Raw genomic sequence first — 57,671 nt, forward strand, 5'->3', positions numbered from 1 at the left:
TGTTTTGGGTTTTTTAGGGGGGGTGCTGGATGGTGAGACGAATAGTTTCACTTCCTGGGTCTCCTCTTCTCCGTACTTCCGCAGGAGTTTGCGGAGTCACCCCTCACCATCTATAAGAAATTTCATGATCGAGATTAGTAATGACAAAAACAATTTCGAAAGCTGTAATTGACAAATACTCTCTTTTTTAAAATTTCTTCTAAAAGAATTCATGCTTAGAAAGTTGATTGGAGCGGAAGGTGCTCGACTCCTGCGGGAATAGCGGGAAGGTGAGACCCCACAGGCGCAGCCGAGGAGGCTCACCGCCCGCCCCGTGGAAAGCGAGCATCCTAGAGCGGAAATCAACTACTATTTTCTTCTCGATAAAAGCAACGTTTTCTCCAATAATTAGCTACAAAGCTCTTCCAACATACAAAAAACCGCCCTCCTAAACAGAGAGCGGTTTTAAATCAACTATTATTTTTCACCAAACGCTAATGACGCTTCTACAAAGTCTCTAAATAGAGGCTGTGGACGTGTTGGACGAGAAGTGAATTCTGGATGGAATTGAGATGCGACGAACCAAGGGTGATCGCTTAACTCGATAATTTCAACAAGTCGGCCATCTGGGCTTGTACCTGAAAAGATGAATCCGGCTTTTTCCATTTGATCACGATAATGATTATTAAATTCAAAACGATGACGGTGACGCTCGTAGACTACTTCTCCATCATAAGCTTGATAAGCTTTTGATCCTTTTTCCAGCTTACATGGATATAATCCAAGACGAAGGGTTCCACCTAAGTCCTCAATGTCTTTTTGTTCTGGTAACAGGTCAATAATCGGGTATGGTGTATCTGGATTCAACTCCGCTGAGTGAGCACCTTCTAAACCTAGGACATTTCGTGCGTATTCCACAGATGCCAGCTGCATACCAAGACAGATACCAAGGAATGGCACCTTGTTTTCACGGGCAAACTGGGTAGCGACGATTTTCCCTTCTACTCCACGGTCACCGAAGCCACCTGGTACTAGAATTCCATCTACATCTGCTAACTTTTCAGCGACATTTTCCTGATTGATCAGTTCAGAGTTTAACCATCTAACATCAATGTCACTATCAAATTGATAGCCCGCATGACGTAAAGCTTCTACAACTGAGATATACGCATCTTGTAATTCAACATATTTCCCAACAAGGGCGATGGTTGTTTTACGAGATAGATTTCGAACTCGATCAACCAAGGCGTTCCACTCCGTCATATCCGGCTCATGGCAATCTAAATGTAAATGCTTGCATGCAATTTCATCAAGCTTTTGATCTTGTAAAGCAAGAGGGACAGAATAAAGTGTATCTGCATCCATTGCTTCTATTACAGCATTTTTATCAATATCACAGAACAGAGCAATTTTATCTTTCATATCCTGTGTCATAGGCATTTCTGTACGAACCACAATGACATTTGGCTGAATTCCAAGACTACGAAGCTCTTTTACACTATGTTGTGTCGGCTTTGTTTTCATTTCACCCGCTGCTTTAATATAAGGAACCAATGTACAGTGGATGTACATTACATTTTCACGACCGACGTCGCTCTTAATTTGGCGAATCGCTTCTAAGAATGGCAGAGATTCGATGTCCCCTACTGTTCCGCCAATTTCTGTGATAACAACATCTGAATTTGTTTCACGTCCGGCACGATAAACGCGCTCTTTGATTTCGTTTGTGATATGTGGAATAACTTGTACCGTTCCACCTAAATAATCACCACGACGCTCTTTTTTCAAAACAGTTGAGTAGATTTTACCTGTCGTTACTGAGCTGTATTTTGTTAAGTTAATATCAACAAAACGCTCGTAGTGACCTAAGTCTAAATCTGTCTCCGCACCATCATCGGTTACGAATACTTCACCATGTTGATATGGACTCATTGTTCCTGGGTCCACGTTAATATAAGGATCAAATTTCTGAATCGTGACGCTGACTCCACGATTTTTCAGTAGCCTTCCAAGGGACGCTGCTGTAATCCCTTTCCCTAGTGACGACACTACGCCGCCTGTTACAAAAATATACTTAGTCATGTATATGTCCCCCTTCAAAGTAAGTTTAGTTCAAAAAAAGTAGAGGGTGTCTCCTATGTATTTATGTCATGAATTTATCTTGTTCAAAGAAGGAGTACTCCATTCTCTAAAATAAATTTACTAACAAAAAAATAGCTAAAAGACAGCCTCTTATTTTCAATATACATAGTGTTGTAAAGGGGTCTAGCAAAGTTAAAAGCGTGTTGATCAGAGGAGCGATACATAGGATAAGAATGTTGAAAAAACACCCTTGCTCACTCAATCAATACCCACTTTCTTCTTACCAAAATAAAAAACGCCCCACTTACAATATAGTAAGGGGAGCGTTGTAATCTCTTATTCGTCCTTTTTTAAGGAGCCCAAATAAAATACTACCTTCCTACAAGAAAGAAGTCAAGCATAGAATAAAGAGAAGATATACTAATTGAGTAGGAGAATGAATTACAGCTTTTCATCTTCCTCGTCTTCGTCATCATCTTCCTCTTCAGCTTCATCATCTTCAATCTCTAATCCGTCGATTTCTAATACCTCTTCATCATCGTCATCATCTAAGTCATCCAGATCATCTGATGTATCATCAGCAACGTCGTCATCGTCATCATCATCGTCGTCATCTAAAAGATCATCATCTTCTGTATCATCAAGATCATCATAATCAAGATCTTCATCGTCTAAATCATCATAATCTTCTAAATCGATTTCTTCATCTTTTTTCTTTGCTTTTTTCTTTTTCTTAGATGAAGATTTCATCGTTGGAACCGTTTCTTCTTCTATTTGATCAACAGGATACCATTCTCTTAAACCCCAACGGTTATCACCAAGGGCAAGGAAACGGCCGTCAATGTTTAAGTCTGTATAAAATTGAACTAGACGCTTGCGGACTTCTGATTCAGAAATCCCAAGTAAACTTTTAATTTCCTTTAAAACCTCTTCAAATGACATTGCTTTCTTTTTCTCAACTAAAAGTTCATGTGCAATTTCAATGAATGACGTTTGACGCAATTCTTCTTTAGATAACTGTTTTAGACTCAATTTACGCACTTCCTTTCTCTATTTAACACTCTACTATGTAGAGTAAAAAGGGCAAAAATTCTCCATTATTAATACTAGAGCATATCATCCATTATAAACAATAAAAATGACTTTATGCTAGATTTATCTGGTTTTTCTCCAGTTTTTTTCTATTAACTGTTCAGGATGGCTTCCCCTTGCCCCATTTCTCTTCTTTTTCACCGTTTCGAATGATTCGAAACGCTTCATAAAAGAGATAAAAGGATACTAAAAAAAACGGGATTGCCCCTAAATGAAATCGATATAAGAGAATGGCCAAGTACATGATCATAATAAAAAAAGAATAGCGTAAAATGGTCTTCACAGTTTCACATCCAGTATGTGTTATTCTTACTTATCTGACAATTTCCATTATAAAGCAAATATATCCATTGTACTATTAAGAAGATGTTAAAAATTGTGTGATTTCGTATAAAGGATAGACGTTGTTGTGGATTTTTAAACTAAATAGGGGATTTTTTTATTTTGTGTAGCTCTGTCATCCGATACGTTCTAGATGATGAGGGATAGGAAATAAAGAGTAAACCAACAGCATTTCGGAGATTAGCTACTCCTTTTTTAGAAAGTGTGCTTGATAATAAACGTATTCTATTGAAAATAAAGATTAGAACTTATTAATAACCACACAAAGTTGCCTATAAAAGCGAGACAACTAATTTAGTTGAAAATAAAAATGCCCGTCTTGATAATAAATGTCGAAAAGCTGATAATTACTCTTCAAAACTTGATAATAAAAAATTCCATCACTATTCCAAAGTCATCATTTTCATTCAGAAATGCACTTTTGTCTCAAGAATCATTCTTATCGAAAAAAAGACCACCGAAATTTTACGGTGGTCCCATCCTCATTACATATTACGGCGATATTGACCGCCTACTTCATAAAGAGCGCGTGTGATTTGGCCAAGGCTGGCTACTTTCACGGTTTCCATCAACTCTTCAAAGATGTTTCCTCCGTTTACGGCTGCTTGCTTTAAGCGAAGCAGAGCTTCTTCGGTTTCATCTTCGTTTCGTGATTGGAAGTCTCGTAGGTTATGAATTTGAGTCTCTTTTTCTTCCTTCGTAGCACGAGCAAGCTCCATACTATCCATATCCTCTTCTGAAGGAGGATTCGGATTCAGATACGTATTCACTCCTACGATTGGAAGCTCCCCTGAATGTTTTTTCATTTCATAATACATAGATTCTTCTTGGATTTTTCCACGTTGGTATTGAGTTTCCATTGAACCTAATACACCACCGCGATCGTTGATTCGATCAAATTCAGTAAGGACCATTTCCTCAACCAAATCTGTTAGCTCTTCAACGATGAACGAACCTTGAAGTGGATTTTCGTTTTTCGACAATCCGTGTTCCTTCGTAATAATCATTTGAATCGCCATGGCACGACGAACAGATTCCTCTGTTGGTGTTGTAATCGCTTCATCATAGGCATTCGTATGCAGAGAGTTACAGTTATCTTGAAGAGCCATTAATGCTTGAAGCGTTGTACGAATATCATTAAAGTCAATCTCCTGAGCATGAAGTGAACGACCAGATGTCTGAATATGGTACTTCAGCTTCTGACTGCGTTCGTTGGCACCGTATTTATCACGCATGACCGTTGACCAGATTCGGCGAGCAACACGCCCAATGACCGTGTACTCCGGGTCTAAACCATTTGAGAAGAAGAAGGATAAGTTTGGTGCAAAAGCATCGATATCCATTCCACGACTTAAATAGTATTCTACGTACGTAAATCCGTTTGCTAATGTGAAAGCAAGCTGAGAAATCGGGTTCGCTCCCGCTTCTGCAATATGATAGCCGGAAATAGAGACAGAATAATAGTTTCGTACTTTATGATCGATAAAGTACTGCTGTATATCCCCCATCATTCGAAGAGCAAATTCCGTAGAGAAGATACATGTGTTCTGTCCTTGATCTTCTTTTAAGATATCCGCTTGAACTGTTCCACGAACCACTTGCATGGTTTGTTCTTTTACTTCTACATATTCTTCCACCGTTAACACACGACCAAGCTCTTCTTCCTTTATGCGAATCTGTTGGTCGATAGCAGTGTTCATATACATAGCAAGGATGATGGGTGCCGGGCCATTGATGGTCATAGAGACTGAAGTTGATGGAGCGCAAAGATCAAATCCTGCATACAGTTTCTTCATGTCATCCAATGTACAAATGCTGACGCCGCTTTCTCCAACTTTCCCGTAAATATCAGGACGGTGATCAGGATCTTCTCCATATAATGTAACCGAGTCAAAGGCTGTACTTAAGCGTTTCGCATCATCATCTTTAGATAAGTAGTGGAAACGGCGATTCGTACGCTCCGGCGTTCCTTCTCCAGCGAATTGACGTTTAGGATCTTCACCCTTTCGTTTAAAAGGAAACACTCCTGCAGTGTAAGGGAACGAACCTGGAACATTCTCTTTGTATACCCAATCCAAAATCTGACCATAGTCCTTATATTTTGGAAGGGAGACCTTCGGAATATCTAAACCTGATAAGCTCTTTGTTTTTAACTCCGTCACAATTTCTTTATCACGGATTTTGGTGATGAATTGATCCTTACTGTATGTTTCCTTTAACTCATCCCACTTTTGTAGAATCTGGTTTGATTCTGGAGTGAGCTTGCTTTCTACTTCCTGCTTTAACGTTGTAAGGGAAGTAAGTACTTCGTCGTTTGCTTCTTTTTCTTGAACAGCTTCCATTGCCCCTTCTATTTGGAACAGTCGACGGGCAAGATTTACTTGCTCTTCTGCTTTTTTGTGATAGTTACGAACAGTTTCAGCAATCTCACGAAGATAATAACGACGGTTATTTGGAATAATCACGTTTTGTTTTTCTACATCTACGTCTTTTGAAAAACTTGTTTTCCAATCTACCTTCATTTTTTCATTCACTGTTTCAACAATCGCAGCAAATAAAGCGTTTGTTCCTGGATCATTGAACTGACTGGCAATTGTTCCATACACAGGCATGTCATCCAGCTCTTTATCGAATTGAACATGACTGCGTTGGTACTGCTTCTGAACCTGACGTCTTGCATCTTCAGAGCCTTTGCGTTCAAATTTGTTGATGACGATAAGATCTGCAAAGTCGATCATATCAATTTTCTCAAGCTGTGAAGGAGCGCCAAACTCACTTGTCATGACATACATAGACATATCACAGATTTCAGCGATTTCCGCGTCCCCTTGGCCGATACCGCTTGTTTCAACGATGACAAGATCATATCCCGCTGCTTTTACTACATTGATGGCATCCTTGATGGCAAGGGAAAGCTCCGTTTTAGAACCACGAGTAGCCAGACTACGCATGTACACACGTGGATTAAAGATAGCATTCATACGAATACGGTCTCCTAAAAGTGCTCCACCTGTTTTTTGTTTCGTTGGATCTATGGAAAGAATCGCAATTTTCTTCTCAGGTAATTCATTTAAGAAGCGACGAATCAATTCATCTGTTAAGGAACTCTTCCCTGCTCCACCAGTCCCTGTAATCCCTAATACAGGCACCTTCTTCGCCAATGCTTTAATCTCAGAAAAAACAGTTTGAGCCGTAGCAGCTACTTCTTTATTCGCCCCAACCTGGTATTCAGCAAGAGAAATCAGCTTTGAGATGGTGTTCACATCTCCTGTAGCCAGCTTCTCCACCTCTTGATTGACATCATTTTTAATCGTAGAAAAATCACATTCTTTAATCATGTTATTAATCATGCCTTGAAGACCTTGTGTTCTCCCATCTTCTGGTGAAAAGATACGTGCAATCCCGTATTCATGAAGCTCTTTGATTTCGCGTGGAATAATAACGCCTCCACCTCCACCATAGATGCGAATATGAGATGCCCCTCTTTCTTTTAAAAGATCATACATGTATTTAAAGTATTCTACGTGTCCACCTTGATATGAGGAGATGGCAATTCCTTGAACATCCTCTTGAATAGCCGCATTCACGACTTCTTCCACTGAGCGATTATGTCCTAAGTGAATGACTTCTGCCCCACTTGCTTGAATAATCCGACGCATTATGTTGATCGATGCATCATGTCCGTCAAACAGACTTGATGCTGTGACAAAACGAACATGGTGCTTTGGTTTATAAATCTCAACCGTGCTCATATTACTCCCCCTGTTCTCCCTTGTTTTTCAAAGCCTATGACACCTGAAAATAACAGTTCGATTTGAATCTCAATGTATTCTTCTAATGAATACCGTTTCTGTAATGCCCAACGACGAAATCCCCACATCTGTCCTTGGACAAACACATTTTGAGCGAGCATATGGATTTGGTTTTCATCCAGTTCAAGCTTCCCATTTTCCACGCAGCGAATGATAAGGTTTTCTACCATCCCTACCATCTCAAGCTCTTTTCTCAGAACATAAGGCAGGGCATCCTTTGATAAGGACTTGGCTTCCTGATACATAACCAGGACTTCATCCTGCATGCGATCCATCACTTGAAAATAGTGTGCAATCCCAACCTTTAAGCTTTCCAGCGTTCCTGTTCCACCGTCTAGTTCTTCCAGCTCTAATCGAACCTGTTCATAAATGCTGTCACAAACCAGGTACAATACATCTTCCTTTGTTCGTATATATTCGTATAGCGTTCCGATACTAAATCCAGCGGCCTTTGCGATCTCCCTTGTCGTGGTGCGATGAAACCCCTTTTGTTTAAATAGAGAGACAGCTCCCTGAATCATTTGATCACGCCGCTTTTCTACTAAACGTTCATCTTTGACCGAAGCATGAACTTCTCTTTTCTTATTCAAAACAACCGACCGCCTTTGTACTTCCGATTCTCCCATTTGACCCCTACACCTGCATTATCCCCCAACAAAGCAGGCAACCAACTACTCATACAAACCGTGTCCGGCACCCAAAAAGCAGCATACAATCAAACGAACCCCAATTACGCTAAGAAGCAAGCAAATCCAATAGGGTGCCTGACACGATTCCAGAATGGTCCAAGTAACACTCATCAAAAACCCACCTCATCCCCCAACAAAGCAGGCAACCTATCTCTATCTCTTACCAATCACACACACAAACCGTGTCCGGCACCCCAAAGCAGCATACAATCAAACGAACCCCAATTACACTAAGAAGCAAGCAAATCCAATCGGGTGTCTGACACGATTCCAAAATAGTTCAAGCAACACCCATCAAAACTTCCTACTTCGTCACCATACGAGAAATAACCAAACGCTGTATTTCTTGAGTCCCCTCATAAATCTGAGTAATCTTCGCATCACGCATATAACGCTCTACTGGATAATCCTTCGTATATCCATATCCACCAAAGATTTGAACCGCTTCTGTTGTAACTTTCATTGCTGTATCTCCAGCCATTAGTTTCGACATAGCCGATTCTTTCCCGTATGGAAGACCTTCCGATTCTAACCAGGCAGCTTGATAGGTTAATAGACGAGATGCTTCAATGGACGTTGCCATATCGGCAATTTTGAAGGAAATTCCTTGGTTTGCTGCAATTGGCTTGCCGAATTGCTCACGTTCTTTTGCATATTCGACGGACGCATCAAGTGCTCCTTGAGCAATCCCTACTGCTTGAGCAGCGATTCCGTTACGGCCACCATCAAGTGTCATCATGGCAATTTTAAAGCCATCGCCTTCGTTACCAAGCATGTTTTCTTTTGGCACCTTACAATCTTCAAACACAATCTCCGTTGTAGGAGATGAACGAATTCCCAGCTTCTTCTCTTTCTTTCCTACTGAAAACCCTTCGAATTCTTTCTCTACGATAAAGGCGCTAGTTCCACGTTGACGCTGTGAAGGATCTGTTAAAGCAAATACGATATACGTGTCCGCGATTCCTCCGTTTGTGATGAAAATTTTAGAGCCGTTCAATACGTAATGATCACCTTCTAGGCGAGCCGTGGTTTTCATTCCACCTGCATCTGAACCGGAACCTGGCTCTGTTAATCCATAGGCACCAATTTTTTCACCTTGAGCCATTGGGCGAAGGTACTTCTGCTTTTGTTCTTCTGTACCAAATTTGTATACAGGCCATCCTGCTAAAGAAGTGTGAGCAGAAAGTGTTACACCGATTGAAGCACACACTCTTGAAAGCTCTTCAACTGCGATACAGTACGCAAGATAGTCACTTCCGATTCCACCATACTCTTCTGGCCAAGGAATTCCTGTCAGTCCCAGCTCCGCCATTTTATGAAACAGCTCCATATCGAAACGTTCTTCCTCATCTCGCTCAGCAGCAGTAGGTGCTACCTCTTTTCGTGCAAAATCCCGTACCATTTTACGTATCATTTCATGCTCTTCTGACAATTTAAAATTCATCTCTATTCCTCCTATAATCTACTACATACCGTGTCTGGCACCCTAAAAAGGCAACCAAAGAAACAAACCCCTTTACGCCACTAAACATTACATTCCATATCAGGTGCCTGACACGCTAAGAATATGCGCAAGAATACACCCTTCCAAGAGTGCAAGTCAGGCACACCCCTCACCTAAACCAACAAATTCTTCCCAATAACCATTCTCTGAATCTCACTCGTACCCTCGTAAATTTCCGTCACTTTTGCATCTCGGAACAGTCTTTCTACCGGATATTCCTTCGTATAACCATAGCCACCGTATACTTGGATTGCTTCGGTCGTTACTTCCACTGCTGTTTTTGATGCGAAAAGCTTTGCCATGGATGCTTCTTTTCCACAGGAGATGTTTTGGGCACGAAGGTTAGCTGCTCTGTAAACAAGTAGCTTGGATCCTTCAACAGCTGTCGCCATATCTGCCAGCTTAAAGCCGATTCCTTGTTGAGCAGCGATTGGTTTTCCAAATTGCACACGCTCTTTTGCATAAGCTGTGGAATGCTCAAAGGCACCTTCTGCTATTCCCAGTGCTTGAGCAGCGATCCCTATGCGCCCCACGTCAAGGTTTGCCATGGCGATTTTAAAGCCTTCACCCTCTTGACCAAGAAGGTTTTTAGCCGGCACCTTCATGTCTTCAAACGTTAACTGAACTGTTCTCGATCCATGAAGACCCATCTTATGTTCGTCTTTTCCAATGACAAGACCTGGAGTGTCCTTTTCAACGATAAAAGCCGATACTCCACGACTTCCTTTTGTAGGATCAGTTGTAGCAAACACAATATACGTGTCTGCCTCTCCACCGTTTGTAATGAAAACTTTAGATCCATTTAAAACATAATGGTCATCGCGCTTTTCTGCTTTTGTTTTTAAGCTTTTCGCATCAGACCCTGCACTTGGCTCTGTTAAGCAAAACGCTCCTAAGTATTCACCTGAAGCAAGCTTTGGAATGTACTTCTGCTTCTGTTCTTCATTCCCAAAATAGAGAATAGGGTTGGTTCCCACAGATGTATGAACTGAAAGAATGACCCCAATGGTGGCGCTTACCTTTGAAAGCTCATGAATCGCAATGATATACGATGTGAAATCCATCTCCGATCCGCCATATTTCTCTGGAATCGTGATGCCCATTAATCCAAGCTCAGCCATTTTATTTAATATTTCTCTAGGAAAATGACCTTCTTCCATTTTTTCAACAAAAGGTTGAATTTCTGTTTCAGCAAAATCACGAACCATTTTTCTCATCATTTGCTGCTCTTCTGTAAATCGCAACTCCATATTGATTCCCCCCTGCTGTTGGTTATTACATGTTAAGATTCGTATGAGTAGAAGCCACGACCAGTCTTACGCCCCAGCCATCCAGCTTTTACATATTTTCGAAGTAATGGACATGGACGGTATTTGTCATCACCGAAGCCTTCGTGAAGGGTTTCCATAATGTATAAACACGTATCGAGTCCAATGAAGTCTGCTAAAGTTAAAGGTCCCATCGGATGGTTCATTCCAAGCTTCATCACTTCATCAATCGCTTCTTTACTTGCCACTCCTTCATAAAGAGTGAAGATGGCTTCATTGATCATAGGCATTAGAATTCGATTGGACACAAATCCCGGGAAGTCCTCTACTTCTACTGGCACTTTTTGAAGAGACTTTGTCATATCTTCAATCATTTGATACACTTCGTCCGTTGTTGCCAATCCACGAATGATTTCTACCAGCTTCATCACAGGCACCGGATTCATAAAGTGCATACCAATTACTTGCTTTGGACGCTTCGTTGCCGCTGCGATTTCTGTGATTGGTAAAGATGAAGTGTTGGAAGCTAAAATCGTGTGTTCAGGAGTGATTTCGTCTAATTGAGCAAAGATCTTTGTTTTAATGTCCATATTCTCAACAGCCGCTTCAATGACAATATCCACGCTCTTTGCATCTTGCAGATCTGTTGATGCTGTTAAGCGATTTAACGTGGCTGTTTTATCATCTTCAGTCATTCTTCCTTTTTCGACTGAGCGAGTAAGGTTCTTTGTAATGACTCCGATTCCCTTTTGAACAAATTCTTCTTTTAAATCGTTCAAATACACATCATATCCAGCTTGTGCACACACTTGAGCAATTCCTGAACCCATTTGTCCCGCGCCGATTACCATGACTTTATTTATCTTCATTCCGCTCTCCCCTTTGGTTGGATTGAATCTATTATTCTAGTGAATTTAATTAGTTTAAGGGTGCCTGGCACCCTACTCTATTTTTACTGATTCGGTACCTCAATCATGATGGCATCGCCTTGGCCACCGCCACTACAAATGGAAGCAATACCAATTCCGCCTCCGCGACGCTTTAATTCATAAGCCAATGTTAAGATGATTCGTGCGCCACTCGCTCCAATCGGATGTCCAAGAGCCACTGCTCCACCGTTTACGTTCACTTTTTCAGGATCTAGGCCAGCAATTTTTCCACTTGTTAAAGCTACCGCTGCAAAGGCTTCGTTGATTTCAAATAAATCGATTTCTTCAAGGGATTTTCCTGTTTTCTTCAGTAACTCGTTAATAACAAGTCCTGGTGTTTGAGGGAAATCCTTTGCTTCAACGGCAATCGCTGTGTGTCCGAGGATGGTTGCCAATGGTTTTTTGCCTTCTTTTTGAGCGCGTTCTTCACTCATAAGAACCATGGCAGCTGCTCCATCGTTTACTCCTGGTGCATTCCCTGCTGTAATCGTGCCTTCCGGGCCAAATACCGGTCCCAGTTTGGCTAACACTTCGTAGGAAGTGTCTTTTCTAGGTGCTTCATCACGATTTACTACAAGAGGATCGCCTTTTCGTTGAGGCACTTCAACTGCTACGATTTCTTCTCCTAAAACGCCTTCTTCCGTTGCTTTGACTGCGCGTTCATGGCTTCTTAATGCCCACTGATCCTGCTCTTCTCTTGAAAGATCGAATTCGTTTGCCGTAGCATTTCCGTACGTACCCATATGAACGTTGTTAAAGCTGCAGGTTAATCCGTCGTGAACCATTAAATCTTTCACTTTCGCATCACCCATTTTTAATCCCCAGCGGGCTTTAGGAAGGATATATGGAGCATTAGACATGGATTCCATACCACCTGCAACGATGACTTCCCCGTCACCTGCACGAATGATTTGATCGCCTAATGTCACACTTCTCATTCCTGATGCACATACCTTATTTATGGTTTCTGTCTTCACATTCCAAGGCAATCCCGCATGACGTGACGCTTGACGAGAAGGGATTTGCCCTTGTCCGCCTTGAAGAACAGACCCAAGAATGACTTCCTCTACTTCTTCTCCATTCACACCTGCTCTGTTCAGTGCTTCCTTTACAGCAAAGCCTCCAAGTTCAGAAGCAGTGAAGCTGCTTAAGCTTCCTCCAAATTTTCCAAAAGGCGTTCTAGCTCCATCTAAAATAACCGTTTTACTCATCTAAATCCCTCTCCTTTATATTTGAATGATGTGATTTGATCAGGCGGTAAAGACACTCTTTTCAAATTGTATACGCTTTCAAATTTCATTAAAGCAATTTAGCAAATGATGAAGTGAGCGGGACTTCAAAAAGTTTTGACTGAACGCTCGCTCGACTATTGTCCAAAAGAGAAGGGACATTTTCCGTCCCTTATATTAATTATATTGTACTGCAAAATCGATTAGAACGTAATGATTTATTAGAAAGTTTTTATTTTTCTTACTAAATCATTATTCTAGAAAAATTATAGGAGTGAAACGCCATAAAGGTTATTTTGTTTCACTCCTACCTATTAATTCAATCTGGACTTCATTATTCATGTGGGCATTTCATATCTCTATTATCGAACATTTTATTATTGTGTAAAAACAAGGTACGTTTGAACTTACGAAGCTACCGGCTCACCTTTTTGATCACCGCAAACCGCTTTTTCAAGAATTTCTGCAACGTCTTGTGTTGAAACTGTATCTTCTACTTCCTTCGCTTTTGTTCCATCAGATAGCATGGTTAAGCAGTAAGGACAACCGGAACTGATGACCGAAGGACTTACTTCCAGGGCCTGCTCAGTACGAGATACGTTCACGCGATGGCCTGCGTCTTCTTCCATCCACATCAGTCCGCCACCTGCTCCACAGCACATTCCTTTTTCACGGTTACGCTCCATTTCAATCAGTTTCACTCCCGCGATGGATTTCAGTATTTCACGCGGTGGATCATAGACTTCGTTGTAGCGTCCTAAGTAGCAAGAATCATGGAAGGTAATGGTTTCATTCACTTCATATTGAGGCTTCAGACGCCCTTCCTTCACTAGGTCATATAGAAGTTCTGTATGATGATACACTTCTGCTTCTAAACCAAAGTCCGGATACTCATTTTTGAAAATATTATAAGCATGGGGATCGATTGTAACGATCTTCTTAATTTCGTTCTTTTCAAACTCGGCAATATTTTGTCCTGCCAGCTCTTGGAATAAAAACTCATTACCAAGACGACGAGGCGTGTCACCAGAGTTTTTCTCTTTATTTCCTAGAATCGCAAATTTCACTCCTGCTTCATTTAGAAGCTTAGCAAAGGATAAGGCGATTTTTTGGCTTCGGTTATCAAATGAACCCATGGATCCAACCCAGAATAAATATTCAAAGTCTTCTCCAGCTTTTTTCAATTCCTTCACTGTTGGAATATGAACGTCTTCTCTGGCTTCACGCCAGTTTTCACGTTCTTTTCGATTAAGACCCCAAGGGTTTCCTTGACGCTCAATGTTTTGCATAGCACGCTGTGCGTCTGCATCCATTTTTCCTTCAGTCAGAACTAAGTAACGGCGAAGGTCAATAATTTTATCCACGTGTTCATTCATTACGGGACATTGATCCTCACAGTTACGACATGTTGTACAAGCCCAGATTTCTTCTTCCGTGATGACATCACCGATTAGGCTTGGGCTGTATGTTGCAGCAGAAGCAGCTTCTTCTGCTGCTTGAGTCGCACTTGCTAAAGCAATTTGGTTGCCTTGTGTTTTATCAAAAGCAAACGTCGGCACCCAAGGTTTTTTCTGGGTAACAGCTGCTCCATGGTTCGTTAAGTGATCACGCAGCTTTACGATTAAATCCATCGGAGAAAGCATTTTCCCAGTTCCAGTAGCCGGACACATATTCGTACAACGACCACATTCTACACAAGCATAGAAGTCGATCATTTGATGCTGAGTGAATTCTTCAATCTTTCCTACCCCGAAGCTTTCTGCTGACTCATCTTCAAAGTCAATCGGCTTCAGCTTTCCTGGATTATCTAAACGATTAAAATAGACATTGGCAGGACCGGCAATAAGATGAGCGTGCTTGGATTGTGGTACATATACTAAGAATGCTAATAAGAAGAGTAAATGAATCCACCAAGCAATATAGAAAATAACGATGGATGCCGTTTCTCCAATTGCTCCAAGGGCACCGGCAATGAGTGAAGCCACCGGCTCTGTCCACGCCAGCTCTTCTCCGTGCCAAATTAACCCCATTCCGTTCCCTACAAGAACAGATAGCATTAATCCTCCGATAAACAGAAGAACTAAGCCAGATTTAAACCCTCTCTTTAAACGCACAAGCTTCTCCACATATCGACGGTGGAACGCCCATACAACAGCAACTAAAATCATTAAGGTAACAAGCTCTTGGAAGAACGTAAAACCAGCATAAAGCGGTCCTAATGGTAAATGACTGCCCGGAGCTAGTCCTTTCCAAATAAAATCAATTGCTCCAAATTGAACTAAAATAAATCCATAGAAGAACATAACGTGGATAGCTCCACTTTTTTTATCTTTCAAAAGCTTTTTCTGTCCAAATACATTGACCAGTATTTTTTGAAATCGTTCCTTGAATCGTTGATCGAACTCGACTTTTTTACCGAGTTTAATATATTCAATTCTCGTCTTCACTACATACACAAACAAACTCAGTGCATAAACGGTTACAAGAATAAATGCAACCCAATTGAGAATGAGTAACCCATTCATAAAATACACTCCCCTTTCTTTGGCTCGTAGAACTCCCCTTTGTTCAAACTTTTACAAACCAAATTAATATTCAGAATAGTTCTTATATCTATTATATTATGAATGAGCATTCAGTCAATGCTTTTTCCCATAAAAAATGAAAACCTTTTCACAAGAATCTTTTGAAGGCTACAAAAGACACCTACAAGCAGTCGCCGTATATACGTTTTAGGACCTTTCTCTCAACTAAAGGTTTCACTTCCTATTGTTTATGGGAAAAGGAACAAAAGATGAAAAAGAACGGTTCATTAAGGACATACTAAATTCAATGCAAATGAGAGAGTGATTCTTATGTGGTGGTTAATCATACTAGTGGTGATTGGAGCAATCATTGGATGGATGGTAATTGACTTTAAATTAGGGCGAGGACATTTTATCCGAACTCGAACAAGAAGAGATTATGAGAAGCGGCATAGTAATATCAAGCTATTTTCCCGTGGCCCTGAGCTTTTCGACCAAATGTTCAAAGAAATGAAGGAAGCTACTTCTTCTATTCATGTATTATTTTATATCGTGCAAGACGACCATTTTGCTTTTCGTTTTATCGATTTATTAAAAGAAAAAGCCGAACAGGGTGTTAAGGTTCGATTATTGATGGATCAAATAGGAAGTCATAATGTCCCCCGCTCAAAAGTACGTATGCTCCGTGATGCGGGTGTTGAAGTGGCCTATTGTCAGAGAGTTAAACCTCCTTATTTATTTTTCTCTTCTCAACAGCGTAATCACCGGAAAATCACGGTTATTGATGGTGTGATTGGCTATATTGGCGGCTATAATATCGGAAAAGAATATATTGATGAAAATGACATCCCTGAACTTTCACCGTGGAGAGATTATCATTTACGACTGGACGGTGAAGGGGTGCATGATTTACAAACGGAATTTTGTATCGATTGGTATCGTGCGACAAAGAAGGATTTGAAGAATGAGAGCTTGTATTTCCCACCTGCTCAAAAGGGTGAGATTGAGCACCAAATTTTCCCTACTGAAGGAGTCAATATCGAGGATTTCTTCGGAAAGTTCATTGATAATGCTAAAGAATCAATTATTATAGGAACGCCTTACTTTATTCCAACCCCCATTCTAATGGAGGCTCTTTGTCGGGCTTTAGATAGAGGCGTCGAAGTTTCGATTATTATTCCTGATCATTCAGATCATATTTTAGTCAAAGAAGCTGCGTTTCCTTATTTCCGAACTCTATTGTCTAAAGGAGCCAAAGTATATCAATATTTAGATGGATTTTACCACGCAAAGGTACTGATAATAGACGACGACTTCTGTGATATCGGAACAGCGAATTTTGATCAAAGGAGCTTTTTTGTCAATTTAGAAATCAATAATTTAATATATGACAAAGACTTTATACAATTATTAAAGGATGAAATGATAAAGGATATGATTGCTTCTGATCCTTTACACGAAGAGGACCTTGCATCCGTATCGTTGTTTACGCGCATGAAGGAACGCGTTGCCTCTTCCATTTCTATTTTACTTTAGGAGGTCATCATGTGAGAGTAAGACTAGGGTTTGTGGCCAACTCCATGAGTCTTTGGGATGCAAGCCCTGCCAAGACTATGACTTTTAAACGTTATACAGAACTTCCTAAAGCCAAGCGAATGGATAAGCTGTATGAAGTAACCCGTTTAAATCTGATGCACACGAAACGGATTCTGTATTTATGTGCTGCTCATGAAATCCAACTGTATCGACTTTCAAGCTCACTGGTTCCCCTTGCCACTCATCCAGAGGTGGAGTGGGATTTTTACTCTCCTTTTAAAGATGAGTGGAAGGAACTAGGTGATCTTATTAAAAAATTCGGTATACGGGCGAGCTTTCATCCGAATCAATTCACCTTATTTACAAGCCCAAAGCAACAAGTAACCGACAATGCTGTGAAGGATATGGTTTATCATTATCAAATGCTTGAGCATATGGGAATAGAAAAGAACGCAGTCATAAACATCCATATTGGAGGAGCATATGGTGATAAGAAAAAGACGTTGGAACGATTTCATGAGAATTTAGCGTTTATTCCTTCAGAAGTGAAGGCGATTATGACATTAGAAAATGATGATAAAACGTATAATGTAGAAGAAACGTTATCTGCCTGTGAGAAGGCAGATATTCCGATGGTCCTTGATATTCATCATCATGAAGCGAACCTTAGTGAGCTACCACTTGAAGAATATTTAGAATCTGTTTTTCAAACATGGGAAAGAAGAGATCTCGTTCCTAAAATCCATATCTCGTCTCCTAAATCAGAAAAAGCCTTTCGTTCTCACGCTGATTTAGTCGATGCAGGATTTGTAGAACCATTTTTAAAAACATTAAAGAAATTGGATCATGATGTTGACTTTATGATTGAAGCGAAGCATAAAGACCTGGCTATGCTAAAGTTAATAGAGGACCTCTCTTCTATCCGTGGCGTGAAACGGATAAGCGGGGGAACGTTGGAATGGTAAAAGGAGTGAACCTGTGGCAGGATTCACTCTTTTTTATTCATAACCATGTATAATAACCTAAACGACGTATACAAAGGGAGGAACCAGCTGATGAAAATATGCCTTTCATGGAGTGGTGGTCGCGACAGCATGATGATGCTTCATGAGTTAAAAAGGATGAATGAAAATGTTCAAGGATTGCTCACTACTTTTCAAGAAGAATCTAAAAAGATCATGATGCATGAGGTTCCCTTTTCACTTGTTGAAAAGCAAGCGTCTTCTCTTGGTTTGCCTCTTTATCCTGTCTGGTTTGACGACAGTGGTGTCGACAATCAAGAATATGAAAAAAGGATGATGAGAGCTGTGACACAGCTTGAAGAAGAGCAAATTTCTCATATGGCGTTTGGAGACTTGTTCTTAAAAGATATAAGGGAGTATCGGGAAAAACAAATGGATAAAACAAATCTTGGATCCCTTTTTCCATTATGGGGAAAGAATACTCGTCAATTGTCTAAGGAATTTATTGAGGAAGGGTATAAAGGCGTTATTGTTTGTGTGGATGAAGATCAGCTTGATGTGTCCTTTCTAGGAAGAGAATACAACGAGGAGTTTCTTCGTGATCTTCCAGACACGGTGGATCCTTGTGGTGAAAACGGTGAGTTTCATAGCTTTGTTTTTGATGGTCCGTTATTTGATAAGCCCGTTTCATTTAAGCTGAAAGGAACCTATCAGAAGTGGAATCGTTTTAGTTATGTAGAATTTCTTACATAAGGATCGCTATCTCTTTCATTTTGTTTTCACCAACAAGATCATTTTGAAGCCTTTACTTTAAAACAGATTCAATCCATGGCTGAATCGCCATAAATGCTCTAAACCCTAAATATATCCCTACAATTCCGGCAATACCTGCAAGAGCAGGCGGTGCAGGAATAGGAAGCTTAAAGAGGGCAAACACAAAACCTACAAAAAAACCAGTAAGGATGGCAAGAATAACTGTTTTCATCATAACCTCCTAATAAATCGTCCTTCTACTTCTTTATTATACGTTAAACAAGGTAAATTATAAGAGAGAATAAAAGAGGTCCGTCCCTCGATGGCTTGAAACCTTCGAGGGACGGACCTCTTTTGTGCTACATTTTTTCTGGTGCCGCTACTCCGATGAGAGCCAAGGCGTTTTGTAGGGTTACTCGAACGACTTTTACCAGGGCTAGTCGAGCTGTTGTCATGTCTTTGTTTTCTTCGTCCAATACTTTATTGGCATTGTAGAAGCTATGGAATGTAGAGGCAAGATCATTAATGTAATTTGCCACTCTATGTGGTGTACGTTTTTCTGCTGCATCAGCAACCACCTGCGGGAATTCTCCCAGCTTCTTCAATAGATCTACTTCTTTTTCAGTTCCAATAAGCTTCAAGTTAATTTTATCTTCAAACGTCAAGCCTTTCTCTTCTCCCTGACGCAAAATACTGCAAATACGAGCATGAGCATATTGAGCGTAGTATACAGGGTTCTCGTTAGACTGAGATACAGCTAAATCTAAATCGAAATCCATATGTGTATCTGCGCTTCTCATAGCGAAGAAATAACGTACGGCATCCAGGCCGACCTCTTCTACAAGTTCACGAAGGGTTACAGCTTTCCCTGTACGTTTACTCATCTTCATCTTCTCACCATCTTTGTATAGGTGAACAAGTTGAATAACCTCTACCTCTAATTTATCTCGGTCAAAGCCTAACGCTTCGATAGCTGCTTTCATACGAGGAATGTATCCGTGATGATCTGCACCCCAAATATTAATGAGGACGTCATGGCCGCGTTCAAATTTATCTTGGTGATACGAAATATCTGGAGTTAAATAGGTGTATGTTCCATCATTTTTAATTAATACACGATTTTTATCGTCGCCTAGTTCAGTGGAGCGGAACCAAGTCGCTCCATCTTCTTCGTACACATGTCCGTTATCTTTCAATTTTTGAAGAGCCGCATCAATTTTCCCATTTTCGTATAGAGAAGTTTCTGAGTACCAGACATTGAACGGAACTCGGAACATTTCTAAGTCCTTTTGCAGCTTAGACATTTCTACTTTCAAGCCGTATTCACGGAAAAACTTAAAACGCTCTTCTTCTCCGGCATCAGCGTATTTTGTGCCAAATTCTTCTGCAAGCTGTTTTCCGATATGAATAATATCCGCTCCGTGATACCCGTCCTCAGGCATTTCCACGTCTTGACCCAGGGCTTGGAAGTATCGTGCTTCTACTGATTTTGCTAAGTTATGAATTTGATTACCTGCATCATTAATGTAGTACTCACGTGTAACTTTGTAGCCTGCTTTTTCAAGTACATTACATAAAGAGTCTCCAACGGCTGCACCACGTGCATGTCCAAGATGGAGATCGCCAGTTGGATTTGCAGAAACGAACTCAACGTTCACTCTCTCTCCCTTTCCGGCATCTGACTGACCGTATTCCTGATCTTGATCTAAAATCATGGGAATCAAGTCCGTTAAGTATTCGTTGTTCATAAAGAAATTAATGAATCCTGGTCCGGCAATCTCCATTTTTTCAATAGAAGCCTTCGATTGATCGAAGTTTGCCATAATGTCTTCCGCAATCATACGAGGTGCTTTTTTCGCAACACGTGCAAGCTGCATAGCCATATTTGTAGAATAGTCACCGTGTGTTTTTTCCTTTGGCACTTCTAAAATAACATCAGGAATCTGATCCTCTGTTGCTAGGTTTGCTTTTATCACCGCTGCTTTAATTTCAGATTTAAGGTTTTCTTGTACTTTTTCTACGATATTCATATGGCTATACTTCCTCCTTATAATTAATAGACATCTCATAATCCCCAACAGGACTGCCTTGCATGTTTAACTCATAGGAAAGGTTGAAATCTCCTTCTACCTTAGAGTCCACTTGTGTATGTGAAACGTTCTTTGTTTTAGTTGTCAGCATAAGAGTGCCGAGCTGGCTTTCATAGGAACCATTTTGTTCCTCTAACTCATTAAAGGCCATTCTCATTTTAACTGCACCACTTCGAAGGATGAGGGCCTGCCTATCCGTAATTTTCACGATTGTATGGGTGGTCCCTTCCTCTTGCACTTCATCATATTTCAAGAAAACGGCATTTCCTTTTTCATAGTATCGACCAAATGATACTAATTCAAAAGAGTCACTTTCGTCTCCTATAGTTATATTGGTTTTTAAGTGAATTTTGACAGGAGTAAAGTCATTTTTTGGAGCTGTCAAACCACTCACATCCTTTTCTTATTTTGAGTCCGATCAAGTGATAGGTCCGTCCCTCGATAGGGACATCTCTTCCTTAACTTATTAAGTATAAGAACTATTGTGTGAAAATGCAATGGAAGGGGGTGGTTTTTCATTTTTCTGTGAGGATGAAAGCGTTAACGAGTTGAGTTGATTATAGAACATTTGAATTCACGGGTTAAATAGGACGAAAGAAAAGCTCAGAGTTTACTGCTCTGAGCCTGACTTTTTTTATGGCGGGTTTATTCCATTGAAGCTGAATAATCTTTCTGTCTGGTTAATCCTTTTCAACCATAACTTTACTCGCTACTCTATTGTCAATTTCGTTATTTTTTCCTTTATCCATTAACCATATATGCACAATCGGATTTTCTGTTTGACTTGCCCATTTATCTAAATCAATAAATCTTTCAACTTAACCGCTAAATTTTGTTTCATCATCAATCATAATTTCATAGGAAGGGTATAATGCTTCAGGGTCAATATCGTCTGCACCTACAATAATACTACTTTCTTTCACTTCAAGAATGGTACCTTGGAAGTCAGAATCACGACCACACCCTGCAAGTAATATAAATATCATGAAAGGTATAATACTTAAGAATATTGTTCGCATATTTCCCTCCTTGGAAACGCTATTTGATGACCAAAACAATTTAGTAAGAACATCCTTATTTCACTAATCCATCACGTTTAATTTGATTTACCTGATCAATGAATGTGGTCTCAATGCTGCGATACGTCATGCCCAGCTCACCCTTGCTTTTTGAGGTATCAAATTTCACTGGATAACCGACATTTTTGCTTACATATTCTCTCGTCAACCCTACTGTTGGGGCAATTAACCAAATAAGTGGTTTTGGTACCACTCGTTTTGGAAGAGGATATTCACCAGGGAAATTCTTTTCAATGAGTTGAGCGATCTCCATAAACGTTATTTCTCCTCCTGAAATAATGTAACGGCCCTCTGCTTTAGGAGTAAAAGCGGCTAACATATGAGCCTTGGCAATATCCCTTACATCCACGATTCCACTGGCAAGATTCGGAACACCCGTTTTAAACCCACCTGTTAAAAAGGATAGAATCGTAGAGATACTTGTAGAATCGGTTCTTTTAGATAGAGTTGGTCCCATTACAAAAGATGGATTGATGGTGACTAAATCCCATTGATCTTGTTCCTTCATCATTTTCCAGGCTTCCTTCTCGGCAATCGTTTTCGAGTAAGAGTATGGTTGGTGATTAATTGAGCTTGTCGTATTCCAATCACCTTCTGAAAAACTTTCTTTCCCTTTCATATCCACATGATCTCCAAAAATGGACACAACACTGCTTGTTAGAACCACTCTTTTCACTGACTCCACTTTGTTAACTGAAGAAAGCACATTTTGAGTTCCCTTTATTGCAGGTTCAATGAGTTCTTTATTCGCATCCTTGATTCCATTAATAATAAAAGGGGAGGCTGTGTGGAATACATATTCACAACCGCTAACCGCTTCATCAAAGCTTCCTTCCTTCAGTAAATCAGCTTCGTAGACCTTTAACGTACCCGGTGTCTGTTTTTCAATTTCTGCTAGATGTGCGTACTTTTCTTCTTTTTGTGAATCTCGCACGGTGATTCTTGCGTCCTGCCCTTGTTCCAATAATTCTTTTACTAACCAAGAGGCAACAAACCCTGTTCCCCCAGTGACTAAAACGGTTGATTTATCCATTGTTCTCCTTCTTTCTATTTGTAAATTGGACTTTAATTTCTAACATATTTTAATAGATTGACGTCATTGAGGTCCGTCCCTCTATAATGGTTTAAATGTTTAAAACTTTAAACGTATAGTACATGAAAAAAGTCTCTTCTGTCAATGAAGAAGAGACTTGGTGAGTTATTTTACCCAACCGAGAAGCATTTCTCTGATGAGCTTACTTGCTGTGTTAGCTGTTTGTTCAGATGGGTCATAGATTGGAGCTACTTCTACTAAGTCTGCACCAACTACATTTACGTCAGAATGAGCGATGGCATGAATCGATGCCAGCAATTCTTTTGATGTGATCCCTCCACAGTCCACGGTTCCTGTTCCAGGAGCGTGAGCAGGGTCTAATACATCGATATCAATGGTAACGTAAACTGGACGACCTGCTAGTGTTGGCAGGATTTCCTTTAAAGGCTCTAACACTTCAAATTTTGAAATGTGCATGCCATTTTCTTTCGCCCATTGGAATTCTTCTTTCATCCCAGAACGGATTCCAAACGAATACACATTCTTAGGTCCGATATGCTCGGCGATTTTACGGATTGGAGTCGAGTGAGATAATGGTTCTCCTTCATACTCTTCTCGAAGATCTGTGTGAGCATCGAAATGAATAATAGCAAGGTCTGGATTTTTCTTTGCTACTGCTTTCATTACAGGCCATGAAACCAGGTGTTCTCCACCCATTCCAAATGGAATTTTCCCATCTCCTAAAAGCTGATCAATATAATCTTCAATCATATCAATGCTTCGTTGTGGATTACCGAATGGTAATGGAATATCTCCTGCATCAAAAAATTTAACCTCTTCTAATTCCCGGTCTAAGTAGGCACTATACTCTTCAAGTCCAATCGAAACCTCACGAATACGAGCTGGGCCAAAGCGGGAACCTGGGCGATAGCTCACTGTCCAGTCCATTGGCATTCCATACAGCACAACCTGACTATCCTCATAAGATGGGTGACTCTTAATAAAAACCTTACCTGAATAAGCCTCATCAAAACGCATATTCTTCAACCTCTCTTTTGGAGGGACGGACCTTCACGAGGCGCATTATGCGTCTTGGAAAGTCCGTCCCTCTTTCATAATTTACATTCGTCGTTAAATTGGAATAAAGATACCTAATTACAAAGCATTTAATATGGTGATTAGGAAAGACGAATTGTATGTTCCATCGATATTCTTAAAACGGAAGGTCCGTCCCTCGATTATTTCGTTAGGTCTTTTACGAATTTTGGTAGTGCGAATGCTGCATTGTGTAGTTCTGGTGTGTAGTATTTTGTTTCGATGTCATGGAAACGTTCTGCTGGTACTTGGATTGGATCGTGCTTTTTAGAACCGATTGTGAACGCCCATAGTCCGCTTGGGTATGTTGGGATATTCGCTGTATAAAGACGAGTAATTGGGAAGATTTCTTTTACATCGCTTTGAACCTGGCGAATAAGATCTGCTTTGAACCAAGGATTGTCACATTGCGCTACAAAAATCCCGTCTTCCTTTAAAGCTTTTGAAATTCCTGCATAGAAGCCCTTTGTGAATAAGTTTACTGCTGGTCCAACCGGCTCAGTTGAATCTACCATGATGACGTCATATTCATTTTCACTTTTTGCGATATGCATAAAGCCATCGTCAACTTGTACATCTACTCGCTCGTTTTCAAGCTCTCCAGCAATCTCTGGAAGGTATTTCTTTGAATACTCAATTACCTTTCCATCGATTTCAACAAGAACTGCTTTTTTCACACTTGGATGCTTTAACACTTCACGGATTACTCCACCGTCTCCGCCACCTACAACCAGTACTGTTTCAGGGTTTGGATGAGTAAATAATGGAACATGCGCTACCATTTCATGATAAACGAACTCGTCCTTTTGACTTGTCATAACCATTCCATCAAGAAATAACATGTTGCCCCATTCTTCTGTTTCTGCCATTTCAAGGTATTGAAAATCCGTTTGCTCTGTATGTAAAGTCTTCTTGATTTTCATCGTGATACCGAAGTTTTCTGTTTGTTTTTCTGTGTACCAAAGGCCACTCATTGTTTCAACTTCCCTTCTTGTTTTCATATTTTATATTTCCCAACTGTTATTCTCAGTAAGTCTGGGTGTTCTCAAATTCATCCTGGGACAAGATATCTCAAAGCCTGAAAAAAAGAGCTTTAGCTCCATTTATAGAAACGTCCACAGAAGACGTCATTTTTATCCTTCCCTATCATGATAAATACAAACATGAGAAAAAGTATAGTGAAATCTAGCAAAATTTCAAGAGAAATTTTTTCTAATCCTTTTATGTTTAAAATCTCGTAAAAGTTTTCATACTAATAATACATATAAAACGTTATGAAATAAGGTGTTTTCACAATAGGCAAAATTGGAGGTCCGTCCCTCAACAGTCTGTGAGAGCATACTTTAGATAGAAGGTGGGAGTAGGGATGGAGTTGATTACGCGTTCGGGAATGGAAAGGACAAAGAAATATGTTAGAGCTTTTGTGATTGTGAGTCTATTTCTATCGGTTCTCGCTTTGGTAGGGGTAATTGGGGTTCTCACATATGCGAAGGTTCAAGGAGCGCCACCCCTTGCTGTCCCGCAATCCACTCTACTTTATGGAGATGATGGTTCAGTTATTGGGGAGACCAATGCTGGAGAAAAGCGATATTGGGTAGACCTGAAGCACATCTCTCCTGCTCTGATTGAAGCCACTATTTCTATTGAAGACAAAAGCTTTTATCAGCATTATGGATTTGACCTTAAACGAATGGCTGGAGCTGCTATTGCTGATGTGAAGGCCATGGCGAAGGTTCAAGGAGCCAGTACTATTTCTCAACAGTATGCTCGTAATCTATTTTTATCACATGATAAAACATGGAAAAGAAAAATATCAGAAGCCCTTTATACAATCAGAATCGAAATGAATTACTCGAAAAAAGAAATTCTTGAAGGCTATTTAAATACAATTTATTACGGACATGGTGCCTATGGTGTACAAGCGGCTAGTCAGTACTATTTCGGTAAGGACGCAGACAAGCTAACCCTTGCTGAAGCTTCTATGCTGGCTGGGATTCCGAAAGCCCCGGGACATTATTCACCCGTCGTTTCTATTGACCAAGCGAAAAAGCGGCAGGAACTCATTCTTCAATCCATGGTGAAAGATGGATTTATTACGAAAGAGCAAGAGGCTGTGACCAAACAAAAAGTCATCAACATTACAGGAGAGCACGCTCATCAAACCGTTGAAATAGCACCCTATTTTCAAGATGTAGTAAAAAACATTCTTCGTTCACAGTTAGGAATTGAAGAAAGAACCATTGAGATGGGCGGATTGAAGGTATATACGACTCTTCAACCGAAACATCAGGAAACAGCTGAAAAAGTTGTAAAGGAACAAATCCCCGAAGAGTCAGAGATTCAATTGGGTTTTGTCGCCATGAACCCTAAGAATGGTCATGTGACAGCTTTAGTAGGAGGCAGGAATTACGAAGAAAGTCCGTTTAATCGTGCTGTTCAAGCTATACGTCAGCCTGGTTCTACGATTAAACCACTCTTATATTATTCTGCTCTTGAACAAGGCTTTACTCCTTCGACAACTATGAAGAGTGAGTTAACATCCTTCACCTTTGAGGATGGAAAAGAAACCTACACGCCTCATAACTATAATAATAAATATGCTGAGGATGAAATTACGTTAGCCCAGGCGATTGCTTTATCAGACAACGTCTATGCCGTTAAGACCCACCTTTTTATTGGACAGGATACGTTAACAAAAGCCGCTCATGAAAAGTTCGGTTTAACAACAAAGGTAAAGAAATACCCATCCTCTGCACTCGGAACGTCTGGAGCACGTGTCATTGATATGGTAAACGCATATAGCATTTTCGCAAACGGTGGCTACAAAGTGAAGCCTGTATTTATCACGAGAGTTGAGGATTGGTCTGGAAATGTCATTTATGAAGAGAAGAACAAGAAGAAGCAGGTTCTCGATTCTGACACGGCCTTTGTGATGACTCATATGTTAAGCGGAATATTCGACCCTAAGCTTAATGACTACTCTACCGTTACAGGTATTCAAATTCGAAAGGATGCCACTCGTCATTATGCAGGAAAATCTGGAACAACAAATACAGATAACTGGATGATCGGATACTCCCCACAGCTGACAGCAGGAGTTTGGACAGGATATGACCAAGGAAAGGAAATCTCTCTTGTAAATGATAAGTACTATGCTAAAAAGATTTGGGTCCATTTTATGGAGGAAGCGTTAAAGAATGAACCCGTCAAAGCCTTTAGACCAACAAAGGGTGTCGTTGGCGTTGCTGTTAACCCTCATAACGGAAAACTCGCAACGAAAGACTGTCCCGTACAGCGTTTCACGTACTTTGTAAAAGGGACGGAGCCTACTGAATATTGTACAGAGCATATAAAAGATACGGACACTCCTAAGCAGTCGGAACCTTCTCATAAAAAAGAAAAGAAGCCTTGGTATCAGAAAGTGAAGGATTGGATTTTTTAAGCTACACACGTGGAATAAAACGAAAAACCTCGGGTTTGTGCGAACCCGAGGTTTTTCATGTCCTAGTTTATGTGCAAACTGTGATTTAAGTGTACTTTTTTTCTTACATAAGAGCAAGATGTGAACGACACATTCAAAAAAATGTCATAGTTTGTTCACAAAGATTTAGTTAGGCGAAACGGTTAATGCCTCTTTTAATTCAGGCTTTGAACGATCCCACATACCTTCATCATGGTTTTTCAAAAATTCTGCCATAATCATTTTTGACTTATCATCCATGTGATCCACAATAATATGGCGCTTGATGGATTTATCCATATGATTCACGTGCTCTGGCATGGATTTGTAGCCTCGACGCTTTTCACGATTGACGACTAATTCACATGCTGTAACACCTGCATAATAAGGTCCATCCTCCATACGGTCAATCGTTACCCACATTAACCAATATGGCTTTCCTCCTGCTGAATCCTCACGATTATTCGTAAACTTAATCCCTTTTTCAATCGGACTTCTTGCGTGCATTGCTCCAATTTCGATCGTTGCTTCCCCTTCTTCTACATCAATCATAACGGGTGAAACATTATCAAGACTTAAGGAGCCAACACCGTAACCACCGTGGCCATCCGTAGGGTCATTTTTTATAATATTAAATCCAATATTTTTTTTCTTTTCCATCGTTTTTCACTCCTTCTAGACGATCTAGCTAAAAATTGAAAAGATTGTGGTAAAAATAATGCTGAATGCTTGGCTCGTCGCATTCATTCCGACTTGTAAAAAAGGCCAAATGGTATATTCATCAAGAGGCGTAATGACAAGAATAAGAAACAGTAATATCCCATATTGTTCATATTGGCTAAGCTTAGCCCTTACATGATTCGGGGATAAATCCTCAATAATGCGGTACCCATCTAAAGGAGGGAACGGCAATAAATTAAACACAAATAATAAGACATTTAATTCTACAATCATTTGCAAGAGATCAATGACAAAAGGAGGAATCCCTGACACTCCTGTCACTCCGACAAAGAAATAAAATATCCCAAATGCAATAAAAGCAATAAGGAAATTACTTAACGGACCGGCTACTGATACCAGTACCCCGGCTAGCCGTGGATTCTTAAATCGAGAACGATTAACAGGTACAGGTCTCGCCCAACCAAATCCAGCCACTAATATTAAAATCGTTCCAATTGGATCTAAATGTTGAATCGGGTTTAGGGTCAGCCTGCCTTGATCCTTCGCTGTTGTATCCCCAAACTTATAAGCCACATACGCATGAGCAAATTCATGAACCGTAAAGGCTAGTACTAAAGCAATAACCACAAACGGAAGCTCTTCTAACCGAAAGATGGATATTGACTCAAATAACTGGCTAATTGTTTCCAAAGTATGTACTCCTTTTTAAAAAATGATTTACTTTCTTATTCCATAGTATACAGAAAAAATCCTGCCTTCATGACCTTTTCCCGTTTATTTAAAATCTCTCTTCACCACTATAACAAACTTGCCCAATCAATCCCTAAAGATTACATTAGAAAGGTAGGCAGGAATGATAAGCCTATCACAGATTGTATCAAATCAAAGGGTTAGGAGCGAATCAATATGCCTTATATTACAGTAAAAATGCTCGAAGGACGTTCTGAAGACCAAAAGCGTTCCTTAGTCGAAAAAGTCACCCAAGCCGTCAGCGAAACTACTGGTGCACCCGAAGAGAAAATCGTTGTGTTTATCGAAGAAATGACGAAAGGTCACTATGCAGTAGGCGGAAAAAGATTGAGTGATCAATAGAAAAGTGGAGGAGCCTCGAGCTACTGGAAGTGTTTGTCGATTTGTGTCGATAAATCAGTACTTCACAAATAAAATGGGAATTTCGCAAATATCTCCTCCAAACAAATAAAGAGACTACTCATAAGTTCGTCGAGTAGTCTCTTTTATCATATAAAACGTTCTTTATTGAACGGTTTTTTTCTGTTTTAATCCTTCAATGTAGCTGAAGGCTTCTTCAATTTCATCTTGAGTGTATTTCTGTTTACTTTTAAGAGTGAATACTTTCTCTACCACTTCTTCTTTAGATAAGGTATCAAAATATAAGACCGTTGAAACGAGTTCAAGAAAGCGTGCTGATTGTTCATTCATATCCGTTAAACAATCGTCTAGACATGGCATTTCTTTTTCATATATTTGAAGAAATTCTTGTCCTTCTTTCGTGACTGAATAGCGATATTGATAGTATCCGCCCTTTTTCTCCTTTATTTCCGAGATAAATCCCATATTGCAGAGTTCCTCTACTCGTAAAGTCAGTTCCTCTGAATAGGGACCATAAAAGTGAAATTGGAATTTTTCCTGGAAGGGGAAGGAAAGCTTCTTGGCGATGAATATCATTTTCTGAAGCTTCTTTCTTCCCACGACTTCACCTGAGGCTAAAAAGGCGCTCATTAGTTTTGCATGATCTTTCAACAATGTTCGTCATCTCCTACTCCTGTATTACGTTTGTAAGATCCTCAATTGGCTGCTGGTCGTCTAAGATTGTTCTAGAATCGCACGTATTTGTCTCTTTATATTTTTCTTTGATGATTCGTCATATAATAAATCGGAAGGATAATATAGCTTATGGTCTGTTCGACGCTTCCCCGAGATGGAGTCTACAATATCTGATTCTCTCGACAACTCTCGTAATTCATCGTTTCTCATCAGTAAATGAATGGGAAGTCGTTCTTCTTCTTCACCTGGACGATAGAAATCGTATGGTAAATCGGAAGATGAGTCCACCACTAAATAATACTCCGGGTTGATACCTGCTTTTTTAAAAAGGGTTTCCAACTCACTATGCTTCCTGTATTCCTTTGCAGGATCAAATTCCACATATTTATATAAATTCCGATTCATAAATCTCTTACATAAATCTCTTAAAATCGGATCCTCTTCTTCTTGCCAGATTTGAAAATAAAACATAATGACCGCTTCATCCAGCTTCAAATAATCCTCTAAAGACACCTCTTCTTTAAATAAAGAGTAAAAGTGGAGAGGACTTTGTTTAAAAGCGTAATCCTCTTCATGAAGCTCCTTGGCTCTATGTAAAATCTTCGTTAAAATCACTTCTGCACTTCTTGATACTGGGTGAAAATAAACCTGCCAATACATTTGATATCGGCTCATGATGTAATCTTCTACAGCGTGCATTCCACTTTGTTTAATCACCACTTGATCTTCTCGAGGTCTCATCACTCGCAAAATTCGTTCCATGTCGAAGTGACCATAGCTTACCCCTGTAAAATAAGCGTCGCGTTGCAAATAATCCATCCGGTCTGCATCGATTTGACTTGAAATCAAACTGACAACAAGCTTATTCTCATAAGTTTTGGCAATGACTTCTGCCACATGCTTTGGAAAATCAGGTTTTACTTTTTGAAGAACAGCATTTACCTCTGTATCTCCTAAAATAATTTCTTGGGTAAAATACTCATGATCCAAATGGAAAACTTTTTCAAAGGCATGAGAAAAAGGACCGTGTCCAAGGTCGTGCAGCAATGCAGCACAGAGGGAAAGGAGTCGTTCTTCTTGATTCCACTCGGGCCTTCCAGCAAACACATCATCGACAATTCGTCGAATAATCTCATATACGCCAAGGGAATGATTAAAGCGACTATGCTCTGCTCCGTGGAAGGTTAAGTAGGTAGTTCCTAGCTGCCGGATTCTGCGAAGACGCTGAAACTCTTTCGTTCCAATGAGATCCCAAATGACCTGATCTCTTACATGAACATACCGATGAACAGGGTCTTTAAATACTTTTTCTTCATGTAATTTCTGCTTGGCATACTCCATTTTTTACCCTCTTCCTAAACTAGCATATTTCTATTATAGCGACTTATTTTCCAATCTTCATCTCGAAATCTGTCGAAAAAAATAGATATTTGGCTGATAAGCAATCAGTAGCAAGCGTTCCGTCTGTTCAAAAAAATTTCGCCCCTTGACAAAAGATATTTATCAGCCTGTGACTATGGTCTCATATGTACTCTTTTTATAGTTCTCTACTTGATATGTAGTTTCCTTTAACAAGAATGTACAAACCCATTTTTTATTTTCTCCAAAACTTTACGTGTTATTCCTATGGAGTTGTTTTTGAAAAGAGAGTAGTGGTTGATTGCTTAATATGACTAATATAAATTCCTAACACGTCTAGAAAACAACATTTTCTTAAAATGTGTAGGGATCGATTTTTGCTTGTTTTGTAAAAATACTTTTTCTTTCGTTTGTTTTTTCTCAATAAGCTCTTTTACGAAAAACTCTTTTAGATGATGAGAGGAACTGCATAGAATCCTTCGTAAGTAAGCTGATGAGGCTCGGCCGAACGCTAGCTGCAAGCGAAGCAGTTCCCCAAAACATCTATCAAATACTGGTTGACAGAGGCATCGCGAAGGTTATTTAATAAAACACCAATTCTTGCGAAAAGAGCCAATCAAAAAGAAAAAACTCCCCTTATGGAAGTTCTTCTCTATTTCTTTATTTTTTTCTGAATCTTTTCCATCAGTTCTTCTTCCGTCAACGCCGCAACTGGACGATTATTGACAAAAGCGAATGTCTTTTTTCGTCCTGGACCACAATAAGACTGGCAAGCGATGTCGATCGGTGCCTCCGGGTCCATCTCTTTTAATTTAGGAATTAAGGTTTTTAGGTTTACGGCCTGACAATCATCGCAAACACGAAATTCGTTTGCCATCTGTCCACAACCCTTTCTATCTATTGAAATGGTATGTTGCTTTATTTTTTCGTTCTAAACACCGATTTCTAGAATACAGTTTCCTGCAATGTTTTGCAAGAGAACACAACTTCCAGGTTGTGGGATTTATACTCTCACAACGAAACTAGTAGAACAAAAAATAATTTTAACATATTCGTATAAAAACCTATAAAACTGACCATCCTTTAATCAACGAGTCATTTAATTATTTTATGGGAGTTGAGATTATGATGATGAAAACTAGACAAGATGCTTGGACCGAAGAAAATGATTTATTACTAGCAGAAACCGTTTTACGACATGTCCGTGAAGGCAGCACACAGTTAAATGCCTTTGAAGAGGTGGGAGACAAGCTGAATCGAACTTCTGCTGCATGCGGCTTTCGATGGAATGCTGTCGTTCGTCACCAATACGAAAAAGCTCTTCAACTAGCTAAGAAACAACGCAAGCAACGTCACCGTTTACTTGGGAAAGACCAAGGCGGCAAGAAGAAGCTATTATACCAGCCACCAACACCTTCCTTCGATGATTTAGATGCTATGTCTCTATCAATGTCTGAAGCTGATGAGGAAATGGAATTCTCCTATGAAGACTATGTTCCAGAGACTGAGAAGCAAGCAAGTGGGAAGCAAGATGTAGAAGTAAGCGAGGAGAAAACATTTATACCACAAGCTCCAGCCACAACCCATATGGTCAATCCAGCTGGTTTACGAGGAGAAGTAACCCTTGAAAAGGTCATTGCCTTCCTACAAAATTTAGCTCATTCGAACACAAACTCTGATATTGTAAAAATTGAGAATCAGAGATTAAAGCATGAACTGGCTGAAATAAGACGAGAAAATCAAGAGCTTCAAAAGAAAGTAAACGAGCTGGAAAATAACACGGTCACCATGCAGGAAGACTACGAGACCCTTATGCAAATCATGAACAGAGCAAGAAAGCTTGTATTATTCGATGAAGACGATGCCAAAGCACCACGCTTCAAAATGGATCGCAATGGAAATTTAGAAAAAGTAGCTGAATAAGTGATACCAAGCCAGCGTGCCTTGCTAAAATGAGGGGTATGCTGGTTTTTTTGTTGCAATGAGGAGGGAATGAACTGCTTTAAGCTCGCGATTGGGCCACTTAGACTCCGATTTGGGCCGGAATTCCGCATAATTGGGCCACTTCTTATTACATTTGGGTCGGAGCCTAGAAATATTGTGCCAAATTGTGAACAATAAGCTCCCACAAAAAAAGCCAGACTCCATTTCTACTAAAGTCCAGCTTCTCATCTATTACATTATGAATACGTTTAAACACCTAGTACTTTCTTATTCCGGTCAACTACACGTTCATAGTAGGTTTCATACATGGTGTACTCTTCACCCTGTAGGGTACTCCCGTAAAATTCTCCACTAAACCCTTTTAACGACTGCAGGAAACGAAGCATGACATCTTGAATCGATAACTCTTCTCCTAACAATTCAGAGAGAGAGGCCATGACTTCAGGTTTTATGGTAGGGAATGTGAATTTCGAGGTTTCGTTCTGCAGGCCTACCTCATAAAAGCGTTGAATAAGTCTTGCGCGCTCAGAGCCGCTCCCATTTACACAAAGGTAGACTTGAACAGCTACACCATTCCGAATTCTCCTTTGAGAAATTCCTGCAAACTTCTGATCTCCAATGCTTAAATCATAGCTTCCTGGGCAATAGGATTCTGAAATCTCTTTCGCTTCTATGTCCACGTTAAAATCCTTGAACATATCTTTTACAAGAAGCCACATAGCATCATAGCCTCGATTAATGTCTATTCCTTTTTCTGAATCAGGGAAAACTAATGAAAGATTTAGGACGCCTTCGTCTAACACTACTGCTAATCCCCCGGAATTTCGTACTATATAGTGAAAGCCTTCCTCTTCCAGTACCTTTAAGGCATCAGAGAGAAACGGCAGCTTTGTGTCCTGTATACCTAATACAACCGTTTGATGATGAACCCATGACCGTGCAGTCGGGTCTGATTGTGACGCTCCAACAGCTGTACACAATGTATCATCCATTGCGAAAGACTGTAACGCCTCAAACATCGGGCCTAAGCTCGATTGATCAATCACTCTCCACTTCTCTTGGCGGAGCAGTGCATACGCCTTTTCCATTTCCATATCTCTTTCTCCTTCACTCTCAACATGCGAGCTCATTATATCACAAAAATAGGACTGAGCTAAAAAGGGACTGAGACCGCACACTAAAAAAGCTGAACCCCTAAAGGTTCAGCTTTTTGATTATTTACAATGCTTGAGCAGCCGTAATAAGAGCTAATTTATATACGTCTTCTTCGTTACAGCCACGGGATAAATCGTTCACAGGAGCATTTAATCCTTGAAGAATTGGACCGACAGCTTCAAAGTTTCCTAAGCGTTGAGCAATTTTATAGCCAATGTTTCCTGCTTCTAAGCTTGGGAATACGAATACATTAGCATTTCCTTGAATATCTGCATTTGGTGCTTTTTTAGCTGCCACAGAGGGTACAAATGCCGCATCAAATTGGAATTCACCATCAACCGTTATTTCAGGTGCTTTTTCTTTTGCTACTGAAACAGCTTCCACTACTTTTTCTGTTTCAGGAGATTTCGCAGATCCTTTTGTTGAGAAGCTTAGCATAGCAACACGTGGATCAATGTCGAACATCTTAGCAGTTTTCGCACTTTCAATCGCAATTTCTGCAAGGTCCTGGCTATCCGGTGAAATATTGATGGCACAGTCTGCGAATACATACTTTTCTTCCTCGCGCACCATAATGAAAACTCCAGATGTTTTACGAACGCCTTCTTTTGTTTTAATAATTTGCAGGGCTGGACGGACTGTATCAGCTGTTGAATGGGCCGCTCCACTTACAAGACCATGTGCTTGTCCAGTGTAAACCAGCATAGTTCCAAAATAATTACCATCTAAAAGGATTTTTCTTGCATCCTCTTCAGATGCTTTTCCTTTTCGGCGTTCAACAAATGCTTTTACAAGTTCATCCATACCGGAAAATGATGCTGGATCAACGACGTTACAGCCTTCAAGCTTCACACCAAGTTCTTCTGCTTTCGCCTGAACCTCTTCTACATGACCAATGACAATCGGCGTTAGGATGCCGTCTTGTCCAAGACGGGAAGCAGCAGTTAAAATACGTTCATCTGTTCCTTCTGGAAAAACAATTTTTAATTCTTTGCCTTTAATTTTATCTGTTAATGTTGTAAATAAGTTACTCAATAGAGGAACCTCCTTGATTAATACATATCCAATCTTAGAATACTCTTTTCATATAGGAATTCAAGGAAAAGGAGTAATGATACCGATTTCACACTAAAAGTCTTTGTTTTCTAAAAATTCATCTGTTCTACTTTTACCCCGATAAGCCACTATGTACCATAAACATACCCTTTTAGTGTGTTCTCAAATCCATTGCATTATCCATTAGTTGTGCCATTTTAACGACATTTGTGTTTCGTATTCCTACCCTGTGGCCAAACTATGATATAGTAAAGTTGGAAAAAGTACTTTAAGGAGTGATTACTATGGCAGAACCGGCACAAACATTAGATGGTTGGTATTCTTTACATGATTTTCGCGCAATGGATTGGACAACTTGGAAGATGCTTCCGAGTGAGGAAAGAGCAACAGCCATTTCGGAATTCCACCGTTTCTTAGATAAGTTAAACAGCACTCAAGATGCAAAAGAAGGAAGTCATGCTCTTTACACAATTGTTGGTCAAAAAGCAGACTTCATGCTGATGATTCTTCGCCCTACAATGGAAGAATTAAATGAGCTGGAAAATGAGTTTAACAAACTAAAAATAGCTGAGTTCACGATTCCAACATTCTCTTATGTTTCTGTTGTAGAACTTGGGAACTACATGCCTTCTGAAGGCGATCCATATGATAATCCATATGTACAAGAACGAATCTACCCAATTCTTCCGAAAGCAAATCATGTCTGTTTCTATCCTATGGACAAGCGTCGCCAAGGAAATGATAACTGGTACATGCTTCCGATGGAAGAACGCCGTGATATGATGAGAAGTCATGGAATGATTGGTCGTCAATATGCTGGAAAAGTAAAACAAATCATTACCGGCTCCGTTGGTTTTGACGATTATGAGTGGGGTGTTACTCTATTCGCTGATGATGTTCTTCAATTCAAAAAGCTTGTATATGAAATGCGTTTTGATGAAGTAAGTGCACGCTTCGGTGAGTTCGGTGCATTCTATGTAGGAAATCTACTAAAAGAAGAAGGAATCGCGAAGTTTCTTCATGTGTAATTAACCACATACTTGGTAAACGACAAGCTAGATACTAGCTTGTCGTTTTTTTTTGCTATTTTAGAGAAGAAAGTAGTAGTTGATTTCCGCTCCAGAATGCTCGCTTTCCGCGGGGCTGGCGGTGAGCCTTCGGGGTCTCACCTGTCCATCTTCTCCCGCAGGAGTCGAGCACCTTCCGCTCCAATCAACTTCTTTAAAGAAAGCCGTGTTGATTCCCTGTTAAGTCCTACAAATTTTATTTTCTATTAGATTATTTTTCACTATTAAGCTCTGTCACGAAATTACCTTTTTGATGGTGGGGGGAACTGCGTAGACTCCTGCGGAAGTACGGTCGTGCCCAGACCCCGGAAGCGAAGCTGAGGAGGCTCGGCCGAGCGTCCGCGGAAAGCGGAGCATTTCCCCCCACCATCCAGCACACACTGTTTGACAGAGAACGGGCAGTACTCATGTTAAAAATAACAATCTTTGCGTAAAAGATCTTATCGATATTACCCACCGATGATTTATCTTGTCCTCCTTTAAATTACAAAAAAACTCTTACAATTCAACAGTTAGTCAAGTTTTGGGTCACCATCTAGCACATACTGGTTAACAGAGCCATTAAGATACTAATGTATAAAAAAACACAATAATCATTACGAATAGAGCTTTTTCAAAAGATACGTGTAGTTGATTAAGAAATCACTCCTATGACAAGAAGACAAAAGAAAAACAAGAATATATTCTCCCTCGTCTACATAGACATGAAATAGTGAGATATAAAGCATCTTCTAAAGTGAGGTGAGAAGATGGCTGTTATTCCTTATAACGAGAAAGAAGTGAAGCTCCTTGCTCGATTGATGAGGGCTGAAGCCGAAGGGGATGGGCAGCTTGGGATGTTGATGGTTGGAAACGTGGGGGTCAATCGTGTCCGATCTGACTGTCTGGACTTTAAAAAAATAGCATCCCTTAAAGATATGGTTTATCAAAGTCCTGGTGGATTTGAAGCGACTCAAAAAGGATATTTCTATCAACGAGCAAGACAAAAAGACATAGACCTTGCCCGAAAAACCATTAAAGGAGGAAGATATCACCCTGCACAGTATTCCTTATGGTTTTTCCGTCCTGAAGGAAGTTGTCCCGGCCAATGGTTTAATCAATCCAATTCTGGACGATATAAGTCCCACTGTTTCTTTCAACCATCTAGAGGTGATTGTCCTAAAGTTTATTAATCTATTAAAAGGGGGTAGATGTTTTGGCAAATCAACAGAACCCTTATATGCAAGGGTATAATCCATACGGTCAATATTACGGAGGTGGTCAAGGGCAAGGACAATATTATCCAAGCCAGCAGCAAGGTGGAGGTATGCAGGTTCCTCAGCCAACAAACGCTAAAGCACCTTCTCAAAATGTTCAAGGAATGCTTCCAATGGAAGAATCCTACATCGAAAACATCCTTCGATTAAACAAAGGAAAAGTAGCTACGGTTTATACTACTTTTGAAAACAACAAAGAATGGAACGCAAAAATCTTTAAAGGAATCATCGAAGCCGCAGGACGAGATCATATTATTTTAAGTGATCCTGAAACGGGTACTCGATACTTAATTCCTATGATTTATTTAGATTACATTACATTTGATGAAGAAATTGAATATGAATATCCATATGGAGCAGGAGGCTCTATGCAAGGTTATTCTCAACGATAGTACAAAAAAAGTGTCCAACGCTTACCTGTTGGACACTTTTTCAAAGGATTTATAATGTTTTTGCTGCAAAGACAATCAATAGAACCCAAGCCACTAAGAAGCTTACTCCACCAAGAGGCGTGATGGCACCAAGAACTTTAATTCCAGATAAGCTTAGGACGTACAGGCTTCCTGAAAATAAAATGATTCCAATAAGCATGAACCAGCCTGACCAAGATAACATAGAAGTAGGAGTTACATTTCCCATCATTACTCCGACAATAATAATTCCAATTGCATGAAACATTTGATAAAGAACCCCTGTGTTCCACGTATCAATATACTTCTGAGAGATCTTTCCTTCTAATGCATGAGCACCAAATGCCCCTAAGACAACAGATAAAAAAGCATTCAAAGCACCAATAATAATAAATGTTTTCATGATGTTTCCTCCTGTACTGTACTTCGTGTATTGTCATTACCTTTTATTTCTGGTTAAAAATCGAATAAGGAATCTCCATTTGCCCCGTCCTCTGTTTCAAGAGGCTCTTCTTTTGGAATCGATTCGAGCCTTTGTGGCTGTGACTCCTGAATATATGGCAATGGTTGTTTAGGACTTTGAAAAGAATTTGTCCCAACCTGATTGTTTTCTTCTAACAACACTTCACATAGGGCTTTAATAGAGTAGATATGTTCCCTGATTTGTTGGGACTTCTCAGCTGATTTTGCCTTCCCTAGCTCATGCTCCATCTTTTTCATTAACGATTGGTGAGGGATATTCACATTTTTCCTCCTTACGTGTTTAAGGCGTTTTCGAATTTTCATTGTTCTTTTTCAGAACCAACTATTATTTTATCATGTTTTTTCACTTTTTCAGAAAGACACGAGAACCTTATGTACTTCTCAATTTCATCATTATAGCAAATAAAGACAAATTCTTCTCTTCACTTTGATTTAGGAGCAAATTTCATACAAGGATTTCCCGATGATTGAAACACAACAAGTGAGGGCATCAGCTTCGATTTAAACCCGTATCCTCTGCATCCTCGAGGGTGAGCTGGCTGCCAGGTTGTATAAAAGTATTGGCATTTAAAGCAGTTTACTTGTTTCTCTTTTGTCACCCGAATTGCCTCCTCTTACAAATTCAAACCCCTTTTCATTATTCGGAGGTTCACTTTACGACTAAATAAGACATGTTTCACGTGAAACATACATTTTTCTATTCGATACACCAATCGATTCCTTCAAATCCCTGCTCTATTAAAAATTGATTGGTTTGAGAATACGGTTTACTTCCGAAGAAACCCCTATGTGCTGATAACGGACTTGGATGTGGAGAAGTTAGGACTCTATGCTTTGAGTTATCGATCAGGAACTGCTTCTTTTGAGCCGGTTTGCCCCATAATATAAAGACAATAGGCTGTTTTCGTTGATTTAATAGAGAAATCACTTTATCGGTGAACGTTTCCCAACCTTTTCCTTGATGAGAATGGGCCTTCCCATCTTCCACCGTCAAAACTGTATTTAATAGAAGCACTCCCTGCTCTGCCCACTTCACTAATGATCCATGAGAAGGGATTGGACATCCTATATCAGCTTGCAGCTCTTTATACATATTTCGAAGGGACGGAGGAATCCTTTCACCTTTTTTCACAGAGAAGCTTAAACCCTCTGCCTGATTTGTACCATGATATGGATCCTGTCCTAATAAAACAACTTTAACATCCTTATACGCTGTGTAATGAAAAGCATTGAACAGTTCATACATGGGAGGATAAATTTTATTAGATTCGTATTCTCTCATAAGCCATATTCTTAATTTTTGGTAATAATCCTGTTGAAGCTCATCTCTTAGAATGTCCGCCCAATCGTTTTGAAAAATTCTAGTAGACAATGTTAGACATCCTTTCTAGTCTTGATACTTTATCGTTACTTTGTAGCCTAATTGATCAAAGAATCCTTTTAACGACTTCTCCGCATTTTTTTCTGCTGCTTGAAGTAATCCTTGATCAATCGCTTCTTGACTAATAAGGTCCTTGGCTACTTCAGCTAGAGCAAACCCTTCATTCCAATCAACTTCGCTTCTGAAAATCCCTTCTACTGAAAAGGTCTTTACATTTTCTGTATCAATTGACGGATCTTGTAGAATTTCAGCTCTCGGTAAAGTTAGGACCATTTCTTTCTTCTCTTCATTCACTACTATATCGTTTTTATCAATTTCTTGTAAATTCACACCCGCTAAAACGGTTCCTGGAACAATCATTAGGAGCTTTCTCTTCGTCCCTGGGAGATTGGCATTTATTTCTTTCCCAAATAACTGATTGTTTTCTTGCTCAATAACTGCTTTTACAAACCCTTGGGCAGTTGCTAATGAGCTCATTTCCTGAATCCTTTCTACAAAAGACCCCTTCTCTTCTGTAAAAGTAGAACCTGATAACCAGGTATACACTCCTATGGTCGCTCCTCCCACTAGCAATGTTAAGATCAAAAGGATAAGTAGGATTCGATTCCGCCAGAATGATAGAATCGACTTCGCCAGCCTCCATGTTGTATATCGTTTACTTCTTCTATTATCAACCGCCAAAGATGCGCTTGCTTCTCTTTCATTCGCTTTCAATTCTGCCAGTATTGTTTCCATTTCCTTCAATTTTCTATATTGATTACTCAAGTGCTTCACCATCCTTCTTTCCATTATAAAAAACATTGTAGAATCTTGGAAACTATTTATTTTTACTATATTTTGGAAAGTTTAAATAACGAACAAACGGGAAAAAAACGAGCAAGAACAGATAATAAAACTGGAGGTTATATGAATGTATAAAGTAAAAACAGTAGAAAATGTTGTAGGCGTTAAAAATGAAATCGAAACCTTTACAAATGAAGGATTTACGAAAAAAGAAATCTTTGTATTTGCTCACGATAAGCATCGCTCAGAAGATATTTCTGAAGCCACTCATACTGAATCCATCGGTGTTAAGGAGCAAGGCCTCATTGAATCCATGGGGAACCTGTTTAAAAGTCGCGGAGATGAGCTTCGTACAAAAATGAAAGCAGTTGGAATGAATCAAGCAGAAGCAGATGCGTATGAAGAAGAATTAGATAAAGGAAAAATCGTTGTCGTCGCTTCTAAAGAAGCAACAGATAATGATGCCAAGCCTTTCTAATTTATGAATTTCCAAACGGACGTCGAAGCTTTTTTTCGACGTCCGTTTTTTTGTATTCAATAGTCTAGGTAGACTATTTGTAATCCTACAGGGATTATTATATTCTTTAGTGAGACTTTGACCTGAGTTAAGTACATTTTCTAGGGGGAATAATTCATGACATTGAAAAAAACACTAACGATTGCAGGATCAGATACAAGTGGTGGAGCTGGAATTCAAGCCGACCTAAAAACGTTTCAGGAGCACGGTGTGTATGGAATGACTGCTCTTACAACAGTCGTCACAATGGACCCGCATAACCATTGGCATCATAATGTACACCCTTTATCAATCGATACATTAAACGCTCAGCTGGAAACCGTTTTGTCCGTTGGAATTGATGCGATGAAAACAGGTATGCTTGGTACAGTTGAAATCATTGAACTGGCTGCTAAAAAAATCGATGAGTTTGGTTTAAACAAAGTTGTCATTGATCCAGTTATGGTATGTAAAGGAGAAGATGAAGTCCTTCACCCTGAAACAACCGTAGCCATGAGGGAGCACCTTTTGAAGCGTGCAACAGTGGTAACACCGAACCTTTTTGAAGCAAGTCAGCTTGCAGAAAGTAGTCCCATTAAAACCGTGGAAGATATGAAGGAAGCCGCGAAAAAAATTCATGAATTTGGGGCCAAAAACGTGGTCATCAAAGGTGGAAAGCAGCTTCAACATGATAAAGCCTTAGACATATTCTATGACGGAAATGAGTTCACTCTTTTAGAGGAAGAAAAAGTGGAAACTTCCTATAACCATGGTGCCGGCTGTACATTTGCAGCTGCGATTACATCAAACCTTGCTAACGGACAAGGTGTAAAGGAAGCCGTTGAAAACGCGAAGAAGTTTGTTACTGCAGCCATCAAGCACGGCTTTAAATTAAATGAATACGTAGGTCCCGTGATGCACGGTGCGTATAATCGTTTTGAAAAATAATTAGTTAAAATCAGGTGCCAATTCTGGTGCCAATTCTGGTGCCAATTCTGGTGCCAATTCTGGTGCCAGGCACAAATGACTTCATTTGTGCCTGGCACCTTTTTTGTGACACTTTATTTGTCAAACAGACTTTTCGCTTTCAAAGAAATATTTTAGTAAGATAGAACATAATACTTATGAGTCTTTTCTGTACCTAAGGAGGAAATGGAATGGAACCGATTAAACTAGCTGAAGTGCAAGGAATCATTAATCAATTTGCACGTCAGGACGTATATATACATTTAGAAACCACCAATGGAGCCTATGCCTCCCACTTTAATGAAGGGTTTTTCTCAGCTGGAGCATACATTCGCAACGCAAAAGTGAACTATGAGCACGGAAAGATCATTGGGGACGGACCTTTTCGCGTAGGCTTAAAGATTGAAATAGGCTGGGTTTACGCTGAGGGACTCACTCACTTCGAATTAGACGAAGAAAACCGCCTACTCCTGGCTGGACACGGATCTGATGGGAAATTGGCTGTGGCATTACAAATCAGCTCTACACCATTTAACTAATACGGATAAAGCTATTTTAGAAAAGAGGAGCGTTTAGAATGGAAAAAGAAAAACAAGTACTTGTTATCTTTCCACATCCAGATGATGAAGCATTCGGTGTATCAGGTACCATTTCTACTCATGTGAAAAATGGCTCACCTGTTACTTATGCTTGCTTAACACTCGGTGAAATGGGAAGAAATTTAGGGAATCCTCCGTTTGCAACGAGAGAATCCCTCCCCCTCATTCGAAAAAAAGAATTGCAAAAGGCAGCAAATGTGATGGGAATCAAAGATTTACGAATGATGGGCTATCGAGACAAAACACTAGAATTTGAAAACGATGAGAAGCTTTCGAATATGGTGACAGGATTAATCGAAGAATTAGATCCTTCCCTTATCATTACCTTCTATCCTGATTATTCTGTTCATCCTGACCATGAGGCAACAGCAAGAGCAGTCGTTCGGGCAGTTCGACGATTGCCTAAGGCTTCCAGACCAAAGCTACACTGCCTTGCTTTTTCAAAAAACTGCGAAGAAGAGCTGGGTAAACCGGATATTCTAATTGATATTACATCTGTAAAAGATCAAAAACTTGATGCCATGAGAGCACATATCTCTCAAACAGCATGGATGCTGAAAGATTTAGAAAAAGGCATTGAACAAAATGATCCAGAAGCATTAAAGTGGGTCACCAACGAACGTTTCTGGAGCTATCAATGGGACAACGACAAAGTTGAATAAATAAGAAAAAGTACCTGGTGCTCCAGGTACTTTTTTTATTCTATGTACTTTTTGTAAATGGTGTTTTATAAAAAGGTACTGCTTTCATATAAAATTTTTAAAAAAACTCAAGCTGAGAAAGTTGATTGGAGCGGAAAGTGAGCCTCCTTGCAATCAGCTACTACTTTCTCCTCTAAAAAATCCACAAATTTTACTACTAGAGTCTATTCTATTCACATTACCTATGAATAAAATTAATATGTGAGTGATTACTCACTTTACAAATGAACCAAAACCATTTATATTAAAAGTGAGTAATCACTCACTAACTTTGAAAGGTGTGATTCAGTTGAATTCTCTTATCGAACTACAAGAGCTATCAAAGTCATTCGGCTCACAAGAAGTATTAAAAGAGATATCTCTAAACATTCGCAAAGGTGAAATTTACGGCCTGCTTGGACCATCAGGTTCAGGAAAGACCACTCTCATCAAGTTAATGATCGGATTAGAAGTACCGTCTTCCGGGAGAGTGACGTTTAAGGGTGAAAACCTCAAAGCCAAAACGTTGTATCCTTCGATTGGATATATGGCTCAGTCCGACGCCCTTTATGACGAGCTAACGGCGAAGGAAAACTTATCTTTCATGGCTTCACTTTATGGACTGACAAAAAACAAGCGAAAAGATCAAATTGAAAAGGTCATGGAAACCGTTGATCTCCTCAGGGACTTAAACAAGCCTGTTCATCAATATTCAGGTGGTATGAAGCGAAGACTTTCTCTTGCTATTGCTCTCTTACACGATCCTGACGTTTTATTTTTAGACGAACCGACTGTTGGGATTGATCCTGTTTTACGAAAGGAAATATGGGATGACTTCCACAAGTTAAAAGAAGAAGGAAGAACATTAATTATTACCACACATGTAATGGATGAAGCAGAACGATGCGATCGATTAGGTTTACTTCAAAATGGTGAAATCATTTCAAGCGATACTCCAGAAGCAATAAAAACCCAATACGGTGTTACTTCTATTGAGGATGTATTTTTAAAGAATGGAGGTGTTCAAGTTGAGAATTAAAGGGTTTGTTTTACGAATCATTCAGCAGCTTTTCCGGGATAAACGTACGTTAGCTCTAATGTTTTTAGCTCCCATCCTCATTCTCACCTTGCTTTCACTCGTTTTTAATTCAGGAGATTATGAAGCAAAGGTTGGTTTGGTAAATGTACCGAAGCCTCTTGAAGCTAAGCTTGATACAGACGATTTTAGACCATACACGAATGAGAAAGAAGCGTTAGATGACGTGGAAAGTGGAAGTTTAGATGGTTACCTCACATTTGAAAACCCTTCTGAGCCTCACATTGTCATTGAAGGAAGTGAACCTTCCATAAATGGTGCCGTAATGAAAAAAGTTCAAGGGCTTTTCTCTGCAAATTCTATGAATCTATCGGATCAAGTGGAGTACGTTTATGGAGATAAAGACATGGAAATGTTTGATTCCTTTGGTCCTGTTTTACTTGGATTCTTTGTTTTTTTCTTTGTTTTTTTAGTAAGCGGCGTTTCCTTCTTAAGAGAAAGAACAACTGGTACTCTCGAAAGACTTCTGGCTACTCCTATTAAAATTTGGGAAATGGTGATCAGCTATGTCATTGGGTTCGGTATCGTGACCCTGCTTCAAGCTTCATTTATATCCTGGTATGCCATTTATGTACTTGATATGATGATGAAGGGCAGTTTCTTAAATGTTTTGGTGATTATTGTCAGCTTATCGTTCACCGCACTCACACTTGGAATATTACTATCTGCTTTTGCTAAAAATGAATTACAAATGATGCAATTTATCCCAATCGTTGTCATCCCACAAATATTCTTTTCAGGGTTGTTTAATTTAGATACGATTGCCGAATGGTTAAGCTGGATTGGCCGTGTCACTCCTCTCTATTATGCAGCTGCTGCTCTAAGAGATGTGATGATCAGAGGGTTTGATTTTCAACATTTATTGATTAACCTATCCATACTGATTGGGTTCTCTCTACTCTTTATGATTCTAAATGTTGCAGCCCTAAAAAAATACCGTAAAATATAAGATAATAATAGGAATTTAAAGATGTTAGGGGTTTAAGCATGTCTGAACAAAATGATATCCTAAAGCAATTATTGGATCAGGAAGAGCCATTAACGGAGAAACAACAAAAAATCGTAGAGGCAGCTATTGAAATGTTTGCAGAAAAAGGCTACGCCTCAACCTCTACTAGCCAGATTGCCAAAAAAGCCGGCGTGGCAGAAGGAACGATTTTCCGACATTACAAAACAAAAAAGGATTTACTTCTTTCCATTGTATCTCCCACTATGGCAAAGCTTATTGCTCCCTTTGTGATTCGTGATATTAATAAAGTTTTAGATGCAAAATATGAACGCTATGAAGATTTTCTAAAAGCAATGATCATCAACCGTCAAGAATTTCTAAAGGATAACATGACGGTATTTAAAATCTTAATTCAAGAAATTCCCTTTCATTCGGAGTTAAAAGAGCAATTCAAAGAACATATTGGTCAGAAAATCGTTGAAAAATTCACCACACTAGTTGACCACTATAAGGAAAAAGGGCAGGTTATTGACTTGCCTTCCATAGCCGTTGTACGATTTTCAGCCTCCAGTATCTTCGGATTATTATTCGTACGTTATATCATTCTTCCTGAAGAAGAATGGAACGATGAAAAGGAAATTGATATGACGGTTCAAATGATTATGCATGGGATTGGGAAGGAATAAGAAGAAAAGCGATCTTGGAGAAAACCTCCAAGATCGCTTATTTTTTATAAGTAAGCTCATGGGGAGTCAGTGCTCCTCTTTTCCCTATGAACTTCTCAGGTTGACTAGCCCCATTCTATTTGTGAATCCATACTGCACCAGCAGTATTGTCTTTTGCTTCACCGATGACTTCGAATTTCAAGCCGAAGTTCGGAACATCACGTCCTGCATCAGGGATTATTTCGTTCATATATTTTTTCGAATCATCAAAGACACGAACTCCTGCTAAACCGTCATAGTCAAAGATTCCTCTAGAAGGAGAATCGACGTACCATTCTGGTGCTTTATCTAATGAGAAGGCTGCATCAGATACTTGATAACGAGTACTATTTACGATAGACCCACTACCGTTTCTCGTTCCAACAATTGCCTCCGGATGAGCATCCACCACGCCAAGGAATCCTTCACCAGGATGCATACCTACCCAGTTATCTGTAAAGCTGTCATCTCCATACCAAACCACTAAACCAGTGTTGTATTTTACTCCACGAGAGAAGGCTAATGCTTCATCGGATCCAGCATAGTTTCTCCACTCTAAATAATAGTAATGAGCTTTTTCATCAAATCCATTCGATACAACGAAACCATCTGTGGTAAATTTCTCTTCTCCTTCAGCATCATCGGAAAATACTACATTTCCATCTACTGTTAGGGTTGCATTGTCTAAAGCAAACCCATCAAGAGCCAAGCCACCATCAGTCACATAGTCAAAATAAAGTGTCACATTATCACCTGCAAATGGACTTAGGTCATACGATTTATCTATCCATTGACCCTTTGTTGATTCTGCTCGAGTATCCCCATCAGTATCATAATCTCCAATGACATCAAGCTCAACCTCTTCGCCACTTGCCGTTACAGCCGTAACGAATAAATAATCATAATCATATTCAATATCGTAAAAAGTTTTATAATCAAATGTAGCTGTTGTCGCATTCGTCAAATCAAACTCAGGAGATACTAACGTCGTATGAAGGTCATCTCCTTTTGTACTATAATAGTACTTTTCTCCAAAGGCTGGTTGAATTCCCTCCACTTCTTTAGCTGGAAGATTCACTTTCACAATTCCCGGATTCTTTGATTTCGTTACACTTTGATCAAGGAATGAGGTCACACCATTTTTATCGATGTCTTGATAATTTACCTCAGTGATATTTGCCCAGTTTCCTCCCATCGTTTTTTGGAAGAATTCTTTATTTTGAGGTGAGAAGCTAGTAGGTGCTGTCCCAGCAATATTACCGTTCCAGCTTCCTCCACTCATAATGGACCAGGAAGCGACAGGCTCACCATTTCCAGAGTAAATCGTGTCATATTCATCAGGTAAACCTAAATCATGACCAAATTCATGGGCGAATACTCCGACTGCACCGTCTTCAGGTTGGATGGTGTAATCATAGGCGCCCATTTTACCTCCCCAATAAGGCACATCTGTTGAGGAACCTGGAACACGGTATACTCCATTCAACACCCAACGATGAGACCAAATCGCATCATCCCCAAGTTTTCCACCACCAGCTTCTTGTCCTGTACCAGCATGAATGATCATTAAGTGATCCACTAACCCATCAGGCTCATTTTGATTTCCATCGCCGTCAAGATCATATAAATCGTATACGTCATATTCAGATAAGTCCATACCAGCTTCCACTGCAGCGTTTAGTGTATCTTTAACTAAATCACGCGGACCTTTTGGGGCTAAGTTATCATGTCCTCCATTAGGATTATCATCACCATAATCAGCCGCATTACCTGGTACTGATAACCAATCTGACACCGTTCCATCCAATGTGTAACTCCCACCTGATTGCTCCTCATAATATTGCTTAAATGTTTTTACCTTTTCACCATTAAACAATTCAAATTCTTCGTCTCCGAACATTAATTTTTCATAATGCTCTTTATTAAAATCATCTGAATACATGTACCCTTGCTCTTGAATCACGTTATTATGTTTAAAGTCCGCGAACTCTGTTAAGAGAACTAGAACTTTGTCAGTACGAACGTCCCCATAATATGAGGCTTGTTTAGCGGAGTTTACTTTGGCAATTCCAGTTGGTTTTCCTTTTTTGAAATTATCATGACCTTTTTCAATCTGCTTCATTAGCTTGTCTTTTTGCTTTGTTAAAAAGTCCTTCGCTTTTTGATCCATTTCATCTTGCTTTATCTCCTTCGGGGATTTGGGTTCCTTCACATTCTTTTTCTTTGCTATGTAGTCTTTAACGGCTTTCTGGATTTCAGCGGAACTGGCATCCTTTGGAATAATTCCTTGATCTTGAAGAGCTTTTGCTAATCGGTCTTCATTCACAATATTCAAATCTACCGGTGCTGATTCTAGTGTAGATGCAACAACAGATGTCGGTGCTGTTGTAGAGCCTGCAAAGCTTCCTGCAAATAAGGTAGATGCAACAATCGTACTAGCGGTAATACTCGAAAAAACCTTTAAAGCCGTCTTCTTCTTTCCCAACTGGTTCACCCCTATAAAATGTAATAGATTAATAGATTAGTTCGTTTTTGTGAACAACCTGAGAGAATCATATCAAGTAGTCTGAATATTGTAAATACTAGTGATAAAACTAGTCAAAAGATGTGAAAAGGTTACAATTTACGATAATTTCCTTTCTTTTCTAACGTTCGTTATTTCGTGCATATTCGTGTTTTTTTCTATGTAAAGGGGGTAAATGTTATATATAACCAAAGGAGGTTAAAGGATGAGTTTTTATTTTCAGGAGAATTTATTGGAAGGGCAACACATCCTTATCACCGGTGCTTCTGGTGGTATTGGGTATGAAACAGCTAAGGTAGCTGTTTCTACTGGAGCTAAAGTAACAATAGCAGGAAGAAACAACGAAAAGCTCCAACAATTAAAAGAGGATTGTAGTCTAACTGATAATGTATATATATGTTTAGGTGACTTAAACAAGGCGGAAGATCGCCAATCGTTGGTCGACTGTGCTACGGAAAAACATGGTCAGATTACAGGTCTCGTCAATGCAGCTGGAATCGGTGGCGGAGATATCGTTGAGAACCTATCCGAAAAAGAATTAAGAGAGATTATGGAGCTAAACTTTTTCTCATTAGTTCAACTCACTCGATCGGTTTATACTCAAATGAAAGAGCTGGGAAATGGAGCTATTGTAAATATCTCTTCCCTTTCCGGATTAAGGGGAACCCATGGAAACAGTGCATACAGCGCTTCAAAATTTGCCGTAACGGGATTTACTCAAGCCTTCGCACTTGAAGCCATCGAAAACAATATTCGAGTGAACGCTATTTGTCCCGGGTATGTAGACACTGAAATGGGTCGAAATGCCATTAAATCAAAGGGAGAAAGAGAAAATCGAAGCTATGAGGAGCAATTACAGCTTGCGAAAGAGAGCATTCCCTCTAAGCGACTAACTTCACCCAATGAAGTAGCGAATACCATTGTGTATTTATTGAGTGAAGCCGCTGAAAACATCGTAGGAGAATCCATAAAAATTTCTGGCGGAAGTGTGATGAGATAACAGACGAGATTCTGTTCAGAATATACCTCTATAAACTAAGACCCTTATTGGACTGTCCAATAAGGGTCTTTTAATCTCATTCTTCACTTTTAAAAGAAGTCAAATCCACTTTATACAGTTTATCATCCTTTTCTCTTGGAATTCCCCTCCCATCTGTATTATTGCTAACGAAGAAAAGGGTATCTCCTTCTACTAATACATCCCGAATTCGACCAAATCCACTAAAAAGTTCAGTGACTTTTTTCGTTTCCGGATCGAATTGCTTAATACTTTGGCCAGCAAGAGTGGCAAATAGGAGCTTATCGTTCCAAAAGTCAGCACCTGAAGGAGCCCAGGATGGTTTTCCCGAATGGGCAAGGGGAGAAACGAGAGATTCTTGACCTTTCTCTCCAGTAATAAGCGGCCAGCCATAGTTTTTCCCCGGTTCAATCAAGTTAATTTCATCATAACCGTTAGGACCATGCTCCGTCCCATAAAGAACACCATCAGCATTCCACGCTAACCCTTGAGGATTTCGATGTCCATAACTATATACAAAAGATTCTTTGAATGGTTGATTTATTGGGTTAGTACCATCTAGATTCATACGTAAAATCTTCCCACCAAGAAACGTCAGCTCTTGGGCTTTTTCTTCTTTTGTGGCATCTCCAGTTGTAATATACAGCTTTTGATCCGGTCCGATTTTCAACCTGCCCCCATGGTGATACTGTTGACCACTAGGAATTCTGTCTAGTAAAACCTTTGTCTCTACCCACTGCTGTTCTTCTCTTTTTAGAGCCACTATTCGATTATAAGGTGTATCAGAATCCTCGTAGGTATAATAAGCAATGGCTTGATGGTTTTCCTTAAACTCCGGATGTAGAACAAATCCAAGCAGCCCTGCTTCAGGATGCTGAGCTAAGGGCATGGAAAGCTGTACCTTCACTCTTTCCTTTTGGCCATTCTTTATTTCTACAATAGTGCCTGTCCTTTCGGTTAAGTAGAAATCATTTTCTGCCTTTTGTATGGACCAAGGTATCTTAAGGCTGTCTGCTATTACTGTTGCTTCTATACTTGGTTGACTAACAAATTCACTTTCACTCTCCTCACCACTTGAGCAGGATGAAAGGAGTCCTCCTAGTAAGAGCATCATGATCCCTATCTTCATCAAGTTTCCCATAGGTTTTAACTCCCTTTGTTTTTTCACCAGTATGGACAAACGGAGAGATATTCAATCTTGTGCTCGTTATACTGTTTGCTGGAGTGCTTCTAGAATTGCTTTTGCCACTCCATCTTCCTGGTTTGTAGCCGTCTTAAATGAGCAAAATGACTTTACTTCGTCTAAAGCATTCCCCATGGCAACAGGTCTCCCTGCCACTTTCATCATAGAGAGGTCATTGAGGTTATCACCCACTGCCATAGTATGCTCGGCTAAAAGATTCTTATCGTTTAAAAGCTTTTGAAGAGCCACACCTTTTTGTGCGTCTATACTATTCACTTCTAAATTCTCTTTTCCTGAAGAACTAATGGCAATTCCTGATATGTCTCTCAACTTTTCGTTGGCCTGTGCCAGTTGATCCTCATCAAAGGAAAAGACTAAAAATTTATACACTAGCTTAGAAGGGTCCTCTATGACCTCAGCATAGTCTTCAACTAGCTTTATATGACCTTTTTCAAATCGCTCTCTGGCTGATTGACGAATTTGTTTCTCGGAAACATTCGGATTGGCTGTTGTAAATATATTCACGATGAGTTCAATACCCATTTCTACATTTTCTGTGTAGGTTCCTTGGTCCGTATAGATTTCAAAATAAATTCCAATCTCATTTAATGCTGCCGCAATTTCCTTTGCCTTTTCTGTATCAATACCTGCTTGATCAATCATTTCACCCTGCTTATTTCGAACCTCTGCACCATTTGCACAAATGATATCACAGGATAACCCCGCTTCCTTCAATACATAATAGGCTTCTTCATAGGATCTCCCAGTGGCCACAATAACCTCTATCCCTTGCCTTTCTGCTTCAAGTATTGCGGTTTTGTTTGCTTCACTCACTTCCTGATTTTCATTAAGTAAAGTTCCATCCATATCTGTTGCGATACATGTAATCATAGTCTGACACCTTTCTTTCTCAGTAGTTTAGCCATTGTATCATGATTACTTTATTTTTTTGTACTGAAGAGGCTTCTCGAATACTGTATCCAGTATATTTATTTTCATGTATAAATTTAATTTGGGTTCATTTGGAAAATGGCAAGATTAATAGTCAGTTTGGCAAGATACTTATCCAATTCCGCAAGATTCTTCACCATTTTAGCTAGATTCTCCTTCTTATCACCTGACAATCACCTGTCAATTTGTGTGGTTCGATTAAAAATTCCCATTTTTCAGGAAAAATGAAAGGGTTTTCACATATCATTATAGAAGAATAGAGAAGTACCCATTTTTAAAAGCATCAGAAGAGGAGGAATTTGATGAAATCACTTATTTCATTGTCTAACAAGATTATGCAACGTTATTTACCCGATCCATTTTTATTTGTCGTCATATTAACCTTGGCTGTTTTTGGTTTTGGTCTTATTTTTACTGATAGTACAAGTTTGGAAATGGTTCAGTTTTGGGGCGACGGATTCTGGAGTCTTCTCGCTTTTTCCATGCAAATGGTATTAGTGCTTGTGACAGGTTATGTGTTAGCAAGCAGTCCACTCTTTAAGCGGTTCTTAGGTTTCCTGGCTTCCTTCGCAAAATCTCCTGGATCTGCGATTATCATTGTAACGATTGTTTCCATGATCGCGAGCTGGATTAACTGGGGATTTGGACTCGTTATTGGCGCTTTATTTGCAAAAGAGCTGGCTAAACGTGTAAAAGAAGTCGATTACCGTTTACTGATTGCCAGTGCTTATTCAGGATTTATTGTGTGGCATGCGGGATTCTCCGGATCTATTCCTTTATCTATCGCTACACCAGATCATCCATTTCAAGATATGATCGGAGTGATCCCGACCACTGATACCATTTTTGCTGCCTTTAACCTGATTATTGTTCTTGCATTATTTATCGTGTTACCTCTATTAAACCGAATACTTATGCCTTCACAAAAAGAAACGATTGTTGTAGATCCATCTATCTTAAACGATGAGGACTATCCTGCTGCATCTTTTGAAAAAGAAGCGATGACACCAGCTGACCGTATGGAAAACAGTATGGTTTTATCCATCGTTATTGCTGCTCTTGGTATAGCATTTTTATTTTATTACTTTATTCAAAATGGATTTGCCATCAATTTAAATATTGTAAACTTCCTATTCTTATTCTTAGGGATTCTTTTTCATGGGACACCTAAACGATTCCTTGCATCGGTTCAGGATGCCATTAAAGGAGCCAGTGGGATTGTTATTCAATTCCCTTTCTATGCAGGGATAATGGGAATGATGACTGCATCTGGACTGGCCGTCGTCATGTCAGAGGCTTTTGTTTCTATCTCAAATGATGTAACCTTCTATTTCTTCGCCTTCCTAAGTGCAGGTATTGTTAATTTCTTTGTTCCTTCAGGTGGAGGTCAATGGGCGGTGCAAGCACCCATTATGCTGGATGCAGCTCAAACACTGGATGCTTCCGTGGCAAAAACGGCCATGGCTGTGGCGTGGGGCGATGCGTGGACGAACCTGATTCAACCTTTCTGGGCACTACCAGCCTTAGCCATCGCAGGCTTAAAGGCAAAAGATATAATGGGATATTGTGTCATCATCCTTGTTATTAGTGGGATCTTTATTTCCCTTGGATTGTTATTTTTATAAGAAAAAAATCCGCCTAGGTAGTCTTTACCTAAGCGGATTTTTTAATAGGTTGTTTTTGTTTCTTTTCTGGGAAGTTGATTTGGGTGGAAATCAACTGCTACTTTCTTTTCTAAGTTAGCTAAAAAACTTTACGAAAAGAGTCTACTCAAAAATAAAAAGGCTGCTCACAAATGAGAGCAGCCTGTATATATGAAATGAACGTTCTTCAAATGTTTTATTTACTTTGTTCTCTTCTTTCTAACTCTACTTCTATCATTTCGATAAACTCTTCTTCCAAACCTTCCTCTTGAGCTAGTTGGTACACATTTACCAGTTGCTCTTCTGTTAATTTTGTTAATGACAGCATTTATACATCCCCTGACTTACCTAGATATGAATTCCTTATACCCTCTAGAAAGACAGATAAACCTGATTTAATTAAAATTAATTCTTTTTTCTGATGTAGCTTTGTTAGCCGGTTTTTTGAGAGTACTCAAAATCTTCCGGAGTAGGTTGGTACAATTCTTTCTTGTTGATGTTCGTTCTATTCATCTTTCTAGGTTTTTTAAAATAGTGGGATCGTCCAGATGTAGCACGAACATATCCTTCTATCATAAAGGCCACAGAGAGTATCGTGGCTGCGAAGAAAAGAATAGGTGTTAATGGAATCCAAGGTGCTGTCTGAATATACCTAAAGGCATCACCAATCAAACCGGACCATTCATATGAAATCGACCTTGGTGGGTCTGCCATTCCTGAATAATCGATATTTGTCCCCCCTAAAAAAAGCCTCAACAACCCTAAATGAGAAAGGATGATTAACGTCTGCATCATTTCCTGACCAAATATGATAAATAGCTTTTCTCTTAGTACTGGATAAATATGCTTTCTAATAATACGAAAAGGACCTGCTCCAAGGGTTTTTGCACTAAGAACAAATTCCTGCTTATGGATAAGGGACGCTTCATTACCGATTAACACCACAATTACCGGCACCGTTAGAAGTGATAGAATGAGTACTTCAACAATGAGTCTTTCAGCTAAGCTCGTTTGAAATCCTTCAAATGGCTCCCACAGAACTGGTCTTAATATATAGTAAGCAATAATAGTTAATGGGACATAATGAAAAGAGTCTATTAATCCATTAATATAGTTTTTTTGTTTACTAAAGAATGTCCCTAAAAGGAAGCCGAAAGGAAGAGCGATAAGGACTCTCAGAGCTGCAACAGCAATAGTTGCCAAAATGGTATACTTTGCGCCGATTAATATTTTCCCTAATAGGTCATAGCCAAGTTGATCGGTTCCAAAAGGGAAACTCCACCTCGGTGAAAGGGGAGCTCCTTCTACCAGTTTTCCATTCTCATAAATATAATATAGCTTCCTAATATCAATGCCCCAAATAAACGTATAGGTGAAGCTTGCGACGAGCATAAGGGTGATAAAGAGAAAGCCAATTAAAAACAGTGGCTGTTTAAAGACGTTTTTCATTACAATGCCTCCCCATGATTTGATTTTCTCGACAGAATCCATTCTCCTAAAGTATAGAAAAGAAAGATTGGAATAAAGAATGCAAGTAAGGAAACTGTAAAGATTTTAGGCTGAGGAGTAGACATTAAAAACCTCGTAATCCCTGCGATATTGAACAACAACTCTAATACAAACAGATTTGAAAGCATAAACCAAACCGTTTTTTTAGATTGAAAAAACACACTGATGATGGCGTTTCTAAAAATGTGCTTCGTTATCACAAGCAGTCTTCCTAATCCAATGGAAAAGGCAAGCTCAACATAGTTTTTACGAAATTCCTCTTCAAATGTCAGCATGGAAAGTCTGTACAATTGAATCGTTGGCAGGATAGCTAAACAGATTATAGGTAAAAGAAAGGCCTTTTGTTCATTTACGGCTGCAATTTCAAGGAGTAATATGCCTGTTTGTTTAAAAAAGAAAATAACAAAAATCTGGGTAATCAAAATGATAAATAAATCCGGAATAGATTCGAGTGTATAAAAGACCAGCTTTAACTTTCCTCGTATTCTTTCAGAAAACATCATGGAAAGAATCGTTAAGCATAGTGCAATAACACAAGCGAGGAGTAAAGCCCCTAACAGGACTGTAAGAGAATAGACTATTGGGTCCCACAAATATGGAAATAGCTCTCGCTCACCTTGTCCACCAATTACTACATATTTCAACTCTCCTGCATTAAATAGAGCTTGAACAATCTCTTTTACTGTCTGTCCATACTGACTGAACTGTAATTTGCGCTGATTTATACCACTTAGTAAGACTGGCAATGCCCCCACTAACACAATTCCAACACACGAAAAGAGAAATTGAATGACCACTTGAATGATTTTTTTCATACCATTGCCCCCAACGTTAATAAACAATATATTCTATCTTTTGATAATATTATCATAATTCATTTAATTAGTTTGAAATATTTTACAAGTTATAATCTCTTCCTATATACCTCTCAAATGATTTGAAATTTTTTAAAATTTTAGTAAAATAAAATGCGAGGGGAGGGTAGAAAGCGTTTTCTTACATATACTCAAGACGAATGTCCATTTCGTTTAAAAAAGATGGAACAAAAATGTTTCACAAATTTATTTATTGGGAAATACAGATAAGTACGGCAAAATAGGGAAAAGTAGCACTTCCTATGGACATTTTTATATGTATACATTAAAATGAATAAAGTTTCATTTTTCGTTACAAATATCTTCTGAGGTGAATCTATGAATCAACATCGTTTTACACTAGTCAGTCATTTACGATTTATTATTCCTTCCCTACTGGGAATTTTTCTATTTATGGTCCCAATTCAAACAAAAGACGGTATAACCATCCCAATCGCTATCCTATCAGGCTGGCTACAAAATTGGATGGGCAGCTACGTACCTGCCATCATGACGGGGTTAATTCTTTTAACTGTCATTGGTACTATCGTTACGAAGTTAATAGGACCTTCCATTATTTCTAAGTCACCTTTTTTCTCAAACTTATTTGATGTAAGACCTGTATGGGTTGCCGTGCGAGTTCTAGGTGCAGTATTTGCTGTTATGACATTATTTAAGTTAGGGCCAGAGTGGGTTTGGTCAGACGCCACTGGAGGACTTCTATTAAATCCTGATGGGCTCCTTACTATATTATTCTCTGTATTTTTATTTGCTGGACTCTTCTTACCCTTATTACTTAATTTCGGATTACTAGAGTTATTTGGAGCTTTATTAACGAAAATCATGAGACCTGTATTTGGTTTACCCGGTCGCTCTTCTATTGATTGTTTAGCATCATGGCTAGGAGATGGAACCATAGGGGTCTTACTTACGAACAAACAATATGAAGAAGGTTATTACACGAAAAAGGAAGCAGCCATTATTGGAACGACCTTTTCCGTTGTATCCATCACCTTCAGTTTAGTTGTCATTTCTGAGGTTGGGCTTGGAGAATTCTTCATCCCATTTTATATTACAGTAGCTATTGCTGGTATTTTAGCCGCTATCATTTTACCTAGAATCCCTCCTTTATCACGTAAACCCGATACGTATTACAATGATCAGGAAGGGAAAAACACAATGGATGTTATTCCTGAAGGATACAGTCGTGCTGGATACGGGTATGAACAAGCGCTTGTTCAAGCTAGAAATAACAACTGCATCTCCAAATTCTTTACTGATGGAATGAAAAACGTACTTGATATGTGGATGGGTGTGGCACCGATTGTTATGGCGATAGGAACCACGGCCCTGATTGTAGCTGAGAATACAAAGTTTTTCGAATGGATTGGAATGCCGTTTATTCCTTTACTGGAAATACTTCAAGTTCCGGAAGCAACTGAAGCTTCTAAATCCATTCTTGTTGGTTTTGCAGACATGTTCCTTCCAGCTATCTTCGGATCTGGGATCGAAAGTGATTTAACACGCTTTGTCATTGCTTGTTTATCCGTTACTCAATTGATCTACATGTCTGAAGTTGGAGGATTATTGCTTGGCTCGAAAATCCCAGTGGATTTCAAAGACCTAGTCATCATCTTCTTACAACGTACATTCTTAACATTGTTTGTTATTGTCGGGATC

The 57,671-nt window shown here is 39.5% G+C and carries 54 protein-coding genes (1 of these 54 only partly in view); 19 read left to right on the forward strand and 35 right to left on the reverse strand.

The features are described from left to right. Positions 1 to 456 precede the first annotated feature (456 nt). From IQI_RS07130 to IQI_RS07175, 11 genes are all read right to left on the reverse strand, one after another. Positions 457 to 2,061: a CTP synthase gene (locus IQI_RS07130; protein WP_064091958.1), complete on the reverse strand. Its 1,605-nt coding sequence runs from the start codon at positions 2,059 to 2,061 to the stop codon at positions 457 to 459. Positions 2,062 to 2,502: 441 nt separating this feature from the next. Then, on the reverse strand, positions 2,503 to 3,093 hold the full coding sequence (rpoE, locus tag IQI_RS07135) for a DNA-directed RNA polymerase subunit delta (protein ID WP_064091959.1): 591 nt from the start codon (positions 3,091 to 3,093) through the stop codon (positions 2,503 to 2,505). A gap of 160 nt (positions 3,094 to 3,253) precedes the next feature. After that, on the reverse strand, positions 3,254 to 3,436 hold the full coding sequence (locus IQI_RS07140) for a hypothetical protein (protein WP_064091960.1): 183 nt from the start codon (positions 3,434 to 3,436) through the stop codon (positions 3,254 to 3,256). Positions 3,437 to 3,980: 544 nt separating this feature from the next. Beyond that, a complete protein-coding gene (gene icmF / locus IQI_RS07145) occupies positions 3,981 to 7,247 on the reverse strand; it encodes a fused isobutyryl-CoA mutase/GTPase IcmF (RefSeq protein ID WP_064091961.1) in 3,267 nt (1,088 codons plus the stop codon). Next, positions 7,244 to 7,897, reverse strand: coding sequence for a TetR/AcrR family transcriptional regulator (locus IQI_RS07150; protein ID WP_408007116.1), 654 nt, complete (start codon positions 7,895 to 7,897; stop codon positions 7,244 to 7,246). Before IQI_RS07150 ends, icmF begins: the two co-directional genes overlap by 4 nt. A gap of 81 nt (positions 7,898 to 7,978) precedes the next feature. Next, entirely contained in the window at positions 7,979 to 8,107 is a 129-nt protein-coding gene (locus IQI_RS21155; protein WP_268874479.1) for a hypothetical protein, read from the reverse strand. Between the two features lie 193 nt (positions 8,108 to 8,300). Beyond that, positions 8,301 to 9,440, reverse strand: a complete 1,140-nt coding sequence (locus IQI_RS07155) for an acyl-CoA dehydrogenase (protein WP_064091963.1) — start codon at positions 9,438 to 9,440, stop codon at positions 8,301 to 8,303. A gap of 173 nt (positions 9,441 to 9,613) precedes the next feature. Next, entirely contained in the window at positions 9,614 to 10,750 is a 1,137-nt protein-coding gene (locus IQI_RS07160) for an acyl-CoA dehydrogenase (protein WP_064091964.1), read from the reverse strand. Between the two features lie 32 nt (positions 10,751 to 10,782). After that, entirely contained in the window at positions 10,783 to 11,637 is an 855-nt protein-coding gene (locus IQI_RS07165) for a 3-hydroxybutyryl-CoA dehydrogenase (RefSeq protein ID WP_064091965.1), read from the reverse strand. Positions 11,638 to 11,720: 83 nt separating this feature from the next. Beyond that, positions 11,721 to 12,908, reverse strand: a complete 1,188-nt coding sequence (locus tag IQI_RS07170; protein ID WP_064091966.1) for an acetyl-CoA C-acetyltransferase — start codon at positions 12,906 to 12,908, stop codon at positions 11,721 to 11,723. A gap of 425 nt (positions 12,909 to 13,333) precedes the next feature. Then, positions 13,334 to 15,451: a 4Fe-4S dicluster domain-containing protein gene (locus IQI_RS07175; RefSeq protein ID WP_064091967.1), complete on the reverse strand. Its 2,118-nt coding sequence runs from the start codon at positions 15,449 to 15,451 to the stop codon at positions 13,334 to 13,336. 330 nt (positions 15,452 to 15,781) lie between these two features. On the opposite strand from IQI_RS07175, the gene cls reads away from it, so the two are divergent. The 3 genes from cls to IQI_RS07190 all read left to right on the forward strand — a co-directional run bounded on the left by cls (position 15,782) and on the right by IQI_RS07190 (position 18,702). Beyond that, complete coding sequence (gene cls / locus IQI_RS07180) at positions 15,782 to 16,987, forward strand: cardiolipin synthase (protein ID WP_064091968.1); 1,206 nt, start codon at positions 15,782 to 15,784, stop codon at positions 16,985 to 16,987. A gap of 11 nt (positions 16,988 to 16,998) precedes the next feature. After that, positions 16,999 to 17,952, forward strand: a complete 954-nt coding sequence (gene uvsE, locus IQI_RS07185; RefSeq protein ID WP_064091969.1) for a UV DNA damage repair endonuclease UvsE — start codon at positions 16,999 to 17,001, stop codon at positions 17,950 to 17,952. A 90-nt stretch (positions 17,953 to 18,042) separates the two neighbouring features. Then, on the forward strand, positions 18,043 to 18,702 hold the full coding sequence (locus IQI_RS07190; RefSeq protein ID WP_064091970.1) for a Dph6-related ATP pyrophosphatase: 660 nt from the start codon (positions 18,043 to 18,045) through the stop codon (positions 18,700 to 18,702). 52 nt (positions 18,703 to 18,754) lie between these two features. On the opposite strand, the gene IQI_RS07195 is transcribed toward IQI_RS07190, so the two are convergent. From IQI_RS07195 to speE, 7 genes are all read right to left on the reverse strand, one after another. After that, positions 18,755 to 18,934: a XapX domain-containing protein gene (locus tag IQI_RS07195; RefSeq protein ID WP_064091971.1), complete on the reverse strand. Its 180-nt coding sequence runs from the start codon at positions 18,932 to 18,934 to the stop codon at positions 18,755 to 18,757. Positions 18,935 to 19,061: 127 nt separating this feature from the next. Continuing rightward, positions 19,062 to 20,732, reverse strand: a complete 1,671-nt coding sequence (gene argS / locus IQI_RS07200) for an arginine--tRNA ligase (protein WP_064091972.1) — start codon at positions 20,730 to 20,732, stop codon at positions 19,062 to 19,064. A 4-nt stretch (positions 20,733 to 20,736) separates the two neighbouring features. Continuing rightward, positions 20,737 to 21,186: a DUF1934 domain-containing protein gene (locus IQI_RS07205; protein ID WP_082892620.1), complete on the reverse strand. Its 450-nt coding sequence runs from the start codon at positions 21,184 to 21,186 to the stop codon at positions 20,737 to 20,739. A gap of 424 nt (positions 21,187 to 21,610) precedes the next feature. Next, positions 21,611 to 21,811 carry a hypothetical protein gene (locus IQI_RS07210; RefSeq protein WP_064091974.1) on the reverse strand — a complete coding sequence of 67 codons (201 nt, stop codon included), beginning with the start codon at positions 21,809 to 21,811 and terminating at the stop codon, positions 21,611 to 21,613. A 55-nt stretch (positions 21,812 to 21,866) separates the two neighbouring features. Beyond that, complete coding sequence (locus IQI_RS07215; RefSeq protein WP_064091975.1) at positions 21,867 to 22,904, reverse strand: SDR family oxidoreductase; 1,038 nt, start codon at positions 22,902 to 22,904, stop codon at positions 21,867 to 21,869. 165 nt (positions 22,905 to 23,069) lie between these two features. Then, positions 23,070 to 23,942 (reverse strand): agmatinase, encoded by an 873-nt coding sequence (gene speB / locus IQI_RS07220; RefSeq protein WP_064091976.1) that lies wholly within the window; start codon positions 23,940 to 23,942, stop codon positions 23,070 to 23,072. 200 nt (positions 23,943 to 24,142) lie between these two features. Beyond that, positions 24,143 to 24,973 carry a spermidine synthase gene (gene speE, locus IQI_RS07225; RefSeq protein ID WP_064092119.1) on the reverse strand — a complete coding sequence of 277 codons (831 nt, stop codon included), beginning with the start codon at positions 24,971 to 24,973 and terminating at the stop codon, positions 24,143 to 24,145. Between the two features lie 392 nt (positions 24,974 to 25,365). Between speE and IQI_RS07230 the strand changes: the two genes are divergently transcribed. Then, a complete protein-coding gene (locus IQI_RS07230; protein WP_064091977.1) occupies positions 25,366 to 27,441 on the forward strand; it encodes a transglycosylase domain-containing protein in 2,076 nt (691 codons plus the stop codon). Positions 27,442 to 27,606: 165 nt separating this feature from the next. Here the strand turns inward: IQI_RS07230 and IQI_RS07235 are convergent, their stop codons facing one another. Continuing rightward, the gene (locus IQI_RS07235; protein ID WP_064091978.1) at positions 27,607 to 28,119 is read right to left on the reverse strand and encodes a YwhD family protein; all 513 of its coding nucleotides are present in this window, start codon (positions 28,117 to 28,119) and stop codon (positions 27,607 to 27,609) included. 24 nt (positions 28,120 to 28,143) lie between these two features. Beyond that, positions 28,144 to 28,830 carry a site-2 protease family protein gene (locus IQI_RS07240; protein WP_231893395.1) on the reverse strand — a complete coding sequence of 229 codons (687 nt, stop codon included), beginning with the start codon at positions 28,828 to 28,830 and terminating at the stop codon, positions 28,144 to 28,146. A 216-nt stretch (positions 28,831 to 29,046) separates the two neighbouring features. Here IQI_RS07240 and IQI_RS07245 point away from each other — a divergent pair, with 216 nt between their 5' ends. Beyond that, entirely contained in the window at positions 29,047 to 29,232 is a 186-nt protein-coding gene (locus tag IQI_RS07245; protein WP_064091979.1) for a 2-hydroxymuconate tautomerase, read from the forward strand. Positions 29,233 to 29,394: 162 nt separating this feature from the next. Here the strand turns inward: IQI_RS07245 and IQI_RS07250 are convergent, their stop codons facing one another. The 3 genes from IQI_RS07250 to IQI_RS07260 form a co-directional block, all read right to left on the reverse strand. Next, positions 29,395 to 29,904, reverse strand: coding sequence for a YwgA family protein (locus tag IQI_RS07250; protein WP_064091980.1), 510 nt, complete (start codon positions 29,902 to 29,904; stop codon positions 29,395 to 29,397). Between the two features lie 60 nt (positions 29,905 to 29,964). Next, entirely contained in the window at positions 29,965 to 31,266 is a 1,302-nt protein-coding gene (locus tag IQI_RS07255) for an HD domain-containing protein (RefSeq protein ID WP_064091981.1), read from the reverse strand. A 670-nt stretch (positions 31,267 to 31,936) separates the two neighbouring features. Then, positions 31,937 to 32,161, reverse strand: a complete 225-nt coding sequence (locus IQI_RS07260; protein WP_064091982.1) for a DUF1450 domain-containing protein — start codon at positions 32,159 to 32,161, stop codon at positions 31,937 to 31,939. Positions 32,162 to 32,412: 251 nt separating this feature from the next. Between IQI_RS07260 and IQI_RS07265 the strand changes: the two genes are divergently transcribed. Next, complete coding sequence (locus tag IQI_RS07265) at positions 32,413 to 33,207, forward strand: RsfA family transcriptional regulator (protein WP_197489722.1); 795 nt, start codon at positions 32,413 to 32,415, stop codon at positions 33,205 to 33,207. A gap of 269 nt (positions 33,208 to 33,476) precedes the next feature. Here IQI_RS07265 and IQI_RS07270 read toward each other — a convergent pair whose 3' ends face one another. Next, the gene (locus tag IQI_RS07270; RefSeq protein WP_064092122.1) at positions 33,477 to 34,316 is read right to left on the reverse strand and encodes a lipoate--protein ligase family protein; all 840 of its coding nucleotides are present in this window, start codon (positions 34,314 to 34,316) and stop codon (positions 33,477 to 33,479) included. 130 nt (positions 34,317 to 34,446) lie between these two features. Continuing rightward, positions 34,447 to 35,418, reverse strand: a complete 972-nt coding sequence (gene pta / locus IQI_RS07275) for a phosphate acetyltransferase (protein WP_064091983.1) — start codon at positions 35,416 to 35,418, stop codon at positions 34,447 to 34,449. Positions 35,419 to 35,723: 305 nt separating this feature from the next. On the opposite strand from pta, the gene hemQ reads away from it, so the two are divergent. The 3 genes from hemQ to gerQ all read left to right on the forward strand — a co-directional run bounded on the left by hemQ (position 35,724) and on the right by gerQ (position 38,154). Beyond that, positions 35,724 to 36,467 (forward strand): hydrogen peroxide-dependent heme synthase, encoded by a 744-nt coding sequence (hemQ, locus tag IQI_RS07280; protein ID WP_064091984.1) that lies wholly within the window; start codon positions 35,724 to 35,726, stop codon positions 36,465 to 36,467. 788 nt (positions 36,468 to 37,255) lie between these two features. Then, positions 37,256 to 37,678: a cell wall hydrolase gene (locus IQI_RS07285; protein ID WP_064091985.1), complete on the forward strand. Its 423-nt coding sequence runs from the start codon at positions 37,256 to 37,258 to the stop codon at positions 37,676 to 37,678. A gap of 47 nt (positions 37,679 to 37,725) precedes the next feature. Further along, positions 37,726 to 38,154, forward strand: coding sequence for a spore coat protein GerQ (gene gerQ / locus IQI_RS07290; protein ID WP_082892632.1), 429 nt, complete (start codon positions 37,726 to 37,728; stop codon positions 38,152 to 38,154). 49 nt (positions 38,155 to 38,203) lie between these two features. Here the strand turns inward: gerQ and IQI_RS07295 are convergent, their stop codons facing one another. The 4 genes from IQI_RS07295 to IQI_RS07315 all read right to left on the reverse strand — a co-directional run bounded on the left by IQI_RS07295 (position 38,204) and on the right by IQI_RS07315 (position 40,801). Beyond that, positions 38,204 to 38,575 carry a DUF423 domain-containing protein gene (locus IQI_RS07295; RefSeq protein WP_064091987.1) on the reverse strand — a complete coding sequence of 124 codons (372 nt, stop codon included), beginning with the start codon at positions 38,573 to 38,575 and terminating at the stop codon, positions 38,204 to 38,206. A 53-nt stretch (positions 38,576 to 38,628) separates the two neighbouring features. Continuing rightward, on the reverse strand, positions 38,629 to 38,916 hold the full coding sequence (locus IQI_RS07300; RefSeq protein ID WP_064091988.1) for a YwdI family protein: 288 nt from the start codon (positions 38,914 to 38,916) through the stop codon (positions 38,629 to 38,631). Positions 38,917 to 39,352: 436 nt separating this feature from the next. Further along, positions 39,353 to 40,027 (reverse strand): uracil-DNA glycosylase, encoded by a 675-nt coding sequence (locus tag IQI_RS07310; RefSeq protein ID WP_064091990.1) that lies wholly within the window; start codon positions 40,025 to 40,027, stop codon positions 39,353 to 39,355. Between the two features lie 15 nt (positions 40,028 to 40,042). Beyond that, positions 40,043 to 40,801, reverse strand: coding sequence for a DUF4230 domain-containing protein (locus IQI_RS07315; RefSeq protein WP_064091991.1), 759 nt, complete (start codon positions 40,799 to 40,801; stop codon positions 40,043 to 40,045). A gap of 145 nt (positions 40,802 to 40,946) precedes the next feature. Between IQI_RS07315 and IQI_RS07320 the strand changes: the two genes are divergently transcribed. The 7 genes from IQI_RS07320 (at position 40,947) to IQI_RS07350 (ending at position 46,291) form a co-directional block, all read left to right on the forward strand. Continuing rightward, positions 40,947 to 41,297 (forward strand): general stress protein, encoded by a 351-nt coding sequence (locus tag IQI_RS07320; protein ID WP_064091992.1) that lies wholly within the window; start codon positions 40,947 to 40,949, stop codon positions 41,295 to 41,297. Between the two features lie 156 nt (positions 41,298 to 41,453). After that, positions 41,454 to 42,263 (forward strand): pyridoxine/pyridoxal/pyridoxamine kinase, encoded by an 810-nt coding sequence (gene pdxK / locus IQI_RS07325; protein ID WP_064091993.1) that lies wholly within the window; start codon positions 41,454 to 41,456, stop codon positions 42,261 to 42,263. 209 nt (positions 42,264 to 42,472) lie between these two features. Further along, positions 42,473 to 42,820, forward strand: a complete 348-nt coding sequence (locus tag IQI_RS07330) for a YojF family protein (RefSeq protein ID WP_064091994.1) — start codon at positions 42,473 to 42,475, stop codon at positions 42,818 to 42,820. Positions 42,821 to 42,858: 38 nt separating this feature from the next. Next, entirely contained in the window at positions 42,859 to 43,542 is a 684-nt protein-coding gene (gene bshB2, locus IQI_RS07335; protein WP_064091995.1) for a bacillithiol biosynthesis deacetylase BshB2, read from the forward strand. Between the two features lie 328 nt (positions 43,543 to 43,870). After that, a complete protein-coding gene (locus IQI_RS07340; RefSeq protein WP_064091996.1) occupies positions 43,871 to 44,599 on the forward strand; it encodes an ABC transporter ATP-binding protein in 729 nt (242 codons plus the stop codon). After that, positions 44,589 to 45,605: an ABC transporter permease gene (locus IQI_RS07345; protein WP_064091997.1), complete on the forward strand. Its 1,017-nt coding sequence runs from the start codon at positions 44,589 to 44,591 to the stop codon at positions 45,603 to 45,605. The genes IQI_RS07340 and IQI_RS07345 overlap by 11 nt, the downstream gene beginning before the upstream one ends. A 38-nt stretch (positions 45,606 to 45,643) precedes the next feature. Further along, the gene (locus IQI_RS07350; RefSeq protein ID WP_064091998.1) at positions 45,644 to 46,291 is read left to right on the forward strand and encodes a TetR/AcrR family transcriptional regulator; all 648 of its coding nucleotides are present in this window, start codon (positions 45,644 to 45,646) and stop codon (positions 46,289 to 46,291) included. A 115-nt stretch (positions 46,292 to 46,406) separates the two neighbouring features. Here IQI_RS07350 and IQI_RS07355 read toward each other — a convergent pair whose 3' ends face one another. Further along, complete coding sequence (locus tag IQI_RS07355) at positions 46,407 to 48,794, reverse strand: immune inhibitor A domain-containing protein (protein ID WP_064091999.1); 2,388 nt, start codon at positions 48,792 to 48,794, stop codon at positions 46,407 to 46,409. Positions 48,795 to 49,038: 244 nt separating this feature from the next. Here IQI_RS07355 and IQI_RS07360 point away from each other — a divergent pair, with 244 nt between their 5' ends. Then, entirely contained in the window at positions 49,039 to 49,833 is a 795-nt protein-coding gene (locus IQI_RS07360; protein ID WP_064092000.1) for an SDR family NAD(P)-dependent oxidoreductase, read from the forward strand. Positions 49,834 to 49,909: 76 nt separating this feature from the next. Here IQI_RS07360 and IQI_RS07365 read toward each other — a convergent pair whose 3' ends face one another. After that, the gene (locus IQI_RS07365; RefSeq protein ID WP_231893396.1) at positions 49,910 to 50,992 is read right to left on the reverse strand and encodes a PQQ-dependent sugar dehydrogenase; all 1,083 of its coding nucleotides are present in this window, start codon (positions 50,990 to 50,992) and stop codon (positions 49,910 to 49,912) included. 66 nt (positions 50,993 to 51,058) lie between these two features. Further along, positions 51,059 to 51,925 carry a Cof-type HAD-IIB family hydrolase gene (locus tag IQI_RS07370; protein ID WP_064092001.1) on the reverse strand — a complete coding sequence of 289 codons (867 nt, stop codon included), beginning with the start codon at positions 51,923 to 51,925 and terminating at the stop codon, positions 51,059 to 51,061. Between the two features lie 362 nt (positions 51,926 to 52,287). Here IQI_RS07370 and IQI_RS07375 point away from each other — a divergent pair, with 362 nt between their 5' ends. After that, positions 52,288 to 53,610, forward strand: coding sequence for a short-chain fatty acid transporter (locus IQI_RS07375; RefSeq protein ID WP_064092002.1), 1,323 nt, complete (start codon positions 52,288 to 52,290; stop codon positions 53,608 to 53,610). A 214-nt stretch (positions 53,611 to 53,824) separates the two neighbouring features. Here IQI_RS07375 and sda read toward each other — a convergent pair whose 3' ends face one another. The 3 genes from sda to IQI_RS07385 all read right to left on the reverse strand — a co-directional run bounded on the left by sda (position 53,825) and on the right by IQI_RS07385 (position 55,952). After that, positions 53,825 to 53,956 (reverse strand): sporulation histidine kinase inhibitor Sda, encoded by a 132-nt coding sequence (gene sda / locus IQI_RS20260; protein WP_082892622.1) that lies wholly within the window; start codon positions 53,954 to 53,956, stop codon positions 53,825 to 53,827. 104 nt (positions 53,957 to 54,060) lie between these two features. Beyond that, the gene (locus IQI_RS07380) at positions 54,061 to 55,077 is read right to left on the reverse strand and encodes an ABC transporter permease (protein ID WP_064092003.1); all 1,017 of its coding nucleotides are present in this window, start codon (positions 55,075 to 55,077) and stop codon (positions 54,061 to 54,063) included. Next, on the reverse strand, positions 55,077 to 55,952 hold the full coding sequence (locus IQI_RS07385) for an ABC transporter permease subunit (protein ID WP_064092004.1): 876 nt from the start codon (positions 55,950 to 55,952) through the stop codon (positions 55,077 to 55,079). The genes IQI_RS07380 and IQI_RS07385 overlap by 1 nt, the downstream gene beginning before the upstream one ends. Positions 55,953 to 56,330: 378 nt before the next feature. Here IQI_RS07385 and IQI_RS07390 point away from each other — a divergent pair, with 378 nt between their 5' ends. Next, positions 56,331 to 57,671, forward strand: the 5' portion of a protein-coding gene (locus IQI_RS07390; protein ID WP_064092005.1) for a YjiH family protein. The gene runs 18 nt beyond the window's last position; only the first 1,341 of its 1,359 coding nucleotides appear in the window; its start codon is at positions 56,331 to 56,333; its stop codon lies off the right edge, out of view.

Origin of the sequence: Rossellomorea aquimaris TF-12, assembly GCF_001648555.1 — a bacterium.
GTDB classification, from domain to species: Bacteria; Bacillota; Bacilli; order Bacillales; family Bacillaceae_B; genus Rossellomorea; species Rossellomorea aquimaris.

Excerpts from the sequence above, each read along its gene's own strand:
- IQI_RS07130 (WP_064091958.1), bottom strand. The coding sequence starts at position 2,061 with ATGACTAAGTATATTTTTGTAACAGGCGGCGTAGTGTCGTCACTAGGG.
- icmF (WP_064091961.1), bottom strand. The coding sequence starts at position 7,247 with ATGAGCACGGTTGAGATTTATAAACCAAAGCACCATGTTCGTTTTGTC.
- IQI_RS21155 (WP_268874479.1), bottom strand. The coding sequence starts at position 8,107 with ATGAGTGTTACTTGGACCATTCTGGAATCGTGTCAGGCACCCTATTGG.
- IQI_RS07155 (WP_064091963.1), bottom strand. The coding sequence starts at position 9,440 with ATGAATTTTAAATTGTCAGAAGAGCATGAAATGATACGTAAAATGGTA.
- IQI_RS07160 (WP_064091964.1), bottom strand. The coding sequence starts at position 10,750 with ATGGAGTTGCGATTTACAGAAGAGCAGCAAATGATGAGAAAAATGGTT.
- IQI_RS07165 (WP_064091965.1), bottom strand. The coding sequence starts at position 11,637 with ATGAAGATAAATAAAGTCATGGTAATCGGCGCGGGACAAATGGGTTCA.
- IQI_RS07170 (WP_064091966.1), bottom strand. The coding sequence starts at position 12,908 with ATGAGTAAAACGGTTATTTTAGATGGAGCTAGAACGCCTTTTGGAAAA.
- IQI_RS07175 (WP_064091967.1), bottom strand. The coding sequence starts at position 15,451 with ATGAATGGGTTACTCATTCTCAATTGGGTTGCATTTATTCTTGTAACC.
- cls (WP_064091968.1), top strand. The coding sequence starts at position 15,782 with ATGTGGTGGTTAATCATACTAGTGGTGATTGGAGCAATCATTGGATGG.
- IQI_RS07190 (WP_064091970.1), top strand. The coding sequence starts at position 18,043 with ATGAAAATATGCCTTTCATGGAGTGGTGGTCGCGACAGCATGATGATG.
- IQI_RS07195 (WP_064091971.1), bottom strand. The coding sequence starts at position 18,934 with ATGAAAACAGTTATTCTTGCCATCCTTACTGGTTTTTTTGTAGGTTTT.
- argS (WP_064091972.1), bottom strand. The coding sequence starts at position 20,732 with ATGAATATCGTAGAAAAAGTACAAGAAAACCTTAAATCTGAAATTAAA.
- IQI_RS07210 (WP_064091974.1), bottom strand. The coding sequence starts at position 21,811 with ATGCGAACAATATTCTTAAGTATTATACCTTTCATGATATTTATATTA.
- IQI_RS07215 (WP_064091975.1), bottom strand. The coding sequence starts at position 22,904 with ATGGATAAATCAACCGTTTTAGTCACTGGGGGAACAGGGTTTGTTGCC.
- speB (WP_064091976.1), bottom strand. The coding sequence starts at position 23,942 with ATGCGTTTTGATGAGGCTTATTCAGGTAAGGTTTTTATTAAGAGTCAC.
- speE (WP_064092119.1), bottom strand. The coding sequence starts at position 24,973 with ATGAGTGGCCTTTGGTACACAGAAAAACAAACAGAAAACTTCGGTATC.
- IQI_RS07230 (WP_064091977.1), top strand. The coding sequence starts at position 25,366 with ATGGAGTTGATTACGCGTTCGGGAATGGAAAGGACAAAGAAATATGTT.
- IQI_RS07235 (WP_064091978.1), bottom strand. The coding sequence starts at position 28,119 with ATGGAAAAGAAAAAAAATATTGGATTTAATATTATAAAAAATGACCCT.
- IQI_RS07245 (WP_064091979.1), top strand. The coding sequence starts at position 29,047 with ATGCCTTATATTACAGTAAAAATGCTCGAAGGACGTTCTGAAGACCAA.
- IQI_RS07255 (WP_064091981.1), bottom strand. The coding sequence starts at position 31,266 with ATGGAGTATGCCAAGCAGAAATTACATGAAGAAAAAGTATTTAAAGAC.
- IQI_RS07260 (WP_064091982.1), bottom strand. The coding sequence starts at position 32,161 with ATGGCAAACGAATTTCGTGTTTGCGATGATTGTCAGGCCGTAAACCTA.
- IQI_RS07265 (WP_197489722.1), top strand. The coding sequence starts at position 32,413 with ATGATGAAAACTAGACAAGATGCTTGGACCGAAGAAAATGATTTATTA.
- IQI_RS07270 (WP_064092122.1), bottom strand. The coding sequence starts at position 34,316 with ATGGAAAAGGCGTATGCACTGCTCCGCCAAGAGAAGTGGAGAGTGATT.
- hemQ (WP_064091984.1), top strand. The coding sequence starts at position 35,724 with ATGGCAGAACCGGCACAAACATTAGATGGTTGGTATTCTTTACATGAT.
- IQI_RS07285 (WP_064091985.1), top strand. The coding sequence starts at position 37,256 with ATGGCTGTTATTCCTTATAACGAGAAAGAAGTGAAGCTCCTTGCTCGA.
- gerQ (WP_082892632.1), top strand. The coding sequence starts at position 37,726 with ATGCAAGGGTATAATCCATACGGTCAATATTACGGAGGTGGTCAAGGG.
- IQI_RS07295 (WP_064091987.1), bottom strand. The coding sequence starts at position 38,575 with ATGAAAACATTTATTATTATTGGTGCTTTGAATGCTTTTTTATCTGTT.
- IQI_RS07320 (WP_064091992.1), top strand. The coding sequence starts at position 40,947 with ATGTATAAAGTAAAAACAGTAGAAAATGTTGTAGGCGTTAAAAATGAA.
- pdxK (WP_064091993.1), top strand. The coding sequence starts at position 41,454 with ATGACATTGAAAAAAACACTAACGATTGCAGGATCAGATACAAGTGGT.
- IQI_RS07330 (WP_064091994.1), top strand. The coding sequence starts at position 42,473 with ATGGAACCGATTAAACTAGCTGAAGTGCAAGGAATCATTAATCAATTT.
- bshB2 (WP_064091995.1), top strand. The coding sequence starts at position 42,859 with ATGGAAAAAGAAAAACAAGTACTTGTTATCTTTCCACATCCAGATGAT.
- IQI_RS07350 (WP_064091998.1), top strand. The coding sequence starts at position 45,644 with ATGTCTGAACAAAATGATATCCTAAAGCAATTATTGGATCAGGAAGAG.
- IQI_RS07360 (WP_064092000.1), top strand. The coding sequence starts at position 49,039 with ATGAGTTTTTATTTTCAGGAGAATTTATTGGAAGGGCAACACATCCTT.
- IQI_RS07365 (WP_231893396.1), bottom strand. The coding sequence starts at position 50,992 with ATGGGAAACTTGATGAAGATAGGGATCATGATGCTCTTACTAGGAGGA.
- IQI_RS07370 (WP_064092001.1), bottom strand. The coding sequence starts at position 51,925 with ATGATTACATGTATCGCAACAGATATGGATGGAACTTTACTTAATGAA.
- IQI_RS07375 (WP_064092002.1), top strand. The coding sequence starts at position 52,288 with ATGAAATCACTTATTTCATTGTCTAACAAGATTATGCAACGTTATTTA.
- sda (WP_082892622.1), bottom strand. The coding sequence starts at position 53,956 with ATGCTGTCATTAACAAAATTAACAGAAGAGCAACTGGTAAATGTGTAC.
- IQI_RS07380 (WP_064092003.1), bottom strand. The coding sequence starts at position 55,077 with ATGAAAAACGTCTTTAAACAGCCACTGTTTTTAATTGGCTTTCTCTTT.
- IQI_RS07385 (WP_064092004.1), bottom strand. The coding sequence starts at position 55,952 with ATGAAAAAAATCATTCAAGTGGTCATTCAATTTCTCTTTTCGTGTGTT.